Source organism: Streptomyces sp. NPDC057963 (assembly GCF_042887155.1).
In the GTDB taxonomy this organism is placed as follows: Bacteria; Actinomycetota; Actinomycetes; order Streptomycetales; family Streptomycetaceae; genus Streptomyces.
Map to the genome: position 1 here is coordinate 13,009 of NZ_JBHVPX010000015.1, position 57,092 is coordinate 70,100.

Below are 57,092 nucleotides of genomic sequence, written 5' to 3' on the forward strand. Positions count from 1 at the left end.
CCGCCGCGGCGGCCGACCCGTGGGGGGGCCCGCGCCGGGGGGCGGGGCCCGCCCCCGCCCCGGGGCGGTGGCCGGGCCCCGTTCCCGCCCCCGCCCCACGGACGGGTCAGGAGCTGTCCACCACCAGGCCGGCCGGCTCCTCGTCCGTCCCGTCCTCGTCGAAGACGGCGCTGACGTCGAAGCGGCAGACCACCAGTTGCGGGTCCGCTTCGTCGAAGGGGGCGCCGAGCCACTCCCCCGCCTCGGGAAGCTCCTCGGCCGCCGTGACCCAGAGCGTGGAGTCGCCCTCCTCCAGGCCGAACTCCATGTGGCGGGAAGCGATCTCGTCCGGTTCGTACTCGCCGAAGAGCACTCCGAGTGCCGCGTGGACGCTGGAGCCGACGACCGCGGCGCTCCCGCCGCTGCGGTCGTCCGGATCGAGGTCGGCGATCCGCTGGGCCTGGGCGAGCAACCGGGGCGGCTCCACCACCGCGTAGTCGCGCCGGATGAGGACGCTGAGCGCGTTCGGTTCCTCGGGACCGGTGTACGGCGGCAGGGAGTCCTCCGCACCCGGGATCTCGAAGGGAGTGACCTCGTCGTAGCGGTCGTAGAGAAGTTCGTCGTAGAACTCGGCGGCAGCGGCCAGTGCGTTGAACGCGTCGTAGACGGCGGGATCGTCGTCCCCCGTCCGGCGTTCGACCGCCTCGAGGTGATGGTCGAGCGCGGCTTTGATCGCTTCGGCGGCGGCGCGTACCTCGGCAGCGGTGGGCTGCGCAGCATCAGACATAGTGCAGACGCTATCCGTACACGGGCTCTGCCCGCACAATAGATGCGATGCCGGAATACGAATTTGTCGATGTGTACGTGCCGCGCGGGGTGTCCCGGAAGGAGACGGCCCGTCTGCTGACCGACCATGCCGAGTACGGGCACTGGGAGTTGGACCGGCTGACGCTGCGCCGTGACGGCAGCCGCAGGGTACGGCTGCGCCGACGGATCATCCGCCAGCTGCGGGCCACCTGGTGACAAGGAGCGGGCCCCGCAGCCGCGGGGCCCGCTCACTTCACCGTGTTCGCTTCGTCGCCTCGGTCCGTTATGCGGACATCCGGGCGCGGCGGTACAGCACCGCTCCCGCACCTGCCAGCAGCAGGCCCACGCTCGCCGGGACCAGCAGGTCGAGCCCGCCCGCTCCGGTGTGTGCGAGCTCCGCGACGTTCTGTGTCACGGGCTCGTTGGGCACGGTTCGCGGACCGGGGGCCGGGGGCTTGTGCTCGGTGACCGGGGTGACCGGGGTGACCGGTGTGCCGACCGGTGGCGTGACGGCCTCCGGACCGTTTCCGCACTCGTTGCCGAAGGCCGGGTTGAGCAGTCCGCCGATGGTGATGCTGTTCCCGCAGGCGTTCACGGGGATGTCGATGGGCACCGCGATGTTGTTGCCCGAGAGCACACCGGGCGAGCCCTTCGCGATCCCCTCGGCCGTCGCCCCGCTCCCGGTGTCGCCGGCGAGGGCCCGGTGCTTGCCGTTCCCCGTCCGGGTCGCCTGGGTCAGGTCGCCGGACACCTGGCTGCCCGAGGCGTGCTTGCCCGAAGCAGCGTCGTGAGAACCGTTTCCGCAGGTGTTTCCTGTGACCGGGTTGAGCAGTCCCACGACACTCACGGAGTTGCCGCAGACGTTCACCGGTACGTCTACCGGGATCTGGACCGAATTCCCTGAAAGCACCCCCGGGGAATTCGTTGCGCCGCCGGTCGCTCCCGCGTCCGCGTGCGCGTAACCGCCGCTCAACGCGAGCACTCCGCCCGCGGCCGCCACGGTGATCAGGCCTTTGCGCGTGACCTGTCGCATAGGTTGTTTCCTGCCTTCTGCCTTCCGGAAAACCCCCGGACTTGACCGTGCGGGGGCGGATTATCCAGCGGCCCCGGAGTGCATGGTGTGCACCCGGGGCCGACCGGATTCAAACCCTTACGGGTTGACCCACAACGTCAGGCGCTGAAGCAGGTGTTGCCGAAGCTGGGGTCCAGCAGCCCGACCACGGAGATCGTGTTGCCACACACGTGGACCGGCACGTGCACGGGCACCTCGATGACGTCGCCCGAGATCACGCCGGGGCTGCCGAGAGCGGCACCCTGGGCACCGGAGTCCGCGACGGCCATGCCCGCACCGGCGAGCACCAGACCACCAGTAACAGCCGCAGCAGCGACGACCTTCTTGATCATTATTCCTCCTAGTTGGCAATGCGGTCCCAGCCGCGGACCGCATCACTTGTAACGAGGAAGAGGTAATCGGGCTACGAGCGTATGGTTCCTTTCACTCGTTCCGGTCACATACGCACACACTGGCGATTGCCGGTGCGGAGAATCGGCGGAAAAACAGCGGATCTCCGGCAGGAGAGGGCCGGAGACTCAGCAGTTGTCGATGAAACGGTCGAGCACCCGCACACCGAACTGCAGCCCGTCCACCGGCACCCGCTCGTCCACACCGTGGAACATGCCTGCGAAGTCGAGCTCCGGCGGCAGCTTCAGCGGGGCGAACCCGAAGCAGCGGATGCCGAGATCGTCGAAGGACTTGGCGTCGGTCCCGCCGGAGAGCATGTAGGGGACCGCACGCGCGATCGGGTCCTCCGCCTTCAGGGCGATCTGCATCGCGTCGACGAGCGAGCCGTCGAAACTGGTCTCCAGCGCCTTGTCCCCGTGCACGTCCTCGCGCTTCACCCGCGGGCCGAGGATCCGGTCCAGGTCGGCCAGGAACTCGTCCTCGAAGCCGGGCAGGAAGCGCCCGTCGACATGGGCGGTGGCCTGGCCGGGGATCACGTTCACCTTGTAGCCGGCGCCCAGCATGGTGGGAGCGGCGGAGTTGCGGAGCGTGGCGCCGATCATCTTGGCGATGCCGCCCAGCTTGGCGAGCGTGGCGTCCATGTCCTCCGGGTCGAGCGGGGTGCCGAGCGCGTCGGACAGCTCGTCGAGGAAGGACCGCACGGTCTTGGTCACCCGGACCGGCCACTTGTGCCGTCCGAGCCGTCCGACCGCCTCGCAGAGCTCGGTGATCGCGTTGTCGCCGTTGGTCATCGAGCCGTGGCCCGCGGTGCCGTCCACGGTGAGCCGCATCCAGTGCATGCCCTTCTCGGCGGTCTCGACGAGGTAGAGCCGCAGCTTCTCGTTCACCGTGAAGGAGAAGCCGCCGACCTCGCCGATCGCCTCGGTGACGCCCTCGAAGAGGCCGGGGTGCTTGTCGACGAGATACCGCGCGCCGTACGTGCCGCCCGCCTCCTCGTCGGCGAGGAAGGCCAGCACGATGTCGCGCGGGGGCTTGCGGCCGCTGCGCATCCGGTCGCGGACGACCGCAAGGGTCATCGCGTCCATGTCCTTCATGTCGACCGCGCCACGGCCCCACACGCAGCCGTCCGCGACCTCGCCCGAGAACGGGTGGTGCGTCCAGTCGTGCGCATTGGCCGGAACCACATCGGTGTGGCCGTGGATCAGCAGCGCGGGCCTGGACGGGTCCTCGCCCTCGATCCGCGCCACGGTGGAGGCCCGGCCCTTGTGGGACTCGAAGATCTGCGGCTCCAGCCCGACCTCGGCGAGCTTCTCCGCGACGTACTCGGCGGCGCGCCGCTCCCCCGGCCCCGAGTGGTCCCCGTAGTTGCTGGTGTCGATCCGGATCAGCTCACGACAGAGGTCCACGACCTCGTCCTCGCCCGAGACGGTCCGGGCCGTGTTGGTCTCGCTCACACTGCTTCCTTCCACTGTCGCTGTGGTGCTCCCCGTCATCCTCCCGCGCCGGGCCCGCGCGCCCAAGGCCGCCCGCCCCTCGTCATGCGCCCTTCACATCCCGGCGTGATCGAGCACCTCCGGATGTTTGCTATTGTTTTCCACGTCGGAACGGGCAGGGCCCGCGAGACAGACACCTTGTCCGGGTGGCGGAATGGCAGACGCGCTAGCTTGAGGTGCTAGTGCCCTTTATCGGGCGTGGGGGTTCAAGTCCCCCCTCGGACACAGAGCAAAATGCCGATCAGGAGCGATCCTGGTCGGCATTTTGCGTTGCACCCACACGGTCACGCCCGCGCACGGCCGGGGAGACTCTTGTTGAATCGGTTCAGTACTCGCTAACGTCCGGCGGCACGGAGGGCATTGCCGAGCGAGGAGTCCCATGAACCGCACACACGCGCCCGTCCTGCCCTGGTACGAGGACATGGCTCCCGGATCGGGTGGGCTGGAGCCGCGAGCCTGGTACGCGGGGTCGGATGCCGGGCGGCTGTCGCTGAACGGGGAGTGGCGCTTCCGGCTGTCGCCGGGCGCCGCCGCGCAGGACGAGTCGTTCGCGCGGCCCGGATTCGACGCTTCGGACTGGGGAACGGTCGCGGTTCCCGGGCACTGGGTGCTGCAGGGGGCCGGTGGGGCGCCCGCGTACACGAATGTGGCGTACCCCTTCCCCGTCGATCCGCCGCGGGTGCCGACCGAGAATCCGACCGGGGACCATCTGCGGATCTTCGACCGGCCCGCCGGGTGGGCCGGGGACAGCGAGGTCGTGCTCCGTTTCGACGGGGTGGAGTCCTGCGCCCGGGTCTGGCTCAACGGCCGGGAGCTGGGCGACTTCAAGGGGTCGCGGCTGCCGCACGAGTTCGCGGTGGGCGGGCTGTTGCGGGCCGAGGGCAATGTGCTGGCGGTACGGGTGCACCAGTGGTCGTCGGGGAGCTATCTGGAGGATCAGGACCAGTGGTGGCTGCCCGGGATCTTCCGGGACGTGACGCTGCTGGAGCGGCCGCCGGGCGCGCCCCGGGACTTCTTCGTGCATGCCGGGTACGACCATCGCGACGGATCGGGGACGCTGCGGGTGGAGTGCGACGGGGCCGAGGGGCGCGTCGTCCTGCCCGAACTGGGCGTCGATGCCGCGACGGGCAGGACCGTGACCGTGGCGGTCGAGCCGTGGACGGCCGAGACGCCCCGGCTGTACGACGGGGAGCTGTGGACGGCCGGGGAACGGATTCCGTTGCGGGTGGGGTTCCGTACCGTCGCCGTCGAGGACGGTGTCATCAGGGTCAACGGGCGGCGGGTGCTCTTCCGCGGCGTGAACCGGCACGAGTTCCATCCGGAGACCGGCCGGACCGTGGACGCGGCGACCATGCGGCGCGATCTGGTGCTGATGAAGCAGCACAACATCAACGCCGTACGGACCAGCCACTATCCCCCGCATCCGGCCTTCCTCGATCTCTGCGACGAGCTGGGGCTCTGGGTCGTCGACGAATGCGATCTGGAGACTCATGGCTTTGTCGACCTGGAGTGGCGCGACAATCCGGTGGACGACGAGCGGTGGACACCGGCGCTGCTCGACCGTGCCGCGCGGATGGTGGAGCGCGACAAGAACCATGCGTCGGTGATCATCTGGTCGCTCGGCAACGAGTGCGGGTCGGGGCGCGGGCTGACCGCGATGGCCCGGTGGGTCCGGGGCCGGGATCCGGAGCGGCTGGTGCACTACGAGGGCGATCCTTCCTGCCGGGACGTCGACCTGTATTCACGGATGTACCCGGACCACGCCGAGGTCGAGTCGATCGGCAGGCGGGCCGAAGCGCCGTTGAATGACGCGGAGTCGGACGCGCGGCGGCGCGCGATGCCGTTCGTCATGTGCGAGTACGGGCACGCGATGGGCAACGGTCCGGGCGGACTCGGGGAGTACCAGCGGCTGTTCGAGCGGTACGAGCGCTGCCAGGGCGGCTTCGTCTGGGAGTGGATCGACCACGGGCTCGTCCATCCGGAGCACGGTTTCGCCTACGGCGGGGACTTCGGCGAGGAACTGCACGACTCCAACTTCGTCTGCGACGGGCTGCTCTTCCCCGACCGCACCCCCTCCCCCGGGCTGGTCGAGTACAAGAAGGTCGTCGAGCCCGTACGGATCGAGCCGGTGGCCGGGTCGGCCGCCGGTCCGGGCGTGGTCAGGATCTCCAACGGGTACGACTTCGCGGGGCTGGAGCACCTGGACTTCGAGTGGTCGTACGAGGTGGACGGCGTACCCGCCGGATCGGGGACGCTCGATGTGCCGGAGCTCGCGCCCGGTGCGTCGGCCGAGGTGGGGCTGGAGCTGCGCGGGGAGGGGGTGTGGACCGTGCGGGCGGTGCTGGCCCGGCCCACCGCCTGGGGTGAGCGCGGCCATGTGGTGGCGTGGGGTCAGGCGGAGGCGGGTGCGGCCGTCGCCCCCGCCGCCGCGGTGGGCGAGCGACCGGAGCGCAACGGCCGGGTGATCACCCTCGGGGCCGGGGTCTTCGACGCGGCCACTGGGACGCTGGTGAGGCTGGGGGCGGTGCCGGTGGAGGGGCTGCGGCTGGATGTGTGGCGGGCGCCGACCGACAACGACAACGGCGCGGCGTGGCAGCCGGACGAGCGGTACGGGCTGCGGTGGCGGGAGTCGGGGCTGCACCGGATGCGGCACCGGATCGACGCGATCGAGGTGGGCGCGGACGCGTTGGTCGTACGGACCCGGGTGGCGCCCGCCGGGGTCGGCCCGGGGCTGCGTACCGCGTACCGGTGGACGGCCGACGGGGCGCGGCTGGGGCTGACCGTGTCCGTGGTGCCGGAGGGCGAGTGGCGGGTGCCGCTGCCCCGGCTGGGCATCCGGTTCGGGCTGCCCGCCGCGTACGGCGGGGCGCGTTGGTTCGGCGGCGGACCCGGTGAGGCGTATCCGGACACCCGGGCCGCGTCGGCGCTCGGGTGGTGGCGGATGTCCGTGGACGCGATGCAGACTCCGTACGTCCGGCCGCAGGAGAACGGCGCACGGGCCGGCGTCCGGTGGGCGGAACTGACGGACGGCGGCGGTGCGGGGGTACGGGCCGAGGGCGGCGAACCGTTCTGGTTCACCGCGCGGCGGTGGACGAGCGAGCAGCTCGATGCGGCGGAGCACGGACCGGAGTTGCGGACCGGGAAGACCGTCTGGGTCAATCTGGACCACGCCGTGCAGGGCATCGGTTCGCAGTCGTGCGGACCGGGGGTGCTGCCGGAGTACCGGCTCGACGCGATGGACGCGGAATTCTCGTTCGTGTTCTCGGCGCCGGCCTGAACCGCGGCGGCCGGCACCCGGATCCGCCCCGCGAAGCGGACGACGTAGCATCGGGCCTTTGCGCGATCTTCGTACTTCGCAAGGGGGAAGTGATGGGCGGCAGTCGCAGACGGCGGGGCGCGCTCCTCGCCGGGGCGGTCGCCGGGGCGGTGCTCGTCTCCGGCATCGGGCTGTGGGCGACGGACAGTTGGCCGTTCCGGGACAGCTACTGCTGGGGGGCGTGGGAGCAGAACAGCGGTGCGGCCTTCCTCGGTGAGGGTGGTGTCGCCAAGTCCGGCTCCGAGCGGCGCGCCACCGAGTCCGCACCGCCCTCGGCCGATCGCCGCCACGCCAGGTGCACGGTCGCGGTGACCTCGGCGGTCCCGGACGACGACTCGGACGAGCCGCTCACCTTCAAGGAGCAGGTGACGGTCGAGTACGGTCCGCTTCCCACCGGGGTCGAGGAGCACCGTGCCTGGATCGCGCGGTACTTCCACGGCTCGGCCTCCCCACTGCCCGACGGGCTCCACGGGCTGGTCGCCGGAGACCGCGCCATGCTGGTCCTGCCGGAGGCCTGCGATGTGGACGGCAGGCCGTCCGCGGTGACGATCCGGAGCGAGAGCTCCGGCGACGGCCATCTGGGCAGGGTGAACATGCCGTTCACGATCGGCAGCCGGTCCGATGTCACCCGGATGCTGCTGGATGCCGCCAACACCGGTATGCGCAAGGCCGGTTGCGCGCCGGACGAGCCTCTGCGGGCGACGTCGCCCCTCGTGACGGTCGCCGAGGGCGACGAGGCCGCCCGGAGCCCGCTGTGCCGGATACCCGGGGTGACCCTCGAATTCGGCCAGGGCTCCCGGTACCGGGAGCAGGTGGGGGTGGTCGGCGAGCGGCTCCAGACGTGTTCGGTGGTGTGGCGCGCGCTGCGGATGCCCGACGAGCCGGCGGCACAGTACGTGATGGCGGGCGAGCCGCGGCTGGCCGCGCTGTTCAAGGGCCTTCCCGAGGGCGTCGGCGAGGGGCTCGTGCGCGCCGAGTGCCACGGGCGGCAGACGGTGTTCTACGGAAACCTCCAGTCCGGGCTGAAAGGTGCGGGGCGGCCCGACGACCGGCGGGTGTTCACGCGCTTCACCGAGTCCGTGAGCAAGCGCATCGGGTGCGGGGCCGGTGGGGCCGCGTGAACGGCGAGGAGGGCGAAGAGACCAGGCCAGCGGCAGTGGACGGCGAACAGGCCCCGGTTCCGCGGGAGGAGCACGAGCGGGCCCCGGAACAGGCACCGGTGCAGGAGCGGCCGCCTCGGCCGGGTCCGCCGGCGGAGCAGCGGTCCGCCCCCGCGCGCGTCTCCGTTCCGCGTCGCCTGTTCCGCAGCCGCACCGCTCGCGCCGTCACCGCAGCCGGTCTGGCCGGTGTCCTTCTCGGCGCCGGTGCGGTGGCCTGGCGGACGGACACGCTTCCGCTGCTCGGCCCCGCCCCCTGCTGGGACTCGCTCGGCGGCACGACCGTGTCGGACCTCTTCGGCGACCGCAGGACCGAAGTCGAGGAGCAGTCCCTGCACGCCAGTCCGCGCGACCTGGAACCGTCCTACGGTCAGTGCCGCATCACCAGTTACAAGGACGGCAGCCCGCGCCGCCAGGTGACCCTGCGGGTGCACCGGCTGGACGGTCTGCGGGGCACCGACGCGCACGAGTGGCCGCGGGAGTTCCTCGCCGCCGGAATGGTGTCGCTCGGCGACGGGCTGCCGGGGATGGCCTCGCCCTCGCGCGCCTGGCTGGCACTCCCGCAGAGCTGCACCGGCCGGGACGAGTTCACCGGTCCCACCGTGGTGGACATCGGCATGGGACAGGCCGGACTCGACACCGGGTCGGAGTACGACCGGACGGATCGCGCCGCGCTGACCCGCGCGGTGGTGGAGGCGGCCAATGGCGTCATCCGTGAATTCGGCTGTTCCGGCGCCTATCGGACACCTCGCGCCCTGCCCGCCCTCGTGGAACGGCAGGACACGGGACCCGGGGCGTTCTGCGGCGTCGAGGGCCTGACCGTCCCCGCGGCGTACCGCGAGGCTCTGGGGCGGACGCGCGTCGGCGGCGAGGGCGGGCCCGCCCGGGTCTGCGAGGCGGGTGACTCCCACTCCCCCGTCGTACGGACGACCACGGTGACGGACCCGGCGCTGGCCGAGATCTTCTCCGGGAGTACGCGCAAGGCCGGTCTGCCCGTCAAGGGCTCCAAAGGGATCGGCAGGCTCGACGGATCCCGGGCCGTCTACCGGGCGAGCTGCCAGACCGGGCCCGTGATCTTCATGGTGGAGCAGCTGGATCAGCCGTCGGGCGAGGGCTTCGACCTCGCGCGTGAGCTGCTGCCGGGCTATGTCGCCGCCGAGGCCGAGCGCATCGGGTGCGGCCCGGAGAAGGTGACGCTGCCGAACGACTGAGTGCGGAGGCAGGGCCCCGGTGGGCGGGCGGAACGGGCGATACTGTGCGGACACCCCGGCAGAAGACATGAGGAGCCGCACATGCGCACCGCCGTACCGGTCGGCGCACCCCGGTGAGGGGGCGCGCGAAGCCCCCGCCGGCGCCGCTGCCGCAGCGGGACGGGATCGATCCGGTCCGGCTGCGGCTCCCCGAGGATCCGGACGGCCGGTGGGCGACGGTCCGCGATCATCTGCTGGCGCGGTTCGCCGGTGCGATCGGGGCGGCGCGGGTGGACGCCATGCTGGCCGGGGGGCGGTTCGTCTCCGTGCAGGGCCCGGTCTGCGCCGACGAGCCGTACACCGCGGGCCGGTACCTCTGGTTCCACCGGGATTTCGCACCGGAGGAACCGGTGCCGTTCCCGGTCGGTGTCGTTCACCGCGACGGGCATCTCGTCGTCGCCGACAAGCCGCACTTCCTCGCGACGACGCCGCGCGGCCGGCACGTCACCGAGACGGCCGTGGCCCGGCTGCGCCGCACGCTGGACCTGCCCGGACTGCAGCCAGCGCACCGGCTGGACCGGCTGACCGCGGGTCTCGTCCTCTTCGTCGTACGGCCCGAGGAGCGGGGCGCGTACCAGACGCTGTTCCGGGACCGCCTGGTGCGCAAGGAGTACGAGGCGGTGGCACCGTACGACCCGGATCTCGCCCTTCCGCGGACGGTCCGCAGCCGCATCGTGAAGGAGCGCGGGGTCATCGCCGCCCGCGAGGAGCCGGGCGAGCCGAACAGCGAGAGCCGGATCGAGCTCCTGGAGCACCGGGAGGGTCTCGGCCGCTACCGGCTGCTGCCCGCCACCGGGCGCACCCATCAGCTGCGGGTCCACATGAACGGCCTGGGGCTGCCGCTCGTCCACGATCCGGTCTACCCGGTGGTCCGGGCGGAAGGTGCCGTCGACGACTGGTCGCACCCGCTCCAGCTCCTGGCCCGGGTGCTGGAGTTCACCGATCCGGTCACGGGCGAACCGCGCCGCTTCGAGAGCGGGCTGCGGCTGTCCGCGTGGCCGGACCGGTGAGCAGCAGCGGTCCTCAGTGACCGCGGGCGATCCATTCGTCCAGGTGCGGGGCCTCCGCGCCGATGGTCGTGGAGTCGCCGTGCCCGGTGCGGACGGTGGTCTCCGGCGCCAGGGTGAGCAGCCGGTCCCTGATCGACGCGACGATCGTCGGGAAGTGGGAGAAGGACCGCCCGGTGGCGCCGGGGCCGCCCTGGAAGAGCGTGTCGCCGGTGAAGACGGTGGCCAGTCCCGGGGCGTGGAGGCAGACGGCGCCGGGGGCGTGGCCGGGGGTGTGCAGGACCTGGAGCGTCGTGCCGGCGATCTCCAGTTCCTGGCCGTCGGCCAGTTCGCCGTCCGGGGCGCGGTCCGGGTGGGTCTGCTTCCACAGCGGCAGGTCGTCGGGGTGCAGCAGGATCGGCGCACCGGTGGCGGCGGCGAGGGCCGGGGCCGCGTCGATGTGGTCGTTGTGCGCGTGTGTGCAGACGATGGCGCGCAGCGTGCGGCCGTTCAGCGCGGCCTCGATGGCGGCGGCGTCATGGGCGGCGTCGATGACGATCGCCTCGGTGTCGTCGCCCACGATCCAGACGTTGTTGTCGACGTCCCACTCCCCGCCGTCGAGGGCGAAGGTGCCGGACGTGACGAGGTGGTCGATGCGGGCGGCCATCAGAGGATCACCACCGAGCGCAGCACGTCGCCGTCGTGCATCCGGGCGAACGCCTGCTCGACGTCGCCGAGTCCGATGGTCTCGGTGACGAACGCGCCGAGGTCGATCCGGCCCTGCTGGTGCAGGTCGATGAGCATCGGGAAGTCGCGCGAGGGCAGGCAGTCGCCGTACCAGGAGGACTTGAGCGAGCCGCCGCGGCCGAAGACGTCGAGGAGCGGGAGCTCCAGCCGCATCTCCGGGGTGGGGACGCCGACCAGGACCACGGTGCCCGCGAGGTCGCGGGCGTAGAAGGCCTGCTCGTACGTCTCCGGGCGGCCGACCGCGTCGATGACGACGTCCGCCCCGTTGCCGCCGGTCAGGGCGCGGATCGCCTCGACCGGGTCGGTGGAGCGGGAGTTGACGGTGTGCGTGGCGCCCATCGTCTTCGCCGTCTCCAGCTTGCGGTCGTCGATGTCCACGGCGATGATCTTCGCCGCGCCGGCCAGCCGGGCGCCCGCGATCGCCGCGTCGCCGACGCCGCCGCAGCCGATCACGGCGACCGAGTCGCCGCGGCCGACCTGCCCGGTGTTGATGGCGGCACCGATGCCCGCCATCACACCGCAGCCGAGCAGCCCCGCGACGGCCGGGGAGACCTCGGGGTCGACCTTGGTGCACTGACCGGCGGCGACCAGGGTCTTCTCGGCGAACGCGCCGATGCCGAGCGCCGGCGACAGCTCCGTGCCGTCCAGCAGCGTCATCCGCTGCTTCGCGTTGTGGGTGTTGAAGCAGTACCAGGGGCGGCCGCGCAGACACGCGCGGCACTGCCCGCACACGGCACGCCAGTTGAGGACGACGAAGTCGCCGGGCGCGACGTCCGTGACGCCCTCGCCCACGGACTCCACCACGCCCGAGGCCTCATGGCCGAGCAGGAACGGGAACTCGTCGTTGATGCCGCCCTGCTTGTAGTGCAGATCGGTGTGGCAGACGCCGCACGCCTGGATCTTCACCACGGCCTCGCCGGGGCCCGGGTCCGGGATGACGATCGTCTCGACCCGTACCGGCTCGTTCTTCCCCGGTGCGATGACCCCTTGCACCTGCTGCGACATACCGTGGTCTCCCTGTTTCCGTCATGTGTGAAGATCGAACGCGAACAACCGTACGCCCCGCGAGGGTGTCACGGCGGCGCGCCGCGTTGGCGGGAACCGACTGCCGCCCACCCGGTGGGATGTACCGGTTTCGGTCAAATGGTACGGACCGCTGAACTCCACCGGGCCCCGGCGGGTCCTTTGGTGCAGAGGGACCACGGAGCCGATACCTGCGGGGGCAGGGGTTCCCTGGTCCACCGGCAGAGGAATGACGGATCACGGGGGAAGTACCTTGATCGAGATTGCCGAGATCACGGAGAAGACCAGCGAGCGGACCGGCGGACCGGGGCCGGTTCCCGCAGAGGCGGCGCTCGGGGCGCCGGTCGGCGGACTCGTGCCGTACACCGACGCGTTGCCCGTCCCGCCGGTGCTGCGTCCGCAGAGCGGCGAGGTGCTCCGCGAGACCGAGATCGCCGTGTCGCCCACCTGGGTGCGGCTGCACGCGCAGCTGCCGCCGACCCTGATGTGGGGGTACAACGGCACGGTCCCCGGGCCGACCATCGAGGTACGGCGCGGGGAGCGGATCAGGATCGCCTGGACCAACCGCGTCCCCAGGGGGAGCGAGTACCCGGTCACCGCCGTGGAGGTCGGTCCGGTGAAGCAGGGCGAGCCGGCCCCGCACAACCGGCCCGGACGCGACGGTGCCGAACCGAACCCGGACGTCGCCGCGCTGCCCGCCTGGACGGTGACCCATCTGCACGGTGCGCAGACCGGCGGCGGGAACGACGGCTGGGCGGACAACGCCGTCGGCTTCGGCGACGCGCAGTTGTCGGAGTATCCGAACGACCACCAGGCCGCCCAGTGGTGGTACCACGACCACGCCATGAACATCACCCGGTGGAACGTGTACGCGGGGCTGGTGGGCACCTATCTGATCAGGGACGACGAGGAGGACGCGCTCGGTCTGCCGTCCGGCGACCGGGAGATGCCGCTGATCCTCGCCGACCGCAACCTGGACACCGACGAGGACGGCCGGCTCAACGGGCGGCTGCTGCACAAGACGACAGTGGTCACCGAGGCGGACCCGGAGACCGGGAAGCCGGTGTCCATCCCGTTCCTCGGCCCGTACACGACGGTCAACGGCCGCATCTGGCCGCACCTCGACGTGGACGACGCGTGGTACCGCTTCCGGCTCGTCAATGCCTCCAACGCCCGGATCTACGATCTGGTGCTGGTCGACGACGGGAACAACCCGGTCCCGGGCGTGATCCGGCAGATCGGCAGCGACGGCGGGCTGCTGCCGCGCCCGGTGCCGGTCGACTTCGACGCGGCGCTGCCCCAGCTGACGATCGCCCCGGCCGAGCGGATGGATCTGCTGATCGACTTCTCTTCACTGGCCGGCCGCCGGGTCCGCCTGGTCAACCGGGGCGGGCTCGCCCCCGGGACGCCCGATCCGGCGGCGAACGTGCCGTTCCCGCAGGTGATGGAGTTCCGGGTACGGGAGACGGGGCGGCGGGACGCCTTCGAACTGCCCGAGGTGCTGTCCGGTTCCTTCCGGCGGTACGAGCACGGCCGGGTGGACCACGGGCACCGGCTCGTCGTGCTGACGAAGCCGGGCACCGTCGGGGGCGGCGGTCACCCGGAGATCTGGGAGATGGCGGAGGTCGAGGACGCCACCGGTGTCCAGGTGCCGTCGGACGGTGTCGTCCAGGTGCGGGGCGAGGACGGCACGGTGCGCACGTACCGCAGGATCGCCCGGACCTTCAACGACGGGCTCGGCTTCACGGTCGGCGAGGGCACGTACGAGCAGTGGTCGTTCCTCAATCTGGGCGGCCCGACCCATCCGATGCACATCCATCTGACGGACTTCCAGGTGATGGGCCGGGAGGCGTACACGCTCGACGGCTTCGATCCGGCGGTCGGCGGCACCCGCTCCCCCGTGGCGTTCGACCACGGCACCGAGATCCCGGCGGCGCCGAACGAGCAGGGCTGGAAGGACGTCTTCCGGGTGCCGCAGGGGCAGTTGGTGAAGGTGCTCGGGAAGTTCGACGGGGCGTACGGGCGGTTCATGTACCACTGCCACCTGCTGGAGCACGAGGACATGGGCATGATGCGGCCGTTCGTCGTGATGCCTGCCGAGGCGATGAAGTTCGACCACGGCGCCGGGCACGGCGGCCACCACGGGCACAGCGGCTGACCCGGACCGGACCGGGCCGGCCGGCCGGCCCGGCCCGGTCCATCGGCTCGGTCGGCGGCCTCGGCGGGACCGTTCCGCGCAGGCCGCCTCGTGCCCCTCACGCCTCGTGGACCCGCCTGCCCTCCACGTACGTCTGGAGGACGCGGGTCCCGCCGATCTCCTCCGGCGGACCCGCGTACGGATCGCGGTCCAGGACCACCAGGTCGGCGAGGGCCCCGGGGCGGATGCTTCCGGTGTCGTCCAGATGGTTCACGTAGGCGGAGCCCGCCGTGTACGCGGCGATGGCGGCGGTCAGGGAGATCCGCTGCTCCGGAAGGAAGGCCGGCCCCGCGCTCCCCGGGGTGACCCGGTTGACCGCGGTGTGGATGCCGTGCAGCGGATCGGCGCTGCTGACCGGCCAGTCGCTGCCCGCCGCGACGGTCGCGCCGGAGCGCAGCAGCGCGCCGAACGGGTATTGCAGTGCGGCGCGTTCGGCGCCGAGGAAGGGGATGGTCAGCTCGTCCATCTGAGGTTCGTGGGCGGCCCAGAGCGGCTGGATGTTGGCCGTGGCGCCGAGTTCGCGGAACCGGGGGATGTCGTCGGGGTGGACGATCTGGAGGTGGGCGAGGTGGGGCCGGGTGTCGGTGCGGCCGTTGGCGGCGCGGGCGGCCTCGACGGCGTCGAGCGCCTCGCGCACCGCCCGGTCGCCGAGCGCGTGGAAGTGGGCCTGGAAGCCGAGGGCGTCCAGCTCGGTGACGTGGCGGCGCAGCTCGACGGGGTCGACGAAGCTGGTGCCGCGGTTGGCGGTGGCGCAGCCGCAGTTGTCGAGGTAGGGGGCGAGGAGGGCGGCGGTGCCGGTTTCGGCGACGCCGTCCTGCATGATCTTCACGGAGCCGGCCCGGAAGCGTCCGACGTTCAACTCATCGCGCCTGGCGACGAGTTCGGGGATCTGCTCGGCGCCGCGCTCGCGGTCCCACCAGAGGGCGCCGACGACCCGCGCGGTCAGCGAGCCGTCCCGGGCGGCGCTCAGATAGGCGTCGGCCGGGTCGTCCATGGCGCCGAAGCCACCGATGATGGCGTCCTGCCAGGCGGTGATTCCGTAGGAGTGGAGCAGTCGTTGGGCGCGCAGCAGGGCGGCCAGCCGGTCGGCCGGGGTGGAGCGCGGGGCGTGGCGGGCGACCAGGTCCATGGCGCCCTCCTGGAGGAGGCCGGTGGGCTCGCCCCGCTCGTCGCGTTCGATGCGGCCGTCCGCCGGGTCGGGGGTGTCCCGGGTGATGCCGGCGAGTGTCAGGGCGCGGGTGTTGGCCCAGGCGCCGTGGTGGTCGCGGTTGACCAGGCAGGCGGGGCGGTCGGGTACGGCGGTGTCGAGCTGCTCCCTGGTGGGGGCGCCACCGTCGAAGGCGTCCAGGGACCAGCCGCCACCGGTGATCCACTGGCGGTCGGGGTGGCTGTCGGCGTAGGCGCGGACGGCGGCGACGGTGTCCGCCGCGGTGTGGCTGCCGGTGAGGTCGCACTGGGCGAGTTCCAGGCCGGCCGTGACCGGGTGGACGTGGGCGTCCTGGAAGCCGGGGACGAGGAGCCGGCCGGCGAGGTCGACCACTTCGGTCCTCGGGCCGGCCAGTTCGCGCACCTCGTCGTGGCCGACCGCGGTGATGCGGCCGCCGGTGACGGCGACGGTGGTGGCGCGGCTGCCGGCCGCGTCCATGGTGAGGACGGGGCCGCCGGTGAGGACGAGGTCGGCGGGGGCGCGGTGCATGGCGGTTCCGTTTCCTTGAGGGTGCGGTGTGCGGTGTGCGGTCACGCCGGGCCGGGGGCGCGCCCGGCTCCGCCGATGGGGTCCGGGGCGACGGAGATCCCCGTGACGAAGTACGGCGATTTCCTCGCCCACTTGGCCCAGGCCGCCGCGCCGACTCCGGACAGCAGCATGACGGCCGGGCAGAAGAGCATGAACCAGCCGTTGTCGGGGCTGATCTCGAAGTGGTCGGCGGAGAGGTAGAAGGTCCAGCAGAGGTAGCCGCCGAGGCCCAGCAGGACGACGGCGCTCACCACGGGGAGCACCACGGCGCGCAGCGCCTCGGACGGGCTCTCGCGCAGTGCGCCGCGGAAGCGGGCGGCGGCGGCCAGCGCGGTGAGCGCGTAGTAGAGCGCGACGACGACACCGATCGCGTTGACGGAGGCCAGGACGAGGTCGCCGACCTTCGGGATGAGGAGGGAGGCGACGGCGATGGCGGCGGCGACACAGCCGACCGCGACGGTTCCGGCCGCCGGTGTCCCGTAGCGCGGGCTGACCCTGGTCCAGAACGGGCCGAGCGTGCGGTCGCGGCCCATCGCGAACATGCCGCGCACAGTGGGGATCACGCCGGACTGGAGGGAGGCGACGGCCGAGAAGGTGAGGGCGACCAGGGGCAGTGCGGCGAGCGGCTGATCCGCGAGCCGGTCGCCGAGGTAGGTGAGCCCCTGGGCGCCGTGGCCGGTCAACTCATTGAGGGTGAGCACGCGTTGGAAGGCGAAGGAGCCGAGCAGAAAGAGGCCGAGCATGGTGAACAGGGTGATGAGGCCGGCCCGGGAGGCGTCCTCGGGGTCGCGTATCTCCTCGGTGACGCTGAAGGTGGATTCGAACCCCCAGTAGCAGAAGACGGAGAGCAGCAGCCCCTGGGCGAGCTGCTGCCCGGACGGGATGGTGAACGGGTTGATCCAGTCGAGGCTGAAGGGGTGCGGTCCGGCGAACAGTCCGTAGCCGCAGAAGCCGAGCAGGACGGCGTACTCGAAGACCAGGAGGTACTTCTGCAGAGTGGCGGCGGACCGGGTTCCGGTGATCGCGGTGAGGGTGACGGCGATCAGCACGACGATGCCCAGGGCCGTCGACTGGGCGGTGGAATCCGGGTCGAGCGGGAGTCCCGCGAGGGTGTGCAGGCCCGCCTCGCCCGCGAGCTGGAGCAGGGCGGAGCCCGTGACGGTCGTGGTGTAGGCGAGGAAGACGATGGTGGAGACGATGCCGATCCAGCCGACGAGGAAGCCGAGCCAGGGGCTGAGGGAGCGGCCGACCCAGACGTAGCCGCTGCCCATGTTGGGTTCGACCCTGTTGAGCCGGGAGTAGGCGCCCGCGATGCCCAGGACGGGCAGGAACGCGAGCAGCATGATGATCGGCAGGTGCAGACCGACGGCGCCCGCGGTGACGCCGAGCCCGATCCCGATGCTGCTGGTGGCGGCGGTGGACGAGGCCGCGATGGCGAATCCGTCGAGGACGCCGAGGCTCTTCCTCAGGGTCGCGTGCGCCGGTGGATCACTGCCGTCGGGGGTACGTGGGGCCGTCACGGGCTCTCCTTCGCCGAGGGGCGCTGTCGTCAGGCCCCGGTGGCGGCACATCGAACTCTCCGACGGGTTCACACGTCAACGCCGTTGTCATAAGGTGCCGCCATGAGCGCGAGCGAGCGGGTGGTGCCGGAGGGCGCGCGGCGCCGCAGGCGGCCCACCAAACAGGGCACGGTGCTGTCCGAGCAGCTGATCGTGGAGACGGCGCTGCGGCTGATCGGTGAGCACGGGGCGGCGGCGCTCACCGTGCGCCGGCTCGGCGCGGCCCTCGGCTGCGATCCGAGCGCGCTCTACCGGTACTTCCGGGACACGGACGAACTACTGCTCGCGGTGGCCGACGAGTTGATCGGCCGTACGCTGCGCACCTGGCGGCCAACGGGTGACTGGCGGGCCGACCTGCGCGCCCTCGGCCTGCGGATGCACGCGGACTATCTGGCACACCCCCAGGCGGCGACGCTGGCCTGTACGCGGGTGACCGGCCGCACGCATGAGATCCGGTCGGTGGAGGCGATCCTCGGGGTGTTGCGCGGCGCGGGGTTCCCGGACGCCGAGGCGGTGCGGATCTACCACGTCTTCGTCGACCAGACGTTGTCCTTCGCGGCGCTCGACGCGTCCACGCTGGTGCTGTCGGAGCACGCCCGTGTGCAGGAGGTGCGGACCTGGCCGGAGACGTACGCCCGGCTTCCCGCCGAGACCCATCCGAACATCGCGGCGACCGCGGGGGTACTGGTCGCGGAGATGGACCGCAGCGGGTATCCGGCGGCTCTGGAGATGATGCTGGCCGCGGCCGCGGCGCGGCTCCAGCACCTCCGCGCGCCGATGCCGTAGCGACGGACCTCGCGGCGTGGTCGCGTACGCCCGGCGGCGCCGGGGTGCGGGCCTCAGGGCGCGAGCACGTCCAGCTCGTGCAGGGCGCCCACCGCGATCTCCTTCGTCAGCCGTTCCGCCGCCACCGCGTCGCCCTCGCGCACCGCTTCGGCGAGCCGTACGTGGAGGGTGACCGCGGCCGGGTCCGGGTCCTCGAACATGACCTGGTGGTGGGTGCGGCCGGCCAGGACCTCGGCGACCACATCGCCGAGCCGGGCGAACATCTCGTTGCCGGAGGCGTTGAGCACGATCCGGTGGAACGCGATGTCGTGCTCCAGATAGCCCTCCAGTTGCTGGCCGCGCGAGGTGGCGACCATGCCGAGCGCGCACTCGGTGAGGGCCGCGCACTGCTCCGGGGTGGCGTTGCGGGCGGCCAGGCCGGCCGCGACCGGCTCGATCGCCGAGCGCAGCACGGTCAGGGAGCGCAGCTGGCGCGGGCGGTCCGCGCCGGCCAGCCGCCACCGGATGACCTGCGGATCGTAGACATTCCACGCCTCGGTCGGCCGCACGGTCACGCCGACCCTGCGGCGGGACTCGACCAGGTGCATGGATTCGAGGACGCGGACCACTTCGCGTACGACCGTGCGCGAGACGTCGAAGCGCTGGGCCAGCTCGTCGGTGCGCAGCACGTGTCCGGGCCGGTGCTCCCCCGCGGCGATCTCCAGACCCAGGGTGTCCAGCACATGTGTATGCAGCCCGGGGCCCTGTGTGGTCATGAGCACAGCCTACGGGGCAGCCCTGAGGAACAAAAAGTACGACGTTTATGTCACAGCATCTTGAATAAGTCGTACGTATGGGTTTCAGTAGCGCGACGGACCGATGTCGAGGAAGACGTCGAAGTAGACAGCGAGGCACCACCAATGAGCACCCCCCACGTCGTCGTGGTGATGGGCGTCGCAGGGACCGGCAAGACCACGATCGGCCCCCTGCTCGCCGCCGCTCTCGGCGTTCCGTACGCCGAGGGCGACGACTTCCATCCCGCGGCGAACATCGCCAAGATGTCGGCCGGCGTCCCGCTGGACGACTCCGACCGGTGGCCCTGGCTCGATGCGATCGGCCAGTGGGCGCACGGCCGGGCGGGGCTCGGCGGGGTGGTGAGCAGCTCTGCTCTCAAGCGCGTCTACCGGGACCGGCTGCGGGCCGAGGCCCCCGGTGCGGTCTTCCTCCACCTGACCGGCGACCGGAGCCTGATCGAGCAGCGCATGGCGGAGCGCAAGGGCCATTTCATGCCCACCGCCCTGCTCGACTCGCAGTTCGCCACCCTGCAGCCGCTGCAGGAGGACGAGGCCGGCGTCTCGGTCGATGTGTCCGGCACCCCTGAAGAAATCACCCAGCGAGCCGTCGCCGCGTTGCGCCGGCTCGACATCTAAGGATCACCACCGTGACCAGTCTCAGCGTCGAGATGCTGGCAGCGGACGCCGTCGAACCGATCACTTCGGCAGGCAACGCGCAGTTGGGCATCGCCGTACTGGCGGGCATCGCCGTCATCGTTCTGCTCATCACCAAGTTCAAGATGCACGCGTTCCTCGCGCTGACCATCGGCTCGCTGGCGCTGGGCTCGTTCGCCGGTGCCGCGCCGGCCAAGACCATCGCCAGTTTCACCGCCGGCCTCGGCTCGACCGTCGCAGGAGTCGGTGTCCTCATCGCGCTCGGCGCCATTCTCGGCAAGCTGCTCGCCGACTCCGGCGGCGCGGACCAGATCGTCGACACCATCCTGGCGAAGACGAGCGGCCGGGCCATGCCGTGGGCGATGGTCCTGATCGCCTCGATCATCGGCCTGCCGCTCTTCTTCGAGGTCGGGATCGTGCTGCTGATCCCGGTGGTGCTGCTCGTCGCCAAGCGCGGCAACTACTCCCTGATGCGGATCGGCGTCCCGGCACTGGCCGGTCTCTCCGTGATGCACGGGCTGATTCCGCCGCACCCCGGCCCACTGGTGGCGATCGACGCCCTCGGTGCCAACCTCGGCGTCACGCTCGCGCTGGGGGTGCTGGTCGCGATCCCGACCGTGATCATCGCCGGGCCGGTCTTCTCCCGCTACGCCGCCCGCTGGGTGGACATCAAGGCTCCGGAGAAGATGATCCCGCAGCGCCCCTCGGAGGAGCTGGAACGCCGTCCCGGCTTCGGCGCCACCCTGGCGACGATTCTGCTGCCCGTCGTGCTCATGCTGGTCAAGGCCCTGGTCGACATCGTCGTGGACGACCCGGAGCAGAGCGTTCAGAAGGTCACCGATGTGATCGGCTCGCCGCTGATCGCGCTCCTCGCCGCCGTCATAGTCGGCATGTTCACGCTGGGCCGGGCGGCCGGTTTCTCCAAGGGCCGGCTCTCCACCACCGTGGAGAAGTCCCTTGCCCCGATCGCGGGTGTGCTGCTGATCGTGGGTGCGGGCGGCGGTTTCAAGCAGACCCTCATCGACGCCGGTGTGGGCCAGATGATCCTGGACTTCTCCAAGGACTGGTCGATCCCGGCGCTGCTGCTGGGCTGGCTGATCGCCGTCGCGATCCGGCTCGCGACCGGCTCGGCGACCGTGGCCACCATCTCGGCGGCCGGCCTGGTCGCCCCGCTGGCCGCCGACATGTCGACGTCCCACGCCGCCTTGCTGGTCCTCGCCGTCGGCGCGGGCTCGCTCTTCTTCAGCCATGTCAATGACGCCGGGTTCTGGCTGGTGAAGGAGTACTTCGGAATGAACGTCGGTCAGACGATCAAGACCTGGTCGGTGATGGAGACCATCATCTCCGTGGTCTCGCTGGCCTTCATCCTGCTGCTGTCGCTGATCCTCTAGCGAGCGGCTCCCCACGCACGGTCCTCCCCCCTCGGCGCGAGCCAGGACCGTGCCCGACGGCGCCCGCCGACCCGCGCATGCCACGGCATGCCCCCGGGCCGGCGGGCGCCGTCGCACTGTGCGGCGGACACCCTGCCCGCCGCCCCCCACCGGCAACCCCGGCCGGTCACCGAACAGTTGACGCCGCCCCCGCCTCTGCCGGACGCGGCGGCGGGCGGATGCCGGACCCGGCTCCGGGTCCGCGGCACATGTCAGACTTGGCGCCATGGCGAACCGTGAACCTCTCAAGCCCTTCCTGCTCACCTTCCCCGGCCCGCTGCGCGATCGCCTGGTGGCGGCGGTGCTCGCCGGTGCCAAGGTGTCGACGACCGGGCTGCTCGCGGAGTACGAGGCGGAGAACGAGGAGCTGCCTCCGGTGGGCGAGCGGTCCGCGCTGATCGACTCGGACGGCCGGGAGATCGCGGTGCTGGAGGTGACGGAGGTACGGGTACTGCGCCTCGGCGACGTCGACCTCCAGCACGCGATCGACGAGGGCGAGGGGGACACATCGGTGGCCGAGTGGCGTGCGGGACACGAGAAGTTCTGGCACAGCAAGGAGATGCGGGAAGCACTCGGCGACCCGGAGTTCACGGTCGACGACGACACCATGGTCGTCGCCGAGCGGTTCCGGGTCGTCGAGCTGCTGGATCCCGTCGTGGGCGCGACGGAACGGTAGGCGGGGCCGGACGGCCGGGGCCCAAGGTCGCGGGGAAGACAGCCGGGGGCCAAGGTCGCGGGGAAGACGGCCGAGGGGCGGACGACTGGTGGTCTCCGGCCACGGGCCGGACGGCCGGTGCCTACGGTTGGGGGACGGACGACCGGTACCTACGGCCGGGGCGGACGGCTGGTGGTCTCCGGCCACAGGCCGGACGGCCGGGGACGGCCGGGGGACTACGGCCGCGGGGAGGGAATCTCGCGGCAGGTCAGGGGCGGGGCGACGGTGCCGGGACGGCCGGTGCGGGCGAAGCCGGTCCAGGCGGCGCGCATCGCCCTGCCGAGGCCGTCCACCTCGTCCCAAGGGGTGTGCCCCAGCATCGGGGAGCGTCGCCAGGCGGCACGGGAGCCCAGGAGCAGCGGCAGCTCCACGCAGTGCGTGGCGCCGAAGTCCGATCCCGCCGGGCGCCAGTCCAGCCGGTAGGCGTGGACCCGGGCACCGGCCCGTACCAGCCGTCGGCCCAGGGCGTCGAGCGGTTCGGCGTAGATCCGCCGGGTCGGGCCGGCCGGGTCGCCGTTCTCACCCGTCTCACCCCTCTTGCTCACCTCACCCGTCTCGCTCTCCTTACCCATCTCTCCCATCTCTCCCGTCTCGCCCGTCTCTCCCGTCTCTCCCGGGAAAGCGGACATGTCGTCCGCGTTCCAGCCGTACATGACATCCATGCCCCGTACCTGCGCGTCGAGGGCGTCATCGGCCGTCGCGACCGGTCCGAACGGCGGTTCCAGGATGGAGCCGGAGCGTTCCCGGTGGGCGAGCGCGGTGTCCCGTTGGGCCGCGAGCAGGGCTTCCGGGGCGGCGGTCCGCGAGTCGTCGCCGGGGGCGTGGACCGCGAGCCGTTCGGCGAAGATCCGGCCGAGCACAGCCGCGTCGGCCCGCGACCGGGTCGCGATCGCCAGCGGTGCGCTCTGCAGGATCGCGCGGTGGAACAGCCCGCGGGCTTCGGGCAGCCCCATCAGCAGCCGGATGGAGAGCGCGCCTGCGGACTGCCCGAAGACGGTCACATCGGCCGGGTCGCCTCCGTACCCGGCGATGTGCGTGTTCACCCAGCGAAGCGCTTCGAGCTGGTCGTACAGGCCGAGGTTGCCCTCGGCGACGCCGTCGAGGCAGAGGTATCCGAGCGCGCCCAGGCGGTAGTTGACGGCCACGACGACGACATCGCCCTCGGCGGCGAGCGCGCCTGCGTCGTACCAGTCCAGGAGGCCCGCGCCGCTGCTGAATCCACCGCCGTGGAACCAGACCAGCACCGGGCGCGCCGCGGTGTCGCGGGCGGGTGTGGTGACCGTCAGGTTCAGGCAGTCCTCGCCCTGCGGGTGCCGGTCGAGCGGCGGTCCCATCACGGCGTCGAGCCTGGACGGCAGTTGCGGACAGATCTCCCCGCTCGACGGGCGGGTGTCCTGACCGCGCACCGGACGGGGCCGTGCGAAGCGTTCGGCCTCGGCGTAGCGGATCGGCCCGGACCGGACCACGGCGGGGCCGGTCACGCGGTGCCTCCGGAGAGCGATTCCATCGGCGCCGGAACCGGCTCGGGCGCGCCCTCGGGCACCAGGCGGAACAGGGCGACGGCGCCGGCCAGGCTGACGCCGCAGATCCCGACGAGGTACCACGTCACCCCGGTCGACGACCCGCCGGAGTTGAGCAGCGCCGTGGAGATCATGGGGGCCAGACCACCGCCGAGGATGGCGCCGCCCTGCAGGATCACCGAGGAGCCCGAGTAGCGGACGTTGACGGGGAAGGTGTCGACGATGATGCTGCCCTGCACGCAGTGGGTGACCGGGATGATGAGTCCCATGCCGAGCAGCGCGACGACCGCGAGGGCGGAGTTGCCGGTGTTGAGCAGCGGGAAGAAGGCGACGCACCAGAGAAGGATGGCGGCGGATCCGGCGATGAACATGGTGCGTCGGCCGTGCCGGTCGGCGATCTTCGTCCACACCGGAATGGTCGCGAACCACAGGGCCGCCGCGACGGTGACGCTCACGATGAGGAACTGCTTGTCGTAGCCGAGGTGCTGGGAGCCGTAGGACAGCGTGAAGACCATGAACACATACGCGACGGCCGAGTTCGCCACGACGGCGAGCAGGGTCAGCGCGAGCCTGGGGAAGCCGACCTTGAGGGACTCGGCCAGCGGGAACCTGACCACTTCGTCCTGGGCGCGGACGCGGTCGAAGGACGGCGACTCGGTCACCCGCAGCCGGATCACCAGCCCCACGGCGACCAGTACGAAGCTGAGCAGGAACGGGATGCGCCAGCCCCACGAGGTGAACGCGTGGTCGCCCAGAGCCGCGTTGGTGGTCAGGAAGACGACGTTGGCCAGGACCAGGCCGCCGGGTGTACCCATCTGCGGGAAGCCCGCGTACAGGTTCTTCTTGCCCGGCGGCGCGTGCTCCATCGACATCAGGGTGGCTCCGGCGCCCTCGCCGCCGAGTCCGATGCCCTGGATGATGCGCAGGGCGACCAGGAGGACGGGTGCCCAGAATCCGATGGAGTCGTAACTCGGGATGGCGCCGATGAGGGTGGAGCCGATCCCCATCAGGACGAGGGAGACCACCAGCGTCGCCTTGCGGCCGATGCGGTCTCCGTAGTGGCCGAAGACCAGGCCGCCGAGCGGACGGGCGATGAACCCGACGGCGAAGGTGCTGAACGCGGCGAGGGTGCCCGCGGCCGGGCTGAGCGAGGGGAAGAACTGCTCGTTGAAGACGAGTGCCGCGGCCGTGCCGTAGAGAAAGAAGTCGTACCACTCCAGCGTGGTGCCTGCGAGCGTGGCGAGGGCGGTTCTGCCGGCAGCGGCTCGGGCTCCGCCCGAGCGTGCTTCCTGAGGTGAAGTGTTCACGGGGTGACCTATCACTTGGATGGCGGGCTGTGGGCGGTGCGCTCCGGACAGCCGCTACGACGGCCGGGCTTCACCCGTCGTTAACCGTGGATCCTGATGCCCTGAGACATGACACACAAATGCCGAATCGGGGACCGGTCATACCCGTTCGGGTATAGCGGAGACCCTGGTCTCCGCGATGTCCAGACACCTGGGTATGCCAGTTCAGTTATGCCTCCGCACAAGAATCGCATTTGTCCGGCATGGCTGTGCCGATCACAGTGGGACGCATGACGGCAGAGACAGGGCGGTGGATCCGCAACTTCGTGGCCGGGCAGTTCGTGGAGCCCGACGAGAACCGCAGCTTCGACAAGACCGACCCGGCCACCGGCCAGGTGTTCGCCCGGGTGCACGAGGCGGACAGGGAGCTGGTTGACCGCGCCGTGGCAGCGGCCCGGCGGGCCCTGCACGACGGCTGGGCGACGACCCCGGTACGGGAGCGCGCGGCGCTGCTGCGGCGTGCTGCGGACCGGATCGAGGAGCGCTTCGAGGAGTTCGTCGCCGCGGAGATCGCGGACACCGGGAAGCCGGTCACCCAGGCCCGGGAGCTCGACGTCGCCCGTGCTCTGGCGAACTTCCGCACCTTCGCGGACGTGGTGGCCGCCGCCGGACAGGAGTCCTTCCTCACCGACCTCGCGGGGGGTCGCCAGGCGCTCAACTACGCGGTGCGCAAGCCGCTCGGCGTCGTCGCGGTGATCGTCCCGTGGAACCTGCCCCTCCTGCTGCTGACCTGGAAGGTCGCCCCGGCCCTGGCCTGCGGCAACGCCCTGGTCGTCAAGCCCAGCGAGGAGACCCCCGCCACCGCCACGCTGCTGGCCGAGGTGCTCGCCGAGGTCGGGCTCCCCGCCGGGGTCTACAACGTCGTCCACGGCTTCGGCGGCGGCTCCGCGGGGGAGTACGTGACCTCCCACCCGGGGATCGACGGCGTGACCTTCACGGGTTCGTCCGCGACCGGCTCGCACGTCATGAAGACCGTCGCGCCCCGGGTCCGCCCGGTGTCGTTCGAACTGGGCGGAAAGAACGCCGCCGTCGTCTTCGACGACGTCGACGTGGACGAGGCGCTGACCGGGCTGACCAAGTCGGTCTTCACCAACACCGGTCAGGTCTGCCTGTGCACCGAGCGGGTCTACGTACAGCGTTCGGTCTTCGCCGACATCGCCGAAGGGCTCGCCGAGCGCGCCCGGGGACTGCGGCTCGGCCGGCCGGCGGACGAGCGGACCACCACCGGACCGCTGATCTCCCAGACCCACCGCGACAAGGTGCTGGGCTACTTCGAGCTGGCCGAGCAGGCCGGGGCGAAGGTGCTCACCGGCGGTGGCGTACCGCAGCTCGGCCCCGGGCTGGCCGGCGGATCCTGGATCGAGCCGACGCTGTGGACGGGGCTGACCAACGCGGACCGCGCGGTGCGCGAGGAGATCTTCGGCCCGGTGGCCGCCCTGATCCCCTTCGACACCGAAGCGGAGGCGATCGCCCTGGCCAACGACACCGAGTACGGCCTCGCGGCCTCGGTGTGGACCAACGACCTGCGCCGCGGCCACCGGGTGGCCCAGGCGATGAACGTCGGGATGGCCTGGGTCAACACCTGGTTCCTGCGCGATCTGCGCTCCCCGTTCGGCGGTGTCGGGCTCTCCGGCATCGGCCGCGAGGGAGGCGCGTCCTCCCTCCACTTCTACACCGAGCCGACGAATGTGTGCGTACAGCTGTGACCGATCACGACAACCCCGGCCGCTGCGCGCGGATCGACGCGGCCGTGGCGCGCCTGACGGCCGCTGCCGCCACCGGCACTCCGTGCGCCCCCGTCCGGGAGTTCCTGGGCCGCGACGACATCGATGCCGCCTATGAGGTCCAACGGCGTCTCGCCGCCGCCAGAAGCGCGGCCGGAGCCCGGGTGGTGGGCGCCAAGATCGGCCTCACCGCCCCTGCCGTGCAGCAGCAGTTCGACGTGTTCCGGCCGGACTTCGGAGTGCTCTTCGACGACATGATGTACGCGCACGCCGAGCCGCTGCCGCTGAGCCGGTTCCTCCAGCCGCGTGCGGAGGGCGAGATCGCCTTCGTCCTCGGCCGGGACATCGACCGGCCCGGCGCGGGCGTCGCCGATGTGCTGCGGGCCACCGAGTTCGTGCTGCCCGCCGTCGAGATCGTCGATTCGCGGATCAGCGGCTGGGACCTGGCCATCACCGACACCGTCGCCGACAACGCCTCCAGCGGCGCGGTCGTGCTCGGCACCACTCCGTATCCGCTGAGCGGGCTCGACCTCTCCCGCGTCGGCATGGTGCTCCAACGGGACGGCGAGCCGGTCTCCTTCGGCGCCGGTCACGCCTGCCTCGGCTCACCGGTCGTGGCCGTGGCCTGGCTGGCGCGCGAACTGGCCGCGCGGGAGCAGCCGTTGCGGGCCGGGGACGTGGTCATGTCCGGGGCGCTCGGCCCGATGGTGCCGATCGAGGGCCCCGGCCGGTACCGGCTGGCGCTGGACGGGCTCGGCGAGGTCGAGGCAGTCATCGAGGAGGAGACCAAGTGAATTCCCACGCAGGCGGCACAGCGGCCGGCCATGCTTCCGGCACCGTTGCGGTGGCCGTCATCGGGTCCGGCAACATCGGAACCGACCTCATGATCAAGGTACTGCGGCTCTCCAGGACGCTGCGCATGGGCGCGATGGCGGGCATCGACCCCGACTCCGACGGGCTGGCCCGCGCCGCCCGGCTGGGGGTCCCCACCACCCACCGCGGTGTCGAGGGGCTCCTCGCACTGCCCGGGTTCGCCGAGATCGAGGTGATCTTCGACGCGACCTCGGCCAAGGCCCATGTGCGCAATGCCCGACTCGCCGCGGAGCACGGGAAGCTGATGATCGATCTCACCCCCGCGGCGCTCGGGCCGTTCGTGGTGCCGTCGGTCAATCTGGACGAGCACCTGGACGCGGCGGACGTCAACATGGTGACCTGCGGCGGCCAGGCCACCATTCCGGTCGTGGCCGCGATCTCCCGGATCGTGCCGGTCGCGTACGGGGAGATCGTCGCCTCCATCGCGTCGAAGTCGGCCGGTCCCGGGACCCGGGCCAACATCGACGAGTTCACCGAGACCACGAGCGAGGCGATCCGGCTGGTCGGCGGCGCCGAGGTCGGCAAGGCGATCATCGTGCTCAACCCGGCGGAGCCCCCGCTCGCCATGCGCGACACGGTCTTCTGCCTCGTCGAGGGCGAGCTGTCCGGCGCCGACCGGGACCGGATCACGGCCTCCGTCCAGCAGATGGCCCGGTCCGTGCGGGAGTACGTGCCCGGCTACCGGCTCAAGCAGGACGTGCAGTTCGACCCGGTCGAGGACACCGTCGTACCGGCCCTCGCGCGGCGGGTCACCGGGGTGCGGGTCTCCGTGTTCCTGGAGGTGCTCGGCGCCGGCCACTACCTGCCCGACTACGCGGGCAATCTCGACATCATGACCTCCGCCGCGGTGCGCACCGCGGAGAAGATCGCCGCACTCCGAGGACGGGTGACCTCATGAAGCTGTACGTCCAGGACGTGACCCTGCGGGACGGCATGCACGCGATGGGGCACATGTACACCGTCGACCAGGTGCGCCGGATCGTCGCCGCCCTCGACCGGTCCGGGGTCGCGGCCGTCGAGGTCGCGCACGGCGACGGTCTCGGCGGTTCGAGCGCGAACTACGGGTTCGGCGCGCACAGCGACGAGGAGTGGATCGAAGCCGCGGCGGACGTCCTCGAACACGCGAAGCTGACCACCCTGCTGCTGCCCGGCATCGGCACCATCGACCATCTGCGCCGGGCCCACGCCCTCGGAGTGCGCAGTGTGCGCGTCGCGACGCACTGCACCGAGGCCGACGTCGGCGCGCAGCACATCTCCTGGGCCCGGGAGAACGGGATGGACGTGTCCGGGTTCCTGATGATGAGCCATCTCAACTCCCCCGAGGGGCTGGCGCGTCAGGCCGCGCTGATGGAGTCGTACGGGGCGCACTGCGTCTATGTCACCGACTCCGGCGGTCGTCTGACGATGCGTGATGTCGCCGCCCGGGTCGACGCGTACCGGGAGGTGCTGGACGAGTCGACCGAGATCGGCATCCACGCCCACGAGAACCTCTCCCTGTCGGTCGCCAACAGTGTGACCGCCGTGGAGCACGGCGCGTACCGCGTCGATGTGGCGCTGGCGGGCCAGGGCGCCGGGGCCGGGAACTGCCCCGCCGAACCGTTCGTCGCCGTCGCCGACCTGCTGGGCTGGGAGCACGGCTGCGACCTGTTCGCGCTCCAGGACGCCGCCGACGACATCGTCCGGCCGCTGCGCAACCGGCCGGTCCAGGTGGACCGGGAGACCCTGACCCTCGGCTACGCCGGTGTCTACTCCAGCTTCCTGCTCCATGCCGAGCGCGCGGCGCGGCGCTACGGGGTCGACACCCGGCAGATCCTGCTGGAGGTCGGCCGGCGGCAGATGGTGGGCGGCCAGGAGGACCTCATCGTGGACATCGCACTGGACCTGGCCGCGCGGCGCGAGGCCCTGACGGAAGGGAGCGGCAAGTGATTCCGGCGGAACTGACCGGCATATTGGCTCAGCGGCTCGACACGGCGCAGACGTCCCGCAAGGACACCCCGAGCCTCGCCGACAGCCATGAGTTCGACATCGACGACGCGTACGCCGTGCAGGCGGCGCTGCTGGCGCTGCGGGTGGCGCGCGGCGAGCGGATCGTGGGCGTGAAGCTGGGGTTCACCAGCAAGGCGAAGATGGCGCAGATGGGTGTCTCCGACGTGATCGTGGGCCGGCTCACCGACGCGATGAGGATCGCGGACGGCGACGAGGTCGACCTGTCGCGCTTCATCCACCCGAAGGCGGAGCCGGAGGTCGCCTACCGGCTCTGCCGGGACGTGGACCTGGACGATCCGCTGACGGCCATCGAGTCCTGTGTGGACGCGGTGGCCCCGGCCATCGAGATCATCGACTCGCGCTACCGGGACTTCCGGTTCACGTACACCGACGTCGTCGCGGACAACACCTCCGCGGCCGGTTACGCGATCGGCCCGTGGCGGCCCCTGGAGAGCGTCGCCAACCGGGCGGTCCGGCTGCGTACCGCGACGGCGGACGCGGTCGGTTCGACCGCCGCGATCCTCGGCGACCCGGTGCGCGCGCTCCACGCGCTGCTGAACATGTGCCGACGCCGCAGCATTCCGCTGAAGGCCGGTCACGTGGTACTCGCGGGGGCGGCCACGGCGGCCGTGCCGCTGGTGCCCGGCGTCACCGAGTGCGAGGTGGCGGGGCTGGGATCCGTCGCCGTGAAGGGATACTGATGAACGGCTCACGGGTGATCGAGGGCAAGGCCACTCCGCGCGGGCGGTTCCCGCATGTGAAGGTCGCCGGGGACCTGGTGTTCGTCTCCGGCACCAGTTCACGCAGGCCCGACAACACGTTCGTGGGGGTCGAGGCCGACGAGTTCGGCACCACGCGGCTGGACATCCGGGCCCAGACCCGGGCGGTGATCGAGAACATCCGGGACATCCTCGCCGAGGTGGGCGCCGAGCTCTCCGACATCGCCCAGATCACCACCTATCTGGTGTCCATGAACGACTTCGGCGGATACAACGAGGTCTACGGCGAGTTCTTCGACGAGCAAGGACCGACCCGGACGACCGTCGCGGTGCACCAGCTGCCGCACCCCCATCTGCTGATCGAGATCCAGGCCGTCGCCCATCTGCCGCGGCCCCGCCCGTCACACACAGAACACAGCACGGAGGTGCCGTCATGACCGCCATCCCCCCGGTCATCGATTTCCAGGGCTGGATCACCGAGCACGAGCACCTGCTCAAGCCGCCGGTGAACAACCGCACCATGTCCCTGGGCCAGGACTTCATCGTCCAGGTCGTCGGCGGTCCCAACCAGCGGACCGACTTCCACCTCGACCCGTACGAGGAGTGGTTCTACCAGGTCAAGGGCGACATGCACGTCGACATCGTCACCGACGAGGGGCCGCGCACCGTGCACATCCGGCAGGGCGAGGCCTGGCTGCTGCCCGGCCATGTGCCGCACTCCCCGCAGCGGCCCGACGCCGGTTCGATCGGGCTGGTCATCGAGCGGGTCCGGGAGGAGGGCACCCTGGAGAAGTTCCAGTGGTACTGCCCCGAGTGCGCCGCGAAGATCCACGAGGTCGAGCTCCAGGTGCGGGACATCGTCGCGGATCTGCCGCCGGTCTTCGCCGAGTTCTACGGGGACGAGAAGGCGCGTACGTGTCCGGACTGCGGTGCGCTGCACCCCGGGAAGGGCTGAGCGTGGACCGCACGATCGACATCCATACGCATTACGTTCCGCGGGGCTGGCCGGATCTGACGGCCGAGGCCGGCCCGCAGGCCCCCTGGCTGCGGGTGGAGTCCGAGTCCGACGCCGTGATCATGATGGGCTCCCGGGAGTTCCGGCGGATCCGGGCCGACGCCTGGGACGCCGAAACGCGGCTGCGGGACATGGACGCGGACGGTGTGCACCGCCAAGTGGTCTCCCCCACTCCGGCGTTCTTCACCTACGGAAGCGGCGGGGCGGAGGCGGCGAAGGTCTCGCGCGTCTTCAACGATCTCGCGCTGGAGATCGTCGCCCCGGCACCGGACCGGCTGATCCCGTTCTGCCAGGTGCCGTTGCAGGATCCCGACGCGGCCTGCCGCGAGCTGGAGCGGAGCATCGCCAACGGGCACCGGGGGGTGGAGATCGGCAACCATGTCGGTGATCGCGACCTGGACAGCGAGGGCGTCGTGACCTTCCTCCAGCACTGCGCCTCGCTCGATGTGCCGGTGTTCGTGCACCCCTGGGACATGGCGAGTTCGCCCCGGCTGGACCGGTGGATGGCGCAGTGGCTCACGGCCATGCCCGCCGAGACCCATCTGTCGATCCTCGCGCTGATCCTGGGCGGGGTCTTCGACCGGATCGACGACCGTCTGAAGATCTGTTTCGCGCACGGCGGCGGGTCCTTCGCCTTCTGGCTCGGCCGGATGGAGAACGCCTGGCACGGCAGGAACGATGTCATCGGCACCTCGGAGCGCCCGCCCTCGCACTACCTGGGCCGGTTCTACGTCGATTCGGTCGTCTTCGACGACCGGGCCCTGCGGCTCCTGGTCGACACGGTCGGCGCGGACCGGGTGATGGTGGGCAGCGACTACCCGTACCCGCTGGGGGAACGGCCGGCCGGCCAGGTGGTCCGCAAGAGCGCCTTCCTCGACGACCGCAGCCGGGAGCTGATCACGCACGGCAACGCGGAACGCTTCCTCGGGCTGACGGGGGCGGACACGTCCTGAGGGCTGTTCCGAGCCGGGAATCGTGTTCATGCGGCCGACACGGCGTGCGAGGTGTCGGCGGCAGTTCTCGTCCGCACCTCTCCTGCGCGGTTCTAGTCTGCGGCTCTCGGGCGCGGCTCTCGTGCACGGTTTTAGTCCACGGCTCTCGTGCGCGGTTCTCGTCCGATGCGCCGTGCCCACGTCCACGGCGTGGAGCGGGCCACACCCGTCCCCCGGGTGCGGTCCGTTCCTCGTCCGACGGTGTCACTCCGCTTTCGGCCCCGTCCGTGCCGATGAACAAGCCTGCGTCCCGGGGGGCTCCCGGTCTCCAGTCCGAGAGCCGTCGACGCGGAACGCCTGCGGTACGGGCCTGCGGTACGGGCCTGCGGTCACGCGCTGGGGGCGGTCTTCCGCCCCGGCCGGAGGCTCTCACCCGGGCAGCAGGGCACCTTCGAAGCCCTCAGGGCGGTTGATGGGATGGTCGAGGAGGACCTCGTCCGCGATGGCGAATCCGTTCGTGAGGGTCATGGCGTGGGGTGCGAGGTCCGCGACGGCGCTCTCGGCCGCGTCGGGAAGCCTCCTCACCTGATCATTGGTCAGGTACCCCTCGGCGAGCAGGTCTCCGCTGTGCGCAGCGACGCGACGCAGGGCGAACAGGCGGTGCAGCAGAAGCAACTGGCGCCGCGCCTCGGGGTCCGGAGCCTGGGCGGCCGCGTCCAGAAGAGCTTCGGCGGCCTGGCCGTGGGCGTAGGCGTCGACCAGTTCCAGAGCCGGCGTGACGGTGGCGTTCCATCGGTTGAGGGGATCGCCGGCCTTTCCGCTGCGCAGGCGGGTACGTGCGCGCTGGTGCCAGATGCGCTCGATGCCCGCCAACAGGTCCTGGAGGAAGTCCGGATCGCCGAGGTCGCGGTCCTCGGGCGCCGCCTTGGGGCGCTCCTTCGGGGTGAAGTGTCCGAGGAGCATCTCGCCGGCGGCCTTGACCCAGATGACAAGGTTGTCGCCTTCCGCCGTGATGGTTCCCTCGTTGGCTGCCAGCTGGCCGGCGATCCCGTTGGCCAGGAAGAGCCCCTGCGCGCCGCAGCGTTCGCGGCACTCCGTCATGACGGCGCGGGCCCGCCAGGTGATCCAGCCCTTCGCTATGGCCGCGAACCGCTCACCGTTCTCCCGCTCCGACTCCGTTGCCTGCGCCCACCTCCGTACCGCGGCCCGGTGCAGGAGGGTCGCGGCGTAGCTGGTGGCAAGGGCGTCGACGAGCGGGGCGTGGTGGCTGCGGTGGGCGAACAGCGGGACGCTGCCGCGAGCCGACACACCCGAGGTCTGCCGCGTATGGGCATGCCGTACGGCCACGGCGAGCGCGTGGCGCATGACACCGAGGCTGTAGCCGCTCATGCAGAGCTTGCCGACGGTGACGCGGCCGATGGAGTGCAGGAAGCGCTTGCGGGGGCTGCCGATCGAGCTGGTGAAGTCGCCTTCCGGCGTGAGGCGCCCGTGGTCGGACTGCAGAAGCGCGTCGTGCGGCAGCCGGACGTGGTCGAAGGAGGTGACGGAGTGGTCGACGGGGGCGGTGGCCGTCTGCGGCAGCCTGCGTATCCCGACTCCCGGCATGGGGAGCCCGGCGTCGTCGCTGAGCCGGGTGAGAAACAGGAAGACGCCCCGGTCCTTGCCGTCCGTGATCAGTCGGGCGGCGACGACAGCGGATTTGGGGCCGCCGGTGGAGCTGGTGTTCGGCATGAACTTGGCCGCGGCCGCATGGGGAGTGTGCAGCACGAACTCGCCCGTGGTGCGGTCGTACGTGGCGGTGGTCTCCAGTTGCGAGGCGCTGTTGCCGTGCCCGGCCTCCGTGCACAGGAACGTTCCTGTACGCCGCAGACGGGCGAACTCCCCCAGATCGCGCTTCGGACCCGACGCGTGGTCGACGAGGCTGCCGAGGAAGAGGTTGTAGTGGATGCTCGCCACTGTCCCCAGTCCCGCGTCCACCGGGCCGACCCATTCGTGGAGGGCCGCGAGTCGTTCCACGTCGGCCACGAAGGCCTCCGGCTCTTCGAGCGCTTCGTTGATCAGGTGTAAACGCTCGTAGGACAGCGCGGCCCGTTCATCGGGTGACAGCCCTTCCCGGAAGCGAAACGGCTCGGTGCTGAACAGCTTGCGCCAGGGCTCGTGGAACTCCTCCAGTTGTTCGCCGAAAAGCGCCCGCGTCAGCGCGGCAACGGTTGAAGTCGCCTGGTCAGAGGGGAGAGAGGTGTTGATCACGCTTCGGAACGCTAGCTCATACGTTCGGTGAGCACGGCGTGATGATCAACACGATTGAGATCATGAAAAGGGCGGTACTTGCCCGTTTCTGGGCAGGGCCAACCCTGCTCGGGCCGGGGAATGTGCGGGGAGGCCGCAGCGATGGCCGTCCGCCCGGTTCGACCCCTCGCGGACAGAGCGCAGATCCTCCGCTCCGCCCGGCGGCAGAGGGGCCCGGACCCGCCCGCGGCACTCCGGAGCCACCCCTCCGGAACGGCGCGGCTGCCCCGCCCGTCAACGCTGGGGGGAGTCGTCGCCGTCCGTGCCCTGCGGAGCCATTCCGGCGGCGATGTCCTCCAGGCTCCGGATCAGCGCCTGCGCGGAGGGGCCCAGCGCGCGGGCGGCCGACAGGGTCAGCCCGACGCTGTGGCCGATCGGGTCCAGCGGCACCGCCAGCCTGACGATCCGGGTGTCGTCCCGGGTGATCAGGCTGGGCAGCGCCGCGACGACATCGGTCTCCAACAGGAGTTGACGGACCGTCAAGAACGAGGTCGTCTCGACCCGGTTCATCGGCAGCGGCATCCCGTGCCGCGCGAAGAACTCCTCGATCTCCCGCCGCAGCGCGGTCTCCGCCCCCGGCAGGATCCACGGGTAGTCCGCCAGGTCCGCGAGCTCCACCGCGGACTGCCCGGCGAGCGTGTGCGAGGCCCGGACCACGAGCTCGACCGACTCGTCGTAGAGCTTGCGGCGCACGGTCCGCTCGTCGGAGGGAACGGTGAGCCGGCCGACGACGAAGTCGATGCGGCCCGCCTCCAGTTCCAGGAGCAGCGCCTCCGGTGACGCCTCCCGGACGATCACCGTCAGGTAGGGGCGCTCCTTCTTGATCTCGGCGATGGCCCGTGGGAGGAGCACATTGGACCCGGCCAGATGGGTGCCGACGATGACCGTTCCGCGGTCGGCGTCGGCCAGCTCCACCACATGGCGGCCCGCCTGCGCCAGCTGGGCCAGCACGGCCCGCGCGTGCTCGGTGAAGGCCGCGCCGAAGACGGTCGCGGTGACGCCCCGGGGGCCGCGTTCGTACAGCGGGACACCGAGGATGTCCTCCAGCTCGTGCAGGCTGCGGGTGGCCGCCGGCTGGGTGACATGGAGCTCCGCGGCGGCGCCGACGACGCTTCCCTGCCGGGAGAGCGCGTCGACGAGGACCAGGTGGCGCAACTTCAGCCGGCCGTCGAGGAGACGCGGGATCTTCACCCCACCGACTCTATCCGCGCCGGCTCCGGCCGCCCGGGACAGGGCCGGTCCGGGAGGCCGCCGCGCGTACGGTCCGGGACGGGGCCGCCCGAGCCGCCCGAGCCGGGTGCTGCGGCTGCGGTGGCTGCCGTCGCTGCGGTGACTGCGGTGGCTGCCGTCGCTGCGGTGGCTGCGGTGGCTGCGGTGGCTGCGGGAAGTCGCCCATCCGGGTCCTGGCCCGGCGGCCCGGGGCCGGGACAGCCCTCAGCCGACGGCCTGCGCCGCCGCCCTGCCCGCCGACCTGCCGGAGAAGACGCAGCCGCCGAGGAAGGTTCCTTCCAGCGAGCGGTAGCCGTGCACCCCGCCGCCGCCGAAACCGGCCGCCTCCCCCGCCGCGTACACACCGGGCAGCGGTGTGCCGTCCTCGGTGAGGACCCGGGAGGCCAGGTCCGTCTCCAGCCCGCCGAGCGATTTGCGGGTCAGGATGTTCAGCCGTACGGCGATCAGCGGGCCGGCCTTGGGGTCGAGGATGCGGTGTGGCGCCGCCGTCCGGATCAGCTTGTCCCCCAGATAGGTGCGGGCGCCGCGGATCGCGGTGATCTGGAGGTCCTTGGTGAAGGGATTGGCGATCTCGCGGTCGCGTGCGGTGATCTCGCGGCGCAGTTCGGCCTCGTCGATCAGCGGTTCGGCGGTGAGCGCGTTCATCCCGCGGACCAGTGCCGCGAGGTCCTTCTCGACGACGAAGTCCGCTCCGTTGTCCATGAACGCCTTCACCGGCGCCGGGACGTCCGCCCGCGCCCGGCCGATCACGTCGCGGATCGACTTTCCGGTCAGGTCGGGGTTCTGCTCGGAGCCGGAGAGCGCGAACTCCTTGCCGATGATCTTCCGGTCGAGAACGAACCAGGTGTAGTCGTATCCGGACTTCATGATGTGTTCGAGGGTGCCGAGGGTGTCGAAGCCCGGGAAGAGGGGAACCGGCAGCCGCTTGCCGCGGGCGTCCAGCCAGAGCGAGGACGGTCCCGGCAGGATGCGGATGCCGTGCCGGGCCCAGATGGGGTTCCAGTTCTCGATGCCCTCGGTGTAGTGCCACATCCGGTCGCGGTTGATGTGGTGGGCGCCGGCCTCCTCGGTGATGCCGAGCATCAGCCCGTCGACGTGGGCGGGCACCCCGGAGAGCATCTTCGCGGGCGGTGTGCCGAGCCGCCGGGGCCACTGCTTGCGTACGAGGTCGTGGTTGCCGCCGATGCCGCCGGAGGTGACGATCACCGCCTGGGCCCGCAGCTCGAACGTGCCGGCCGGCACGCGGCTGCTCGCGGTGCCGCGGGCGGCCGCGCTCGGCTCCAGTATCTCGCCGGTCACCGTGTCGACGGTGCCCGCGGTGCGGCCGAGGCCGGTGACCCGGTGGCGGAACCCGAACCGTACGAGGCCCTTCGCGACGCCCGCGCGGACCCGGCGCTCGAAGGGGGCGACGATGCCGGGGCCGGTGCCCCAGGTGATGTGGAAACGGGGCACGGAGTTGCCGTGTCCGTTCGCGTCGTAACCGCCGCGCTCCGCCCAGCCGACGACGGGGAAGAGCCGGAGCCCCTGGGCGTGCAGCCACGAGCGCTTCTCGCCGGCCGCGAAGTCGACGTACGCCTCGGCCCACTTCCGCGGCCAGTGGTCCTCCTCGCGGTCGAAGCCCGCCGTGCCGAGCCAGTCCTGGAGGGCCAGCTCATGGCTGTCCTTGATCCGCATCCGGCGCTGCTCGGGCGAGTCGACGAGGAAGAGACCGCCGAAGGACCAGTGCGCCTGGCCGCCGATGGACTGTTCGGGCTCCTGGTCGAGCAGGATCACCGAACGGCCCGCGTCGACCAGCTCGGCGGTGGCCACCAGACCCGCGAGCCCTGCCCCGATAACGATCACATCAGCGTCGTACGCCATGGGTTCCATCCTTGTCGGGGTTCGGGCGGTCCGGTCACGGCCGGGGCCGGGGTCAGGTCCCGGGTCGGGGCACAGTGCGGCTCCGGCGCGGACGCCGGAGGTTACTCGTGCGTCAGATCCTCTGCACCGGCCGCTGCGGCGTCAACCGCCCGGTCGGCGGCGTCCCGGCCGCACCCACGGGGCTCAGGCGCTATCGTCGGAACGAATCACCCACTTCTGGCCTGACTTGAGGTAGAAGCGTGTCGGTGCTGGTTCTCGTGCTCGCCGTGAGTGCCGCCTGCTGTCTGGGGTTCGGCTTCGTCCTCCAGCAGGCCGCCGCTTCGCACGCGCCGCGGAGCGACTACCTCTCCTTCCGGCTGCTGCTGGACCTGATGCGGGTGCCGAGCTGGCTGGCCGGGATCGGGTTGATGGTCTGCGGCATGGTGCTGGGCGCCCTGGCCCTGGGCAAGGGCGAACTGTCCGTCGTCGAACCCCTGCTCGCGACCAATCTGCTCTTCGCGATGGCCCTGTCGCGCCATCGCACCGGTCAGCGGCTCGGCCGGCAGGGCTGGGCCGGGCTCTGGATGCTGGCCGGCGGAGTCGCCGCCTTCCTCCTGGGGGGCCGGCCGCAGGGCGGGGAGGCGGTGACCGATCCGCTGCGGCACTGGCTGGTGATCGGCGTGGTCGTGGGCGCGGCCCTGCTGCTCACCACCATCGCCAAGCGCATGCAGTTCGGGGCCGCCCCGGCGCTGCTCGCGGTGGCGGCGGGTCTGCTGTACGGACTCCAGGACGCCCTCACCCGGGTCACCGGCCAGCGGCTGTCCGACAACGGCCTGACGGCGCTCGTGACGGCATGGCAGCCGTACGCGGTCGTGGTGCTGGGGGTGACCGGCCTGCTCCTGGTGCAGAGCGCGTTCGAGACGGGCCCGCTGCGGGTCTCGCTGCCCCCGCTGACGGCGGCCCAGCCGCTGGCCGGGATCGCCTGCGGGGTCGGCTTCCTCGGCGACCAGTTGCGTACCGACGCCGGGGCGCTGGCCTGGCAGGCGGCCGGTCTCGCGGCGATCGTCGGCGGAATCGTGCTGCTGGGCCTGCATCCGGCGATGCCGGAGGGGCCGGTGGGCGGGCGCCGGGAGAAGAGCCTGCTGCCGAGCTGAGCGGCGCCCTTCCGGCCCGCCCTTCCTTGCACGCCGATGGCCTCGTCCGTCACCGGCGCCGAACTCGCCGTGGACGGCGGCTGGACCACGGGCCCGACGGTCACGCACGTCATGGGGCAGTGAGCACCGCCGGCGGTCTGATGTTGGATGAGGGGCATGACTCCTTCTGACGAGATCCTGGACATCGTCGACGAGAACGACGTGGTCGTGGGGCAGGCCCCGCGCGGTGAGGCGACCGCGCGGGGCCTGCGCCATCGCTGCGTCTTCATCGAGGCCCGGGATGCCGGGGGCCGGCTCTTCGTGCACCGCAGGACCGCCACCAAGCTGGTCTTCCCGTCCCACTACGACATGTTCGTCGGCGGGGTGGTCGGCGCCGGCGAGTCGTACGACGAGGCGGCGCTGCGGGAGGCCGAGGAGGAGCTGGGGGTCTCCGGTCTCCCCCGCCCCGAGCCGCTGTTCACCTTCCTCTACGAGAGTGCGGAGCACTCCTGGTGGAGCCGCGTCTACCAGGTACGGTGCGAGCTGCCGGTGCGCCCGCAGGCGGAGGAGGTCGCCTGGCACACCTTCCTCACCGATGCGGAGCTGGAGCAGCGGCTCGGCGACTGGGAATGGGTGCCGGACGGCCTGGAGACGTACCACCGGCTGCGCGCCTTCCGGTCGGGCGGAGCGGTCTCCTGAGCCCGGCCTCCCCTCGCCGACCGTTCCGAGGTTGGTCGACCGCTCCAGGGTCCGTCGGCCGTTCCAAGGTTGTAGGCCCTTCCAGGATCCGTCGGCCGTTCCAGCGTCCGTCGGCCGTTCTAAGGTTCACGCGTGAACGAATTCGTACGGGGTCTGCGGCTGTGGTTCGCGCCGCAGCGGATCCGTGAAGAGGGCGACACCCCCGACTACCGGTTCTCGCTCGCCAATGAGCGCACTTTCCTCGCCTGGATCCGGACGGCCCTCGCGCTGATCGGCGGTGGTTTCGCGGTCGACCAGTTCCTCCCGGAGCTGTCGTGGGGCATCCGCGCGGGGCTGGCGCTGGCGCTGCTGGCGGCCGGTGTGCTGTGCGCGCTGCGGGCGATCAACCACTGGGTGCGGTGCGAGCGGGCGATGCGGCGCGGGGAGGATCTGCCGGTCTCCCGTTTCCCGACGCTGCTCGGTCTCGCCGTCGCCGTCGTCGCCGTGGCGATGGTGGTGGTCGTCTTCGGCTGGGAGGGCCGGTGACGGCCGACGGGCGCGACCCCGGGCTGCAGCCCGAGCGGACCAGGCTGGCATGGCGGCGGACGACCCTTTCCTGCACGGTGGCCGCGCTGCTGGCGGTCAAGCAGGCGCTGCACGGCGGGGCGGGCCCGGCCGCGCTCGTCGCCGTGTCGCTGAGCGCGCTGGCCTGGCTGGGTTTCCTGCTCGTGGCGCACCGGCGGGTCCTCGGGATGGAGACCGCCCGTCCGCAGCCGCTGTCGGCACGCGGGGCGCTGACCGCGGCAGCGTGCACGATCGCGCTCGCGGTGTTCGCCGCGGCCATGCTGTTCTGAGCCCCGGCACCGGACTGCGCCCGGTGCCGGTCAGACGTCGGGCGTCTCCCAGGGGACGGTGACGACGATCTTTCCGCGGGTACGTCCCTGCTCGTTCAGCCGGTAGGCGTCCGCCGCCCGTTCCAGCGGGAAGACCCGGTCCACATGGACCGTGACGATGCCCTGCTCGGCCAGTTCGGCCAGGTGGGCGAGGTCCTTGGCGTCCGGGCGCACGAAGGCGTAGCGGCCGCCGTACGAGAAGACCTCGCCGTCCGCGATGGAGGCCAGTCGGCCCCCCGGCTTCAGCACTTCGGCGGAGACACGGAGCGCCTCACCGCCGACGGTGTCGAACGCCGCGTCGACACCGTCCGGGGCCAGCGCCCACAGCCGGTCGGCGAGGCCGTCCCCGTAGGCCACCGGCTCGCCGCCGAGCTGCCGCACATGGTCGTGGTTGCGTTCGCTCGCGGTGCCGATGACGCGGGCGCCCGCGTGGCGGGCGAGCTGGACGGCGAGCGAGCCCACGCCGCCCGCCGCCGCGTGGACGAGGACCGTCTCGCCGTCCTGGATCCGCAGCGTGCGGTGGAGCACCTGGTACGCGGTGAGACCGGCCAGCGGCAGGCCCGCGGCCTCCTCGAAGCTCAGGCTCAGCGGCTTGCGGGCGAGGGTGCGCACGGGCGCGGCGACGTATTCGGCGAACGTGCCGCGGCAGAGGAAGTCCTCCCGCACATAGCCGATGACCTCGTCACCGACCGTGAACTCGTCGACGGCGACACCGGGCTGCACCACGACGCCGGACACGTCCCAGCCGGGGATCACCGGGAACACGGCTTCCAGACCGGAGTCGAGGTGGCCCTCGCGGGCCTTCCAGTCGACCGGGTTGACCGCTGCGGCCCGCACCTTCACCAGGACGGTGTCGGGGCCGACCTTGGGATCGGGCCGTTCGCCGTACTCCAGGAGGTCGGCCCCGCCGTACGCGCTGTAGCTGATCGCCTTCATGTACCGACCCTCGGCGCGGTCCGGGGCCCGCGCAACTCAGGCCGTGGGGGCCCTGCGCGCCGGATCCCGGGGGACCGCGGATGAACCGTCGGCCCCGCCCGGCGCCCGTCCGGCCCCCGCCCGCGCGGGCTTCACCAGCGCGGGATCGACGGGGTCCGCCAGCCCGGCTCGGCCTTGCGCATCGCGGCCGCGTCGTCGCGCTCGCGCATCGTGCCGTCGTCGTCGAGCCAGCGCCGGTGCAGTGCGGCCAGGCGAGCGCGGTCGAGCTCGACGCCGAGCCCGGGTGCGTCGGAGACGGCGAGCCGGCCGTCCCGGAAGACATGGCGGGTGGTGATGACGTCCTCGGTCTGCCAGGGGTAGTGGCTGTCGCAGGCGTAGTCGAGGTTGGGGACGGTGGCCGCGACGTGCGTCATCGCGGCGAGGCTGATGCCGAGGTGGGTGTTGGAGTGCATGGAGAGCCCGACGCCGAAGGTGCGGCAGATCCCGGCCAGTTCGCGGGTGCGGTGCAGCCCGCCCCAGTAGTGGTGGTCGGACAGGACCACCTGGACGGCGCCGCGGGCGAAGGCCTCGGGGACCTCGGCGAGGGTCGTCACGCACATGTTGGTGGCGAGCGGTACGTCGGTGGCGGCGGCCACCTCGGCCATCAGGTCCGTGCCGCTCGCCGGGTCCTCCAGGTATTCGAGTACGCCTTTCAGCTGCTCGGCGACGTACAGCGAGGTCTCCACCGACCAGGCGCCGTTGGGGTCGAGGCGCAGCGGCCGGCCGGGGAACTCCTCGGCCAGGGCGCGGATCGCGGCGATCTCCCGGTCGGGTTCGAAGACGCCGCCCTTGAGCTTGAACGAGGAGAAGCCGTGCTCACGCGCGAAGCGCCGGGCCTGGGCGACGACGCCGGCCGGATCGACGGCGGCGCCCCAGTCGTCCTGTTCGCCACCGTCGGGGTGGGCGGCCCAGCGGTAGAAGAGGTACGCGCTGTACTCGACGCTGTCGCGGACCTTGCCGCCGAGCAGGGCGTGCACGGGCAGGCCCAGGGACTTGCCCAGGGCGTCCAGGCAGGCGACCTCGAAGCCGGAGACGACGGAGAGCCGGAGCTTGTCGGCGGTCTGGGCGCCGCGCAGCCCACCGGCGTCGACCCGCTCGTCGGCCGCACGTGAATCACCGCACACTTCGTCGGCCAGGGCGAACAGGCCGTTCAGATCGCTGACCGGGCGCCCGGCGAGCGCGGCGGCGAGCGGCCGGGCGAGTTCGAGGTACTTGCCGTCCCCGTACGTCTCCCCGACACCGGTCACTCCCCCGTCCGTGACGACTTCCACGATGAGCCTCGGGGTGTACGGCTGGTGGACGCCCTGGGTGTTGAGCAGGGGCGGGTCGGCTATCAGGATCGGGGTCAGCCGGACTTCGTCGATCAGCAATTCTGGTCTCATACGTGAACCCTATTCAGGGATGCGACTGAGCACCAGACTCCGGACCAAGTCCGCACGGCGTCCACGCCCCGATTCCGGGAGTCCACTGGACGACATACCGACTGGTCGGCATCATGAACACCGACCGTCTCTCATCCCGGAGGTGCGCACGATGAGTCCAGTCCACCCGCCAGGTCTCGACCTCGACCGGCTGCGCGGACATCTCGACCGCGAGCGGCCGGGTCTGGTGAACGGACCGCTCGAAGCCCGGCTCGTCGAGGGCGGCCGGTCGAACCTGACGTACGTCGTCGCGGACGGCACCGGCCGCTGGGTCGTGCGCAGGCCCCCGCTGGGCCATGTCCTGGCCACGGCACACGACATGAGGCGCGAGCACCGGGTGATCAGCGCGCTGCACCCGACGGCTGTTCCGGTACCCGGACCGGTGCTGCTCTGCGAGGACGACTCGGTGATCGGTTCGCCCTTCTACGTGATGGAGTACGTCGAGGGCACGCCGTACCGCACGGCGGAGCAGCTCGCCCCGCTGGGCGCCGAGCGCACCCGGGAGGCCGTCCTCGGCCTCGTCGACACCCTCGTCGCACTGCACGCCGTGGACCCGGTGTCGGTCGGGCTCGGCAACTTCGGGCACCCCGAGGGCTTCCTCGACCGGCAGCTGCGCCGCTGGGGCAAGCAGCTGGACGCCTCCCGCGACCGCGAGCTGCCCGGCATCGACGAGCTGCACGCCGCACTCGGCCGGGGGCTGCCCGTCTCCCCCGCGCCCACCGTCGTGCACGGCGACTACCGCCTGGACAACGTCCTGATCGGCTCGGACGACCGGATCAAGGCCGTCCTCGACTGGGAGATGTCGACGCTCGGCGACCCGCTGACCGACCTCGGCCTGCTGGTGATGTACAGCTCCGACCTCGGCCTGGCCAACTCCCCGGTCTCCACCACCAGCGGCGCGGCCGGCCACCCCACCCCCGCCGAACTGATCGAGCGCTATGCCGCACGCTCCGGCCGGGACACCGCCGCCCTCTCCTGGTACACGGCGTTCGCCTGGTTCAAACTCGCCGTGATCCTGGAGGGCATCCACTACCGCTACACCCTGGGCCAGACCGTCGGCGCCGGCTTCGACCGCATCGGCGGCCTCGTCCCCGTCTTCATCGAGCACGGCCTCACCACCCTCCAGGAAGGCTGATCATCCCGTGGACTTCGCATTCGACGCCCGTACCGAAGAGCTGCGCACCAGGCTTCTCGCCTTCATGGACGAGCATGTCCACCCCGCCGAGAAGGTCGCGGACGAGCAGCGCGCGCACCTGGCCTCCCCGTGGGACACCCCGCAGATCGTCGAGGACCTGAAGGCCGAGGCGCGGCGGCAGGGTCTGTGGAACCTCTTCCTCCCCGACGCCGAGCACGGGGCCGGGCTGACCAATCTCCAGTACGCGCCGCTCGCCGAAATCACCGGGCGCTCCCCGCAGTTGGCGCCGACCGCACTCAACTGCGCGGCTCCGGACACCGGGAACATGGAGGTGCTCTTCCAGTTCGCCACGGACGAGCAGAAGAAGCAGTGGCTGGAGCCGCTGCTCGCCGGGGAGATCCGCTCGGCGTTCGCGATGACGGAGCCCGAGGTGGCCTCGTCGGACGCGACGAACATCGAGACCCGGATCGTGCGCGACGGTGACGACTACGTCATCAACGGCCGCAAGTGGTACATCTCCGGGGCGATGAACCCCGACTGCCGGATCTTCGTCGTGATGGGCAAGACCGACCCCGAGGGCGCCGACATCCGCCGCCGGCAGTCGATGATCCTGGTCCCGCGCGACACCTCCGGTCTCGAAGTGCGGCGCGCCATGCAGGTGTACGGCTACGAGGACCACTCCCACGGCGGTCACGCCGAGATCGTCCTCACGGACGTACGGGTGCCCGCCGCGAACCTGATCGGCGAGGAGGGCGGTGGCTTCGCCATCGCCCAGGCGCGGTTGGGGCCGGGCCGCATCCACCACTGCATGCGGCTGATCGGCATGGCCGAGCGGGCGATCGAGCTGATGTGCAGGCGGGCGGTGTCCCGTACGGCCTTCGGCAAGCCGCTCGCCCAGCAGGGCGTGGTGCAGAACTGGATCGCGGACGCGCGGGTCACGGTGGAGCAGCTGCGGCTGCTGGTGCTGAAGACGGCATGGCTGATGGACACGGTGGGCAACCGGGGCGCGCACACGGAGATCCAGGCCATCAAGATCGCCACCCCGCGCGCGGTGGTCGACATCATCGACCGGGCGGTGCAGCTGCACGGTGCGGGTGGCGTCGGCCAGGACTTTCCGCTGGCCGAACTGTGGGCGGCGGCACGGACGTTGCGGCTGGCGGACGGGCCGGACGAGGTCCATCAGCGGTCGTTGGCTCGCCGGGAGATCAAACGGTACGTGTAGGCGGAGGCGGCGGTTGCCGTTCCGTCCTCGGGCGCCGGGCGGAGACTTCGGCCGCCGGGCGGGCCTGACGGCGGCCGGGCGGGGACTTCGGCCGCCGGGCGGGGCTGATCGTTGGTGGTGGTCAGCCGGACGTCCCGATCCGGTCGAGGACGGACGTGTAGACGGAGCGTCTGTCGGGGCGGGCGTGGGCGGCGGCGTGGCGGAGGGCCGGGACCGCCGCCGCGCCCATGCCGATGAGGCCCTCGGCCGCCGCCCTGCGTACGACGGGACGGGGATGCGTGAGCAGTCCCGTCACGGCGGGGATCGCGGGTTCCCAGCCCGCGTGGCAGAGCGTGCGGATCGCCGTACGCACCACATCCGGCCGGGGGTCGTCCAACAGGAGCACGGTGTGGCCGAGATGAGTGATCCGGTCCAGCATCGCCCGTGAGGTCCGGTGGGCTCGCAGGCGCACCTCGGCCCGGGGATGGATCAGCAATTCGTCCAGCAGGCGCCGGAGTTGCGGGTCCCGGTCCGGGTCCGGGCCGGAATGCGCCTCGGCCAGGCCGGCGAGGGCCCGGCAGGTCTGTTCCGGAGTGCCGGTCCGGGCCAGGTCCAGCAGTTCCCTCCGGGACGGGCCGTGCGGGGTTCCGGCGCCCGCGGCCGGGGGGCGGTCCCGGAGCGCCGCCAGCGCCGCCGCGTCCCGCTGTGCGGCGTCCGGGCCGCGCAGCGGGCCCTCGACGAGCAGGAGCCGGTCCGCGAGTGCGTCACATCCTTCGGCGCGCAGGCGTCGGCAGGTGCGCGTCAGCGCGGGGGTGCGCAGGAGCCGGCGGCCGAGGAGCAGGTCGAGGGAGCCCCAGGCCCCGGCGTCGAGACGGTCGCCGAGGATCCTGGCGAGCGCGTCGGCGGGGTATCCGCGCAGTGCGTCGCCGACAGCCGGAGCAACGGTGGACGGGGCGTGTTCCCACCACTCCAGCAGCAGCGGGACCAGGGGTGCCAGTTCCCCGGGGCCGAGCTTCGCGGCGGCGAGCGCCACCCTCTCGGGCAGGATGTCGTCGCCCCGGAGCTCCGCCGGGTCGACGGCGCTCAGCGCGCGGGCCTGCTCCGCGCCGGGGGGCAGGTCGACGTGCCCGCGCAGGTACGCGCGCAGCACCGGCAGCCGGGCCTCCGGCTCGGGCCACTTCGCCAGCGTCAGGGCGGCGGTCTCCCTGCGGTCGGCACGGTCCGACCCGAGCATGGCCAGCAGGCGGTCCCGCAGGGCCGTCGAGCGGGGCTGGTCGAGGTCGTCGATGTGTACGCGCCGGGGCGCCGGCGTCGGGGCGTGGGCGGTCTCGGTGAGGGTCCAGGGCGGCGCGTCGAGCGGCTGAAGCCGTGTCATCCAGTCGAGCAGGGCGGCCCGGACCTCGGGGTCCGCACCGTGCTGGACCTCGATCAGCGCGGTCAGCCGGTCCCGCGATCCCACCGGGCCCCCGTCCCGACGGCGGAACTCCTCCAGCGCACCCGGTGTGCGTACCGCGCCGTCCAGCGCCGCCCGCCAGGCCCGGGTCTCGGCGCACCCGGGCCCCGGCTCCGGGGCCGCGAACGCCTCCCGCAGCACGGCGGTCCCGGCCCGCCAGGGGTCGGCGCCGAGCCGGGCCGCCGCGAGCGCCTGATCGAGGTCGGCTCGGACCAGCACCGCGCCGAGGCGGCGCAGCAGCGTCAGCGTGGACCGGCTCGGGATCGCGGGTGCCGGCCGCAGGGCCCGCACCGCGGCGACGACGGACGGCTTCCGTGCCGCCGCGAGCATCGGCGCGACCGCTTCGAGCAGGGCGATCAGGTCGTGCCGGTCCTCGTCGCGGGTCTCGGCGAGGGCGTCGGTCAGGACCGGAACGTGCCGGGCGAACACCGCCAGTTCCCCGGCGGCCCAGGGGGCGGGGCAGATCCGCAGCACGAACCGGACCACCCGGCTCCGGGCCGTCGGCCGGGAGCCGGCCAGGCGGAGCCAGTCGGGGAGCATCGGCCGCAGCGCGTCCAGCCGGCCGGGGGCGGGCGGCTCGTCCCGCTCGGCGAGGCGCAGCGCGACGGAGGGGTTCCAGCCGCCGGCCACCAGGGACTCGATGGCGCGGTCCGCCCGGCTGCCCACCGGTGGCCGCCGGGCGGGGGCGGACACGGTGATCCCGTGCCGGGCCGCCGCCGTCGCGAGTTCGCCGGCCTCGCCGGACGCGAGCCCGACCCGGCCGGCCGCCACCAGGGAGAGCAGGGTGCCCGCCGCCGGTGACTCCTGGTCGTCCAGGGCGAGGACCGCGCGGGCCGTGAGGACGCCGTCGAGACCCGTCAGCAGCAGTTCGCGGGAACGGCCGTCCCGGCTGTGCTCGGCGGCGGCGACGAGTGTGGCGGCGTAGGCGTCGCCGAGGACGGCGCGCAGGGCCGCGACGAGTGCGCCGCGCAGCCCGGGGTTGTCGTGGTGCCCGAGCCAGAAGAGCAGCTTCGGCAGCGCCGCCGGAGTGCCCGCCCGGACCAGCGCCTCGGCGGCGGTCTTCTTGATGTTCATGTTCGGCCGGTCGAGGCAGGCCGCGATCGCGGTGCATGCCCAGTGGGCCCGTGCGTGGCCCAGGGCGAGCAGGGCCTGGCGGACGGTCTGGATGTCCTGGACGGCGGTCAGCGCGATCAGGGTCGCCGACAGTGCCTGGGCGTCCTCGCCCGTCGCGTCGCGGGCGAGCAGGGCGATGGCATGTTTGCGTACGTGCCGGTCGCGGTGGCGCAGCAGCCGGTGCACACGGGCGCGCGTCCCCGCCCACGGGGCCCGGAGCAGCAGTTCGAGCAGAATCGCCTGCTCGCGGTCGGACAGCCCGGTGCGGTCCAGCAGGTCCAGCGCCGTGGTCGCGACGAGTGCATGGCCCGCCTCCCGCTCGTCCGCCGCGTCGAGCAGGCAGACCGGCCGGATCGCGCCCCGTGCGTGGAGCCGCCTGCCCAGGTCGTGCACGGCGTCCAGGACCTCCTGGGGCACCGCGGGCTCCCCGCCCGGCCGTCCCCGTTCCCGTTCCCGCTCCTGCTCCGGCTCCCCGGCGGCCGACAGCCCGGTCACGACGCGCAGCAGCAGGTCCGCGACGGCCGGGAGTGTGCCGGCATTGCCGTGGGCCGCCAGCCGGCACAGCGCCGCCACCGGGTCGTCCGGGTCGAGGTGGGAACTCAGCAGGGCCAGTTCCCGCTCGTCCGGGCCCCCGAGTCCGGCGGCGATGCGCGGCGGCAGGTCGACGGGGTCGAGCCGTACGAGGAGGGCGTGCCGTTGCACCGGATCGCGGGTCAGCTGCCAGAGGAGTCCGAGGGCGCGGTCGCGTACGGCGTACAGATGGGGCGCGGGCGGGACCGTGGACAGTCCCAGTCCTTCGCGCAGTGCCTGCGCCGTCCGGTGTCCGCCGATGGCCTCCAGGGCGTCCAGGGCCGCGGCCGGCACCGAGGGCAGCAAGGCGATCACGGCCTCCTCGGCCTCCTCGTGGCGCAGTTGGCGGATCGCGTGGAGGAAGGGGCCGGGGGCGGCGGACGAGGCGAGTGCGCGGCTGACCGCCTCGCCGATCGGAAGATCGCCCGCGCCCTGCCCGGACAGGGCGATCAGCAGGGCGAGCCGTCGCGGCCAGGCCGGATCGTCGGCCGCGGTGTCCGTCAGGACGCGGAGCATCTCCCTCCGGCAGGTGTAGAGGACCGTCGCGACGTCGCGCGGCGGAATCGAGTGATCGGACAGGGCGAGGCCGATGACGGCCGGGACGTCCGGATCGTCCGCGAAGTGCCCGCGCCGGTGGAGTCCGCGCAGGCAGCTCACCATCGGCCCGCCGAGCAGCAGTGGATCGCGCGCGGCGGCACCCGTCAGTTCACCGATGTCCTCGCGGTCGGCCAGGCCGCCGAGCAGTTCCATGCCCTGCCGGCGAAGACCCGGCGGGAGACCGGGGTCCTCGACGACCTGCCGCAGCAGGTCCTTGTGGCCGTGGCGGGCGGCGGCCGCGAGGGCGGCATCGGCCACCGCGGGCCGCTCCCCCGCCGCATCGGCGGCGAGAAACGGGGCGAGGCGCCCCGGCGGCAGCGGCTCCGTCGCGGCCCACGGCTCGGCGAGTCCGCCCAGTGCACCGGCGACGACCTGGGGGCTGTCGGCGCCGAGCAGGCCGGCCAGGATCCCGCGGACCGGCGTCGGGGCCAGCAGTCCGGTGTGCAGCCCCTCCCGGGCGAGCCGCAGCGCCTCGGCCTGAAGCACGGGGTCGCCGCTGTCCGCCAGTTCACCCACGAGCCGCGCCGGGCGGTACGCACCGGCGATGCCCGTCTCACGCACGGCCTGGTAGAGGAGTTCACCGGGGGCTTCGTCACGGACCGCCGTCGGGTCGTGGAGGATTTCGGCGCGCAGCCATGCGATCCCCACCCGCGCCGGCGGCCCGGCCGCGCGCCACGAGGGCCACGGGCGGTCCCGGAGACGGTGGCCGAGCCGCTCGTAGAGCCCCGCCAGGAGCAGATCCGCCTCCGGAGGTCCCAGCGGCGACACCGGCAGGAGGCCGGCGATTTCGGCCAACTCCCCGTCGTCGGACGGGCTGCACGCGGCGGCACGCTCGGTGAGCAGGACCAGGCCCAGGTGGCGCGTGCCGGGGTCCTCGTGCCGGATCAGCCGGCCCAGTTCCGGCAGTGGGCCCTCACGCACGTCCACGAGCCCGGACAACGACGCGTCCACGGACCCGGACAACGGCGCGTCCGGAAATCCGGACAGCCGGCCGGTGCCGGCCCCGGGTGCGGCGTCGTGGAACGGTTCTTCGGCCGGCGTCTTCACCGTCGGATGCTAACCGGGACGCTTCCGGCTCCACCAACGGAATAGGCCCCTCCCCCGGTCAGCAACCGCCGATGGTCAGTAGCCACCGAACGGCACATGGTCCGCCAGTGCCAGATCCCGGGCGAACGCCCTCAGGCGCAGCAGGCACCGGGCGGCCCGGCTGACGGCACGGGTGTGCCGCGGCCCGTATGCCGCGGCCCAGAGTGCGGGGACGCGCGCGGATGGCTGGAGGTGAGTCATACATCCAGCTTCGGCCCGTTCCGCCGGTCGGTCCACCAGGGACTGCGGGACAGCCCTTAGGGACGCAGGGCGCGCAGCAGCAGGTCGGCCAGGTGGTCGGCGACCTCCTGCTGGCTGAGCGGGCCGTCCGGCCGGTACCAGGTGGACAGGTGGTGCACCGAGCCGAAGTGGTAGTCGACGATCAGGTCCGCCGGGGTGGCCGTGGAGAACACCCCGCTCCGCTGGCCCTCTTCCACCAGGGCGCGGAACCGCTCGTGGTAGCGGCGCCGCTCCAGCCGTACCTGCTTGTTCTTCTCCGGGCTCAGGTGGTGCATGGACCGGAAGAAGATCGAGGCGTCGTCGAGATTCTCGATGGTCGTGACGACCACGTCCGCCGCCGCGTCGCGCAGCCGCTGCTCGACCGGGGCGTCGGCGTCCGCGAAGGCGTCGAGCCGCTCCTGCTGGAGCCGGAGCACCCGGGCGTAGACCTCCTGGAGGAGGTCCTCCTTGGAACCGAAGTAGTGGTAGAGCGCGCCCTTGGTGACGCCTGCCGCCTCGACGATCTCCTGGACCGAGGTGCGGTCGTAGCCCTGCTCGGCGAAGAGCCGGGTGGCGGCGGCCAGCAGCCGCTGAGGGACGGGGGGCGTCTCCCCGTCCGTCGCCTTGGCCATTGCCGCCACCTTCCTTCCGTGCTGTGCGTGAAACGGTCCGACCGGCCTGCGGTCCACCGGGGGGGAACGCAGTTCCCACCTGAGGATCTTCCCACTCGCCGGCTCCGGGAGCCCGGTCAGGATCCCGACCCCGCGCGGGTACGCGTACGCGTGGCTCGGGCGTCCGTCGCTGCGGGCGGGCGCGGGGTGCCCGGGGCTGCGGCCGGCGGACGCGCGGAAGGCACGGAAGGCGCGGACTGCGGTCCCGGCCGGACGGGGGCCCGTCGGGCCTCGCCGAGCAGGGCGGCCCACGGCGTGGCGGCGTAGATCGACCCGGTCATGCGCCGGTCTCCTCCCACTTCCGCTGGAGGTGGTTCATGCTGCCCAGCCAGTGCTCGGTGTCCTTGGTGCGGGCCCGGTAGTAGCCGGCGACCTCGGGGTGCGGCAGGACGAGGAAGCGGTCCTCGGCCATGGCGTCGAAGAGCGCGTCGGCGACCGCCTCGGGCTCGATGGCACCGGGGGCGAGGACGAGCTCGCCGGCCGATCCGGCGGCGGTGAGCATGTCCGTACGCACGCCCTGCGGACAGATGGCGTGGACCTTGATGCCACGGTGGCGGTAGGTGAGCGAGAGCCATTCCGCGAAGGCGACGGCGCCGTGCTTGGTGACGCTGTACGGGGCAGCTCCGATCATCGTCAGCAGCCCGGCTGCGGAGGCGGTCGAGACGAACCGGCCGCTGCCGCGCTCCAGCCAGTCCGGCAGCAGCGCCCTCGCCGCGCGGACGTGGGCCATCACATTGACGTCCCAGGCGGCGGCCCAGATCTCCTCGTCGGCGAAGACGTCGCCGGGCGAGGCGAGGCCCGCGTTGGCGCAGTAGATGTCGACGGTGCCGTCCAGCGCGTCACGGGCGGCGTCCACGATCCCCGAGGCGTCACCGGCGACGGCGACGGCGCCGGTCTCCTCGGCCAGTGCCTTGATCCGGGCCTCGTCGAGGTCATTGACCACGACCCGCGCGCCCTCCGCGGCGAACCGGCGGGCCAGAGCGGCTCCGATGCCGCCTCCGGCCCCTGTGACCACCACGCCCGAGCCGTGCACCGTACTCATCGGGTCCCGCCTCTCTCCGCCGACTGCCACCGCAGACTAACCAGTCGGTATGTCGGAACGGAAGAGGCCGTCCCGACTCGGACGACACTCCTGTCGCACCCGTCGCGTCCGGCTCGTTCCGTAGGGCCGGAACGCGCGCTAGCGTGCGTGACCATGACAGAGGTCGCGATCATGGAGGTACCCGAATGAGCCTGTCCAGACGTGGTTTGCTGGCCGCCGGCGGTGCGGTGGGGGCCCTCGCGGCGACGGCCGCCGGCACCGGGAGCACGGCCGCCGCCCCCGCATCCGGCCACGGGCGGGGCAACGGGCGCGGCCGGGTCCGTACCGGCTTCGACCGGCTGGCGGCGGACGGCTACGCGCTGCTGAGGGGCCAGAAGGTCGGGGTCGTCACCAACCCCACCGGGATCACGTCCGACGTGCGCCACATCGTCGATGTGATGCACCCGGACGAACGGGTGGACCTGATCGCCGTCTTCGGGCCCGAGCACGGCTTCCGCGGCACCGCGCAGGCGGGTGGTTCGGAGGGGCGGTACGACGATCCGGCGACCGGACTCCCCGTCTACGACACGTACTTGAAGAGCGGGCAGCCGCTCGCCGATGTCTTCGCCGCGTCCGGCGTGGACACGGTCGTCTTCGACATCCAGGACGCGGGCGCCCGCTTCTACACGTACATCTGGACGCTGTACGACTGCATGGAGGCGGCGGCTCTCGCGGGCAAGCGGTTCGTCGTGCTGGACCGGCCGAACCCGGTGACCGGGCGGGCGGCGCTCGGGCCGGTGCTGGATCCGGCGTACGCCACCTTCGTGGGCCGCCGGGAGATCGCGCAGGCGCACGGCATGACGGTCACCGAGCTGGCGCTGCTGTTCAACAAGGAGTTCCTGGCCCGGCCGGTGGATCTGCGGATCGTGAAGATGTCGGGGTGGAAGCGCACGGACTTCTTCGACACGACCGGGCTGCCGTGGGTGCCGCCGAGCCCCAACATGCCGACGCCGGACACCGCGCTGGTCTACTCGGGGACCTGCCTTTTCGAGGGCACGAACCTGTCCGAGGGGCGCGGCACCACCCGGCCGTTCGAACTGCTCGGCGCGGAGGGCATCGACCATCGGTGGGCGGCGGCCGTGAACGCGCTCGATCTGCCGGGGGTCGCGTTCCGCGAGGCGTACTTCGCGCCGACGTTCTCCAAGTTCGAGGGGAAGACGGTCGGCGGGGTGCAGCTGCACGTCCACGACCGCGAGGTCTTCGATCCGGTACGCACCGGGATCGCGCTGCTGGTGACGGCGAAGCGGACGTGGAGCGGGTTCGCCTGGCGCCCGGACAACTGGATCGACAAGCTCACCGGCAACACACGGGTCCGCACGATGATCGATGCGGGGGCGGACACGGACGAGGTGGCGGGAGCGTGGGCGGCGGACCTCGCCGCGTTCCGGACCGTCCGCAAGCGGTACCTCCAGTACCGGTGAGACGGGCCGGGCGGGCCCGAGGAGTTCGGACCCGCCCGGCACAGCGGTTCACCCCCTACCGGTGGGCGGGGAACTCCACCACCTGCTGGTACGTCGGGCGGTTCTGCCAGTGGACGGCCTTCTGCGCGATCCCGCCGAGCGGCCGGTGGACGATCGAGTCCGAGCACCACTGCTCGCCCGCCTTGCAGCTGTCGTCCCCCGGATAGACCTCCGTCGCGGGCCGGGCCGCGGCCTGCTTCAGGGAGGCCAGCAGCGCGTCCCGGCAGCTGTCCGGATCGCCGTTCCCGCAGTAGGTCTTGGCCAGCGGGCCCTCGACCGGTTGGCCCAGGACCTGACGCAGGTCCTTGTCCACGAAGCCCCACCAGCCGTACTGGAACGCCGAACCGCTGTGCGCCCCGCTCGGGCCGTGGCTGGCCGCCGGGGACTCGTCGGTGGCGAGGTTGGCGGTCAGCGCCCCGTACAGCCCGTCGCCGAGCCCCGGCCTGAACTCGGCCTCGACCAGCTTCGGCCACCACGCGTCCATGATCCGTACCGCGTCGGCATGGCTGTACGTGTGCGATCCGGGGCTGCTCTCCCGGCGCTGCGATCCGTCCGCCCGCCAGGACTCCAACTGCTGGACGACGCCGTTCAGTTCCGGATCGGTGACCGGACGGGACCGGATCACCTTCAGCAGTTCGGGCAGCAGCTGCTCGCCGCGCAGATCGGTGACCGCGGCCTGGGCCATCGCCCGGGTGAGGGACGCCCGGGTCACACCGCCCTCCTCGACCAGCCGCGCCACCCGGTCGTCCAGCAGATCGGCCCGGTGCACCGCGCCGAGGCCGAAGCCCGCGGAGGCGTACCCCTTGGCCTGCTTGTTGTTCCAGGAGACGTAGTAGTCCTGGCCGCTGGAGTGCGGGTGCTCGGCGAACGGGGTGTACGCGGCGCTGTTGGCGGCCGGGTCGTACTCCTTCCACTCGTAGGCCCGCTCGGCCTTCACCGGCAGCGCCGGGTCGACGCCCGCCGCGCGCACCGGGTTCATGCCGCTGTTGTAGTACGCGGCGGTGCGGGAATCGGCGTAGAACCAGTTGAACGCGTAGTCGATGCTGCTCGCCGCCTGCTGGAAGGAGGCGGCGTCCTTGACGTACGCCGGGTCGTTCAGCATCTGGAAGCCGATGATCGAGTCGGCCTCGTGGCGGTAGGTGCTGCGCAGCGAGGTGTACGCGACGGGCTTGCCCCCCACCGTGGCGCGGTGGGTGACGATGCCGTAGTTCGTGCGCCGGACCTGCATCCGGTAGGAGCCCTTCGCGGTGGAGTCGGCGACGGTCGGATTCCAGGAGTTGGTGCGCTCCAGCGTCTCCATGGCGGTGCAGGTGCCGCGGTAGAGGTAGTGCGTGGAGTCCTTCGTGGGCGTGGAGCCGTCGGGCTCGCAGAGGTCGACGGCGTATGTGTCGGTGATGTCCTGACCGGCCGAGGTGGCGCTCCAGGCGTAGTCCTGGCCCCGGCCCATCTGGATGTACATGCCGACACCGGCGAAGGAGACGCCCCGGGCGCTGATGCCCGGACCCTGGAGCTCCTGGAGCATCATCAGCTGCGGGGCGAAGTAGCCGGTCTGCGGTCCGAAGACGGCGATCGGGTTTCCGCTCGCGGTGTGCTTGCCGGAGACGAGCAGGGCGTTGGACATGCCTCGCTTCTGGGCGCCGGAGCCGGAGCCCGGCAGCGAGCCCTCGGGGATGACGCCGTCGTCGTAGATGCCCTGGGCCTTCTTGAGCGCGGCGGGGGCCTTGACGGGGGTCTTCCTGTCCGTGCCGGCGGAACCGGTGCGGTCATGGATAAGGGGTTCGGCCGTGACGGAGCCGCTGTCGGGCAGGGCGGTGCCGCGCGCCGCGGCGGGCCTGCCCGCGTACGGGAACGACGTGCCGTCGTGAATCGTCAGCACGGCCTCGGGGTCTTCGCGCTGCCGGAACGACTCCCAGACCCTGGTGCCTTCGGTGACGCCGTACTTCTGCTGGGCGGACAGCAGCGAGAGCGCCGCCTGCACCTCGCCACCGCCGCCACCGCCGAACTGGCCGCCGACCACGGAGGCGATGGAGATCAGGTCGGTCAGCTCGAACGGCTGGATCTCCCCGACGTTGGTGATGGCGTCGATCTTGCCGGTCAGGACGTACTCGCCCGGGAAGTAGCGACCGTTCTTGGACTTCTCGCGGTAGGCGTTGATGCCGTCGACATACGCCTGGGCGTCCGCCATGGCCTGTTCGCCGCGGGCGCCCTCATGGGTCCTGATGTAGGTGACCTGGGCTTCGAGATCGGCCTCGGTGTACGGGGCCTGCGGCCAGAACTGCTGCTCCAGGCCCTGGTTGGCCAGTGCGCCGCCGGCGAACGAGGTCAGTTCACCGCGTCCGATGTGGCGGAAGAGGTCCATCAGCCAGAGCCGGTCCTGCCCGGCGGCGAATCCGGCGCCGAACTCGGTGCCGTAGCGGGTGGTTCCCTTGATGTGCGGGACCCCGGACGCCTTGTCACGGGTGATGGTGACGTCGTCGCGCGGCGAGGTGACGGACTCGACCTGGTCCTTCGGGACGCCGAACGAGGCGTCGTTGAAGAAGTCGGTCAGCTTCTGGTCGGTGAGACCGGGGTGCCCGGCCACCAGGCCGTTGTAGCGGTCGAGTTGGTCGTCGCTGTGGGCAGGGTGCGTGCCGAACGCCTTGTTGCCGAGGATGTCGACGAGCGTGGCGTTGCCGTTCTCGCCGGGCGGCAGTATGTCGTCGCACTGCCCCTGGCAGTAGTCGGTGACGGGTGCGGGTTCCGCCGCCGCGGCGCCGGACTGCGGCGCGGCAGCGAGCAGCGTGGCGCCGAGAGCGAGGACCGCCGCGGCGGTGGCGGCTCTGAACGTGACGGTGCGTGGGGGCATGCGTGCTCCTCCGAGAGGCCGATGCGCCGGAGGTTACTGGCGGTACGACCCGTCGGTAAGGTGAGCAACAGTCACTTTTTCCGAATCATCACATGCCGCCGCGCACGGCCCCCATGACGACCCGTCGTCTCACATGGTGGACGTCACCGCACCTCGATGGATCCGGATCGGGCGGCCGCACGTCTATTCCTGGACGCCGAAGTACGAGCGACGGAGGTGGCGGTGCAGTGGCCGGATTCCGGAGTCTTGCGAGACAGGTCCGCGATCCGCGGAGCGACCTGGCGCTGCGGCGGTATTCGCTGCGCAAGTGCCTGGAGAGGTTCGCCCCTTACGGGCATCGGGCGACCTGGGACCATCTGTGTGCCCGGCACGGGATCGATGCCGAGGACCGGTCCCCGGATCCGGTGCGGCTGATGCGCGCGCTGGACGAGCTGGAGGCGGCACGGGCCGTCTGGCTCGGCTACGAGGCGGGGTTCGCCGAGCGCCGCAGGCGGGAGAAGCACGACGGGTTGCGCAGGCCGGGCGCGTTCGACGACTGGCACCGGCGCACCTGGGGCGGGTACGGGGTCGCCCGCTGCGAGGACCCGGGGGTGCACCCCTCGGCGCCGCTCGCCGAGGTCCTCGGCCGGCTGATCGCCGCCCTGGAGTCGGAGCCGGGCACCGCCTGCCCGGTGTGCGCGGGCACGGAGATCGCCTGGCGGCCGGACCTGGGGTGCGAGCCGTGGTCGGGGCCGGTCTGCACGGGGTGCGGGATCCTGGTGCCGCAGCCGGTGCTCACGCGGGGGGCGCTCGCGAGGGCCCGGAGCGCGCACCACGGGAATCTGGCGTCGGCGGCGTGACGGACGGCGAGGGCATCCGGCGGGCGCGCCCGACGAGGAATCCGACAGGTGCGCCCGACCGGAGTGTCCGGCGCGCCCGCCCGGCAGCCGAACGGCGGCGGGCGGGCCCCGGATCTACCGACAGTCGGCCGACGGACGCTCCGGCATCAGCCGCGAGCCGCTGATCCGCCGCCCGGAGAC

At 72.0% G+C, this 57,092-nt stretch carries 48 protein-coding genes, 1 tRNA gene and 1 pseudogene (1 of these 50 running past the window's edge); 28 read left to right on the plus strand and 22 right to left on the minus strand.

Annotated elements, in window-relative coordinates; translation table 11 throughout:
• Positions 1–106 precede the first annotated feature (106 nt).
• Positions 107–766, minus strand: a complete 660-nt coding sequence (locus tag ACFVT1_RS29920) for a hypothetical protein (RefSeq protein ID WP_389800906.1) — start codon at positions 764–766, stop codon at positions 107–109.
• Between the two features lie 47 nt (positions 767–813).
• On the opposite strand from ACFVT1_RS29920, the gene ACFVT1_RS29925 reads away from it, so the two are divergent.
• Positions 814–1,002 carry a DUF5703 family protein gene (locus tag ACFVT1_RS29925; protein ID WP_030918345.1) on the plus strand — a complete coding sequence of 63 codons (189 nt, stop codon included), beginning with the start codon at positions 814–816 and terminating at the stop codon, positions 1,000–1,002.
• Positions 1,003–1,069: 67 nt separating this feature from the next.
• Here the strand turns inward: ACFVT1_RS29925 and ACFVT1_RS29930 are convergent, their stop codons facing one another.
• From ACFVT1_RS29930 to ACFVT1_RS29940, 3 genes are all read right to left on the minus strand, one after another.
• The gene (locus ACFVT1_RS29930; RefSeq protein ID WP_389800908.1) at positions 1,070–1,819 is read right to left on the minus strand and encodes a chaplin; all 750 of its coding nucleotides are present in this window, start codon (positions 1,817–1,819) and stop codon (positions 1,070–1,072) included.
• Between the two features lie 137 nt (positions 1,820–1,956).
• Positions 1,957–2,190: a chaplin gene (locus ACFVT1_RS29935; protein ID WP_389800910.1), complete on the minus strand. Its 234-nt coding sequence runs from the start codon at positions 2,188–2,190 to the stop codon at positions 1,957–1,959.
• A gap of 186 nt (positions 2,191–2,376) precedes the next feature.
• A complete protein-coding gene (locus ACFVT1_RS29940; RefSeq protein WP_389800912.1) occupies positions 2,377–3,702 on the minus strand; it encodes a M20/M25/M40 family metallo-hydrolase in 1,326 nt (441 codons plus the stop codon).
• Positions 3,703–3,881: 179 nt separating this feature from the next.
• Between ACFVT1_RS29940 and ACFVT1_RS29945 the strand changes: the two genes are divergently transcribed.
• From ACFVT1_RS29945 to ACFVT1_RS29965, 5 genes are all read left to right on the plus strand, one after another.
• Positions 3,882–3,966 (plus strand) — tRNA-Leu (locus ACFVT1_RS29945).
• Between the two features lie 154 nt (positions 3,967–4,120).
• Positions 4,121–7,018: a glycoside hydrolase family 2 TIM barrel-domain containing protein gene (locus ACFVT1_RS29950; RefSeq protein WP_389800914.1), complete on the plus strand. Its 2,898-nt coding sequence runs from the start codon at positions 4,121–4,123 to the stop codon at positions 7,016–7,018.
• Positions 7,019–7,110: 92 nt separating this feature from the next.
• Complete coding sequence (locus tag ACFVT1_RS29955; RefSeq protein WP_389800916.1) at positions 7,111–8,178, plus strand: hypothetical protein; 1,068 nt, start codon at positions 7,111–7,113, stop codon at positions 8,176–8,178.
• Positions 8,175–9,425, plus strand: a complete 1,251-nt coding sequence (locus ACFVT1_RS29960) for a hypothetical protein (RefSeq protein WP_389800918.1) — start codon at positions 8,175–8,177, stop codon at positions 9,423–9,425. The genes ACFVT1_RS29955 and ACFVT1_RS29960 overlap by 4 nt, the downstream gene beginning before the upstream one ends.
• Positions 9,426–9,538: 113 nt before the next feature.
• Complete coding sequence (locus ACFVT1_RS29965; RefSeq protein ID WP_389800920.1) at positions 9,539–10,474, plus strand: pseudouridine synthase; 936 nt, start codon at positions 9,539–9,541, stop codon at positions 10,472–10,474.
• Between the two features lie 13 nt (positions 10,475–10,487).
• Here the strand turns inward: ACFVT1_RS29965 and ACFVT1_RS29970 are convergent, their stop codons facing one another.
• Positions 10,488–11,117 (minus strand): MBL fold metallo-hydrolase, encoded by a 630-nt coding sequence (locus ACFVT1_RS29970; protein WP_389800922.1) that lies wholly within the window; start codon positions 11,115–11,117, stop codon positions 10,488–10,490.
• Positions 11,117–12,202: an S-(hydroxymethyl)mycothiol dehydrogenase gene (locus tag ACFVT1_RS29975; RefSeq protein ID WP_389800924.1), complete on the minus strand. Its 1,086-nt coding sequence runs from the start codon at positions 12,200–12,202 to the stop codon at positions 11,117–11,119. The genes ACFVT1_RS29970 and ACFVT1_RS29975 overlap by 1 nt, the downstream gene beginning before the upstream one ends.
• Positions 12,203–12,449: 247 nt before the next feature.
• Between ACFVT1_RS29975 and phsA the strand changes: the two genes are divergently transcribed.
• Positions 12,450–14,378 (plus strand): O-aminophenol oxidase PhsA, encoded by a 1,929-nt coding sequence (phsA, locus tag ACFVT1_RS29980; protein WP_389800926.1) that lies wholly within the window; start codon positions 12,450–12,452, stop codon positions 14,376–14,378.
• A gap of 97 nt (positions 14,379–14,475) precedes the next feature.
• Here phsA and ACFVT1_RS29985 read toward each other — a convergent pair whose 3' ends face one another.
• Together ACFVT1_RS29985 and ACFVT1_RS29990 are read right to left on the minus strand one after the other, a co-directional pair.
• Positions 14,476–16,113: an amidohydrolase gene (locus ACFVT1_RS29985; protein WP_389800928.1), complete on the minus strand. Its 1,638-nt coding sequence runs from the start codon at positions 16,111–16,113 to the stop codon at positions 14,476–14,478.
• 41 nt (positions 16,114–16,154) lie between these two features.
• Positions 16,155–17,723, minus strand: a complete 1,569-nt coding sequence (locus ACFVT1_RS29990; RefSeq protein WP_389800930.1) for an APC family permease — start codon at positions 17,721–17,723, stop codon at positions 16,155–16,157.
• A 51-nt stretch (positions 17,724–17,774) separates the two neighbouring features.
• Here ACFVT1_RS29990 and ACFVT1_RS29995 point away from each other — a divergent pair, with 51 nt between their 5' ends.
• Positions 17,775–18,497, plus strand: a complete 723-nt coding sequence (locus tag ACFVT1_RS29995) for a TetR/AcrR family transcriptional regulator (RefSeq protein ID WP_389800932.1) — start codon at positions 17,775–17,777, stop codon at positions 18,495–18,497.
• A 53-nt stretch (positions 18,498–18,550) separates the two neighbouring features.
• On the opposite strand, the gene ACFVT1_RS30000 is transcribed toward ACFVT1_RS29995, so the two are convergent.
• On the minus strand, positions 18,551–19,252 hold the full coding sequence (locus ACFVT1_RS30000; RefSeq protein ID WP_362206254.1) for an FCD domain-containing protein: 702 nt from the start codon (positions 19,250–19,252) through the stop codon (positions 18,551–18,553).
• 144 nt (positions 19,253–19,396) lie between these two features.
• On the opposite strand from ACFVT1_RS30000, the gene ACFVT1_RS30005 reads away from it, so the two are divergent.
• From ACFVT1_RS30005 to ACFVT1_RS30015, 3 genes are all read left to right on the plus strand, one after another.
• Complete coding sequence (locus tag ACFVT1_RS30005) at positions 19,397–19,906, plus strand: gluconokinase (protein ID WP_362206255.1); 510 nt, start codon at positions 19,397–19,399, stop codon at positions 19,904–19,906.
• Positions 19,907–19,917: 11 nt separating this feature from the next.
• The gene (locus tag ACFVT1_RS30010; protein WP_389800935.1) at positions 19,918–21,315 is read left to right on the plus strand and encodes a GntP family permease; all 1,398 of its coding nucleotides are present in this window, start codon (positions 19,918–19,920) and stop codon (positions 21,313–21,315) included.
• Between the two features lie 265 nt (positions 21,316–21,580).
• Positions 21,581–22,030, plus strand: coding sequence for an ASCH domain-containing protein (locus tag ACFVT1_RS30015; protein ID WP_362206257.1), 450 nt, complete (start codon positions 21,581–21,583; stop codon positions 22,028–22,030).
• Between the two features lie 215 nt (positions 22,031–22,245).
• Here the strand turns inward: ACFVT1_RS30015 and ACFVT1_RS30020 are convergent, their stop codons facing one another.
• Both ACFVT1_RS30020 and ACFVT1_RS30025 read right to left on the minus strand, forming a co-directional pair.
• Entirely contained in the window at positions 22,246–23,550 is a 1,305-nt protein-coding gene (locus ACFVT1_RS30020) for a carboxylesterase family protein (RefSeq protein ID WP_389800938.1), read from the minus strand.
• Entirely contained in the window at positions 23,547–24,896 is a 1,350-nt protein-coding gene (locus ACFVT1_RS30025) for an MFS transporter (RefSeq protein ID WP_389800940.1), read from the minus strand. The genes ACFVT1_RS30020 and ACFVT1_RS30025 overlap by 4 nt, the downstream gene beginning before the upstream one ends.
• 269 nt (positions 24,897–25,165) lie before the next feature.
• On the opposite strand from ACFVT1_RS30025, the gene ACFVT1_RS30030 reads away from it, so the two are divergent.
• The 8 genes from ACFVT1_RS30030 to ACFVT1_RS30065 are packed head-to-tail and all read left to right on the plus strand — an operon-like array spanning position 25,166 to position 32,205.
• Complete coding sequence (locus ACFVT1_RS30030; RefSeq protein ID WP_389800941.1) at positions 25,166–26,641, plus strand: 2-hydroxymuconic semialdehyde dehydrogenase; 1,476 nt, start codon at positions 25,166–25,168, stop codon at positions 26,639–26,641.
• Positions 26,638–27,453 carry a 2-keto-4-pentenoate hydratase gene (locus tag ACFVT1_RS30035; RefSeq protein ID WP_389800943.1) on the plus strand — a complete coding sequence of 272 codons (816 nt, stop codon included), beginning with the start codon at positions 26,638–26,640 and terminating at the stop codon, positions 27,451–27,453. The genes ACFVT1_RS30030 and ACFVT1_RS30035 overlap by 4 nt, the downstream gene beginning before the upstream one ends.
• The gene (locus tag ACFVT1_RS30040; RefSeq protein ID WP_389800945.1) at positions 27,450–28,430 is read left to right on the plus strand and encodes an acetaldehyde dehydrogenase (acetylating); all 981 of its coding nucleotides are present in this window, start codon (positions 27,450–27,452) and stop codon (positions 28,428–28,430) included. The genes ACFVT1_RS30035 and ACFVT1_RS30040 overlap by 4 nt, the downstream gene beginning before the upstream one ends.
• A complete protein-coding gene (dmpG, locus tag ACFVT1_RS30045; RefSeq protein WP_362206263.1) occupies positions 28,427–29,458 on the plus strand; it encodes a 4-hydroxy-2-oxovalerate aldolase in 1,032 nt (343 codons plus the stop codon). The genes ACFVT1_RS30040 and dmpG overlap by 4 nt, the downstream gene beginning before the upstream one ends.
• Positions 29,455–30,219, plus strand: coding sequence for a 2-keto-4-pentenoate hydratase (locus tag ACFVT1_RS30050; RefSeq protein ID WP_389800947.1), 765 nt, complete (start codon positions 29,455–29,457; stop codon positions 30,217–30,219). Before dmpG ends, ACFVT1_RS30050 begins: the two co-directional genes overlap by 4 nt.
• Positions 30,219–30,674, plus strand: coding sequence for a RidA family protein (locus ACFVT1_RS30055; protein ID WP_389800949.1), 456 nt, complete (start codon positions 30,219–30,221; stop codon positions 30,672–30,674). The genes ACFVT1_RS30050 and ACFVT1_RS30055 overlap by 1 nt, the downstream gene beginning before the upstream one ends.
• Positions 30,671–31,192 (plus strand): 3-hydroxyanthranilate 3,4-dioxygenase, encoded by a 522-nt coding sequence (locus tag ACFVT1_RS30060; RefSeq protein ID WP_389800951.1) that lies wholly within the window; start codon positions 30,671–30,673, stop codon positions 31,190–31,192. Before ACFVT1_RS30055 ends, ACFVT1_RS30060 begins: the two co-directional genes overlap by 4 nt.
• A gap of 2 nt (positions 31,193–31,194) precedes the next feature.
• A complete protein-coding gene (locus ACFVT1_RS30065; RefSeq protein ID WP_389800953.1) occupies positions 31,195–32,205 on the plus strand; it encodes an amidohydrolase family protein in 1,011 nt (336 codons plus the stop codon).
• A gap of 408 nt (positions 32,206–32,613) precedes the next feature.
• On the opposite strand, the gene ACFVT1_RS30070 is transcribed toward ACFVT1_RS30065, so the two are convergent.
• From ACFVT1_RS30070 to ACFVT1_RS30080, 3 genes are all read right to left on the minus strand, one after another.
• Positions 32,614–34,434, minus strand: a complete 1,821-nt coding sequence (locus tag ACFVT1_RS30070; protein ID WP_389800955.1) for an acyl-CoA dehydrogenase — start codon at positions 34,432–34,434, stop codon at positions 32,614–32,616.
• 273 nt (positions 34,435–34,707) lie between these two features.
• A complete protein-coding gene (locus ACFVT1_RS30075) occupies positions 34,708–35,664 on the minus strand; it encodes a LysR substrate-binding domain-containing protein (protein WP_389800957.1) in 957 nt (318 codons plus the stop codon).
• Positions 35,665–35,907: 243 nt separating this feature from the next.
• Positions 35,908–37,563, minus strand: coding sequence for an FAD-binding dehydrogenase (locus ACFVT1_RS30080; RefSeq protein ID WP_389800959.1), 1,656 nt, complete (start codon positions 37,561–37,563; stop codon positions 35,908–35,910).
• 239 nt (positions 37,564–37,802) lie between these two features.
• On the opposite strand from ACFVT1_RS30080, the gene ACFVT1_RS30085 reads away from it, so the two are divergent.
• The 5 genes and pseudogenes from ACFVT1_RS30085 to ACFVT1_RS30105 all read left to right on the plus strand — a co-directional run bounded on the left by ACFVT1_RS30085 (position 37,803) and on the right by ACFVT1_RS30105 (position 40,207).
• Entirely contained in the window at positions 37,803–38,696 is an 894-nt protein-coding gene (locus ACFVT1_RS30085; RefSeq protein WP_389800961.1) for a DMT family transporter, read from the plus strand.
• Between the two features lie 39 nt (positions 38,697–38,735).
• Positions 38,736–38,819, plus strand: a pseudogene (locus ACFVT1_RS30090) (3-alpha-hydroxysteroid dehydrogenase); the annotation flags it as partial.
• Between the two features lie 33 nt (positions 38,820–38,852).
• Positions 38,853–39,374, plus strand: a complete 522-nt coding sequence (locus ACFVT1_RS30095; RefSeq protein WP_389800963.1) for an NUDIX hydrolase — start codon at positions 38,853–38,855, stop codon at positions 39,372–39,374.
• 132 nt (positions 39,375–39,506) lie between these two features.
• Entirely contained in the window at positions 39,507–39,899 is a 393-nt protein-coding gene (locus ACFVT1_RS30100; protein WP_389800965.1) for a YidH family protein, read from the plus strand.
• Positions 39,896–40,207 carry a DUF202 domain-containing protein gene (locus ACFVT1_RS30105; RefSeq protein WP_362206274.1) on the plus strand — a complete coding sequence of 104 codons (312 nt, stop codon included), beginning with the start codon at positions 39,896–39,898 and terminating at the stop codon, positions 40,205–40,207. Before ACFVT1_RS30100 ends, ACFVT1_RS30105 begins: the two co-directional genes overlap by 4 nt.
• A gap of 30 nt (positions 40,208–40,237) precedes the next feature.
• On the opposite strand, the gene ACFVT1_RS30110 is transcribed toward ACFVT1_RS30105, so the two are convergent.
• Together ACFVT1_RS30110 and ACFVT1_RS30115 are read right to left on the minus strand one after the other, a co-directional pair.
• A complete protein-coding gene (locus ACFVT1_RS30110) occupies positions 40,238–41,182 on the minus strand; it encodes an NADP-dependent oxidoreductase (protein ID WP_389800967.1) in 945 nt (314 codons plus the stop codon).
• A gap of 131 nt (positions 41,183–41,313) precedes the next feature.
• Complete coding sequence (locus ACFVT1_RS30115) at positions 41,314–42,603, minus strand: glucarate dehydratase family protein (RefSeq protein ID WP_389800969.1); 1,290 nt, start codon at positions 42,601–42,603, stop codon at positions 41,314–41,316.
• 151 nt (positions 42,604–42,754) lie between these two features.
• Between ACFVT1_RS30115 and ACFVT1_RS30120 the strand changes: the two genes are divergently transcribed.
• Both ACFVT1_RS30120 and ACFVT1_RS30125 read left to right on the plus strand, forming a co-directional pair.
• Complete coding sequence (locus tag ACFVT1_RS30120; protein WP_389800971.1) at positions 42,755–43,777, plus strand: phosphotransferase family protein; 1,023 nt, start codon at positions 42,755–42,757, stop codon at positions 43,775–43,777.
• A gap of 7 nt (positions 43,778–43,784) precedes the next feature.
• Positions 43,785–44,999, plus strand: a complete 1,215-nt coding sequence (locus tag ACFVT1_RS30125) for an acyl-CoA dehydrogenase family protein (protein WP_389800973.1) — start codon at positions 43,785–43,787, stop codon at positions 44,997–44,999.
• A 121-nt stretch (positions 45,000–45,120) separates the two neighbouring features.
• On the opposite strand, the gene ACFVT1_RS30130 is transcribed toward ACFVT1_RS30125, so the two are convergent.
• The 4 genes from ACFVT1_RS30130 to ACFVT1_RS30145 all read right to left on the minus strand — a co-directional run bounded on the left by ACFVT1_RS30130 (position 45,121) and on the right by ACFVT1_RS30145 (position 51,729).
• Positions 45,121–49,758, minus strand: a complete 4,638-nt coding sequence (locus ACFVT1_RS30130) for a HEAT repeat domain-containing protein (protein WP_389800975.1) — start codon at positions 49,756–49,758, stop codon at positions 45,121–45,123.
• A 75-nt stretch (positions 49,759–49,833) separates the two neighbouring features.
• Entirely contained in the window at positions 49,834–49,998 is a 165-nt protein-coding gene (locus ACFVT1_RS30135) for a hypothetical protein (RefSeq protein ID WP_389800977.1), read from the minus strand.
• 56 nt (positions 49,999–50,054) lie between these two features.
• A complete protein-coding gene (locus ACFVT1_RS30140) occupies positions 50,055–50,648 on the minus strand; it encodes a TetR/AcrR family transcriptional regulator (protein ID WP_362206282.1) in 594 nt (197 codons plus the stop codon).
• Between the two features lie 316 nt (positions 50,649–50,964).
• Positions 50,965–51,729 (minus strand): SDR family oxidoreductase, encoded by a 765-nt coding sequence (locus ACFVT1_RS30145; RefSeq protein WP_389800980.1) that lies wholly within the window; start codon positions 51,727–51,729, stop codon positions 50,965–50,967.
• 185 nt (positions 51,730–51,914) lie between these two features.
• Here ACFVT1_RS30145 and ACFVT1_RS30150 point away from each other — a divergent pair, with 185 nt between their 5' ends.
• Positions 51,915–53,189 (plus strand): exo-beta-N-acetylmuramidase NamZ domain-containing protein, encoded by a 1,275-nt coding sequence (locus ACFVT1_RS30150; protein ID WP_389800982.1) that lies wholly within the window; start codon positions 51,915–51,917, stop codon positions 53,187–53,189.
• Positions 53,190–53,244: 55 nt separating this feature from the next.
• Here the strand turns inward: ACFVT1_RS30150 and ACFVT1_RS30155 are convergent, their stop codons facing one another.
• A complete protein-coding gene (locus ACFVT1_RS30155; protein ID WP_389800984.1) occupies positions 53,245–56,073 on the minus strand; it encodes a penicillin acylase family protein in 2,829 nt (942 codons plus the stop codon).
• 227 nt (positions 56,074–56,300) lie between these two features.
• Here ACFVT1_RS30155 and ACFVT1_RS30160 point away from each other — a divergent pair, with 227 nt between their 5' ends.
• Complete coding sequence (locus ACFVT1_RS30160) at positions 56,301–56,912, plus strand: hypothetical protein (protein WP_389800986.1); 612 nt, start codon at positions 56,301–56,303, stop codon at positions 56,910–56,912.
• Between the two features lie 114 nt (positions 56,913–57,026).
• Here ACFVT1_RS30160 and soxR read toward each other — a convergent pair whose 3' ends face one another.
• A protein-coding gene (gene soxR / locus ACFVT1_RS30165; RefSeq protein ID WP_389800988.1) for a redox-sensitive transcriptional activator SoxR crosses the window boundary here: on the minus strand, positions 57,027–57,092 show its final stretch. Its footprint extends 408 nt past the window's final position; only the last 66 of its 474 coding nucleotides appear in the window; its start codon lies beyond the right edge, outside the window; the stop codon is at positions 57,027–57,029.

What these genes read in the sequence shown, in the direction of transcription:
- ACFVT1_RS29920 (WP_389800906.1), bottom strand. Translation starts at nt 766, where the DNA reads ATGTCTGATGCTGCGCAGCCCACCGCTGCCGAGGTACGCGCCGCCGCC.
- ACFVT1_RS29925 (WP_030918345.1), top strand. Translation starts at nt 814, where the DNA reads ATGCCGGAATACGAATTTGTCGATGTGTACGTGCCGCGCGGGGTGTCC.
- ACFVT1_RS29930 (WP_389800908.1), bottom strand. Translation starts at nt 1,819, where the DNA reads ATGCGACAGGTCACGCGCAAAGGCCTGATCACCGTGGCGGCCGCGGGC.
- ACFVT1_RS29935 (WP_389800910.1), bottom strand. Translation starts at nt 2,190, where the DNA reads ATGATCAAGAAGGTCGTCGCTGCTGCGGCTGTTACTGGTGGTCTGGTG.
- ACFVT1_RS29950 (WP_389800914.1), top strand. Translation starts at nt 4,121, where the DNA reads ATGAACCGCACACACGCGCCCGTCCTGCCCTGGTACGAGGACATGGCT.
- ACFVT1_RS29955 (WP_389800916.1), top strand. Translation starts at nt 7,111, where the DNA reads ATGGGCGGCAGTCGCAGACGGCGGGGCGCGCTCCTCGCCGGGGCGGTC.
- ACFVT1_RS29970 (WP_389800922.1), bottom strand. Translation starts at nt 11,117, where the DNA reads ATGGCCGCCCGCATCGACCACCTCGTCACGTCCGGCACCTTCGCCCTC.
- ACFVT1_RS29975 (WP_389800924.1), bottom strand. Translation starts at nt 12,202, where the DNA reads ATGTCGCAGCAGGTGCAAGGGGTCATCGCACCGGGGAAGAACGAGCCG.
- phsA (WP_389800926.1), top strand. Translation starts at nt 12,450, where the DNA reads ATGACGGATCACGGGGGAAGTACCTTGATCGAGATTGCCGAGATCACG.
- ACFVT1_RS29985 (WP_389800928.1), bottom strand. Translation starts at nt 16,113, where the DNA reads ATGCACCGCGCCCCCGCCGACCTCGTCCTCACCGGCGGCCCCGTCCTC.
- ACFVT1_RS29990 (WP_389800930.1), bottom strand. Translation starts at nt 17,723, where the DNA reads ATGTGCCGCCACCGGGGCCTGACGACAGCGCCCCTCGGCGAAGGAGAG.
- ACFVT1_RS29995 (WP_389800932.1), top strand. Translation starts at nt 17,775, where the DNA reads ATGAGCGCGAGCGAGCGGGTGGTGCCGGAGGGCGCGCGGCGCCGCAGG.
- ACFVT1_RS30000 (WP_362206254.1), bottom strand. Translation starts at nt 19,252, where the DNA reads ATGACCACACAGGGCCCCGGGCTGCATACACATGTGCTGGACACCCTG.
- ACFVT1_RS30005 (WP_362206255.1), top strand. Translation starts at nt 19,397, where the DNA reads ATGAGCACCCCCCACGTCGTCGTGGTGATGGGCGTCGCAGGGACCGGC.
- ACFVT1_RS30015 (WP_362206257.1), top strand. Translation starts at nt 21,581, where the DNA reads ATGGCGAACCGTGAACCTCTCAAGCCCTTCCTGCTCACCTTCCCCGGC.
- ACFVT1_RS30030 (WP_389800941.1), top strand. Translation starts at nt 25,166, where the DNA reads ATGACGGCAGAGACAGGGCGGTGGATCCGCAACTTCGTGGCCGGGCAG.
- dmpG (WP_362206263.1), top strand. Translation starts at nt 28,427, where the DNA reads ATGAAGCTGTACGTCCAGGACGTGACCCTGCGGGACGGCATGCACGCG.
- ACFVT1_RS30055 (WP_389800949.1), top strand. Translation starts at nt 30,219, where the DNA reads ATGAACGGCTCACGGGTGATCGAGGGCAAGGCCACTCCGCGCGGGCGG.
- ACFVT1_RS30060 (WP_389800951.1), top strand. Translation starts at nt 30,671, where the DNA reads ATGACCGCCATCCCCCCGGTCATCGATTTCCAGGGCTGGATCACCGAG.
- ACFVT1_RS30080 (WP_389800959.1), bottom strand. Translation starts at nt 37,563, where the DNA reads ATGGCGTACGACGCTGATGTGATCGTTATCGGGGCAGGGCTCGCGGGT.
- ACFVT1_RS30095 (WP_389800963.1), top strand. Translation starts at nt 38,853, where the DNA reads ATGACTCCTTCTGACGAGATCCTGGACATCGTCGACGAGAACGACGTG.
- ACFVT1_RS30110 (WP_389800967.1), bottom strand. Translation starts at nt 41,182, where the DNA reads ATGAAGGCGATCAGCTACAGCGCGTACGGCGGGGCCGACCTCCTGGAG.
- ACFVT1_RS30115 (WP_389800969.1), bottom strand. Translation starts at nt 42,603, where the DNA reads ATGAGACCAGAATTGCTGATCGACGAAGTCCGGCTGACCCCGATCCTG.
- ACFVT1_RS30120 (WP_389800971.1), top strand. Translation starts at nt 42,755, where the DNA reads ATGAGTCCAGTCCACCCGCCAGGTCTCGACCTCGACCGGCTGCGCGGA.
- ACFVT1_RS30135 (WP_389800977.1), bottom strand. Translation starts at nt 49,998, where the DNA reads ATGACTCACCTCCAGCCATCCGCGCGCGTCCCCGCACTCTGGGCCGCG.
- ACFVT1_RS30140 (WP_362206282.1), bottom strand. Translation starts at nt 50,648, where the DNA reads ATGGCCAAGGCGACGGACGGGGAGACGCCCCCCGTCCCTCAGCGGCTG.
- ACFVT1_RS30145 (WP_389800980.1), bottom strand. Translation starts at nt 51,729, where the DNA reads ATGAGTACGGTGCACGGCTCGGGCGTGGTGGTCACAGGGGCCGGAGGC.
- ACFVT1_RS30150 (WP_389800982.1), top strand. Translation starts at nt 51,915, where the DNA reads ATGAGCCTGTCCAGACGTGGTTTGCTGGCCGCCGGCGGTGCGGTGGGG.
- ACFVT1_RS30155 (WP_389800984.1), bottom strand. Translation starts at nt 56,073, where the DNA reads ATGCCCCCACGCACCGTCACGTTCAGAGCCGCCACCGCCGCGGCGGTC.